The sequence below is a fragment of the Geodermatophilus sp. URMC 63 genome, assembly GCF_053502565.1.
In genome coordinates, this window is the sequence record NZ_CP199956.1 from 4,878,029 (window position 1) to 4,934,819 (window position 56,791).

General features: G+C 75.3%; 53 protein-coding genes, 1 pseudogene and 1 riboswitch (2 of these 55 cut by a window edge). Of the genes and pseudogenes, 29 read left to right on the top strand and 25 right to left on the bottom strand.

Annotation, left to right across the window (positions count from 1 at the left end; genetic code table 11):
* Positions 1-76, top strand: the final stretch of a protein-coding gene (locus ACWIZO_RS23680) for a S8 family peptidase (protein ID WP_448640045.1). It extends 1,076 nt beyond the left edge of the window; the window shows 76 of its 1,152 coding nt (coding positions 1,077-1,152); its start codon lies beyond the left edge, outside the window; it ends in the stop codon at positions 74-76.
* A 106-nt stretch (positions 77-182) separates the two neighbouring features.
* Here the strand turns inward: ACWIZO_RS23680 and ACWIZO_RS23685 are convergent, their stop codons facing one another.
* The 3 genes from ACWIZO_RS23685 to ACWIZO_RS23695 are packed head-to-tail and all read right to left on the bottom strand — an operon-like array spanning position 183 to position 3,564.
* A complete protein-coding gene (locus tag ACWIZO_RS23685) occupies positions 183-1,193 on the bottom strand; it encodes a threonine aldolase family protein (RefSeq protein WP_448640046.1) in 1,011 nt (336 codons plus the stop codon).
* Positions 1,186-2,511, bottom strand: a complete 1,326-nt coding sequence (locus ACWIZO_RS23690; protein WP_448642994.1) for a class II 3-deoxy-7-phosphoheptulonate synthase — start codon at positions 2,509-2,511, stop codon at positions 1,186-1,188. Before ACWIZO_RS23690 ends, ACWIZO_RS23685 begins: the two co-directional genes overlap by 8 nt.
* Before the next feature lie 30 nt (positions 2,512-2,541).
* On the bottom strand, positions 2,542-3,564 hold the full coding sequence (locus ACWIZO_RS23695) for an ATP-dependent 6-phosphofructokinase (protein ID WP_448640047.1): 1,023 nt from the start codon (positions 3,562-3,564) through the stop codon (positions 2,542-2,544).
* Between the two features lie 76 nt (positions 3,565-3,640).
* Between ACWIZO_RS23695 and ACWIZO_RS23700 the strand changes: the two genes are divergently transcribed.
* Complete coding sequence (locus ACWIZO_RS23700) at positions 3,641-4,531, top strand: NmrA family NAD(P)-binding protein (protein WP_448640048.1); 891 nt, start codon at positions 3,641-3,643, stop codon at positions 4,529-4,531.
* A gap of 138 nt (positions 4,532-4,669) precedes the next feature.
* On the opposite strand, the gene ACWIZO_RS23705 is transcribed toward ACWIZO_RS23700, so the two are convergent.
* Both ACWIZO_RS23705 and ACWIZO_RS23710 read right to left on the bottom strand, forming a co-directional pair.
* Positions 4,670-5,158 carry a polyadenylate-specific 3'-exoribonuclease AS gene (locus tag ACWIZO_RS23705; protein WP_446761284.1) on the bottom strand — a complete coding sequence of 163 codons (489 nt, stop codon included), beginning with the start codon at positions 5,156-5,158 and terminating at the stop codon, positions 4,670-4,672.
* Between the two features lie 93 nt (positions 5,159-5,251).
* Complete coding sequence (locus tag ACWIZO_RS23710) at positions 5,252-6,016, bottom strand: lysophospholipid acyltransferase family protein (RefSeq protein WP_448640049.1); 765 nt, start codon at positions 6,014-6,016, stop codon at positions 5,252-5,254.
* Between the two features lie 169 nt (positions 6,017-6,185).
* Here ACWIZO_RS23710 and ACWIZO_RS23715 point away from each other — a divergent pair, with 169 nt between their 5' ends.
* Entirely contained in the window at positions 6,186-6,881 is a 696-nt protein-coding gene (locus ACWIZO_RS23715; protein WP_448640050.1) for a hypothetical protein, read from the top strand.
* Positions 6,882-6,977: 96 nt separating this feature from the next.
* Here the strand turns inward: ACWIZO_RS23715 and ACWIZO_RS23720 are convergent, their stop codons facing one another.
* Genes ACWIZO_RS23720 through ACWIZO_RS23735 form a run of 4 tightly spaced genes read right to left on the bottom strand, consistent with a single transcriptional unit; the run spans position 6,978 to position 9,946 of the window.
* Positions 6,978-7,967: an ROK family glucokinase gene (locus tag ACWIZO_RS23720; RefSeq protein ID WP_448640051.1), complete on the bottom strand. Its 990-nt coding sequence runs from the start codon at positions 7,965-7,967 to the stop codon at positions 6,978-6,980.
* The gene (locus ACWIZO_RS23725; RefSeq protein WP_448640052.1) at positions 7,968-8,354 is read right to left on the bottom strand and encodes a hypothetical protein; all 387 of its coding nucleotides are present in this window, start codon (positions 8,352-8,354) and stop codon (positions 7,968-7,970) included.
* Positions 8,351-9,508: an ArsA-related P-loop ATPase gene (locus ACWIZO_RS23730; RefSeq protein WP_448640053.1), complete on the bottom strand. Its 1,158-nt coding sequence runs from the start codon at positions 9,506-9,508 to the stop codon at positions 8,351-8,353. Before ACWIZO_RS23730 ends, ACWIZO_RS23725 begins: the two co-directional genes overlap by 4 nt.
* Before the next feature lie 6 nt (positions 9,509-9,514).
* Positions 9,515-9,946 carry an SRPBCC family protein gene (locus ACWIZO_RS23735; RefSeq protein WP_448640054.1) on the bottom strand — a complete coding sequence of 144 codons (432 nt, stop codon included), beginning with the start codon at positions 9,944-9,946 and terminating at the stop codon, positions 9,515-9,517.
* A 150-nt stretch (positions 9,947-10,096) separates the two neighbouring features.
* On the opposite strand from ACWIZO_RS23735, the gene ACWIZO_RS23740 reads away from it, so the two are divergent.
* Complete coding sequence (locus ACWIZO_RS23740; RefSeq protein ID WP_448640055.1) at positions 10,097-11,887, top strand: AMP-dependent synthetase/ligase; 1,791 nt, start codon at positions 10,097-10,099, stop codon at positions 11,885-11,887.
* Here ACWIZO_RS23740 and ACWIZO_RS23745 read toward each other — a convergent pair.
* From ACWIZO_RS23745 to ACWIZO_RS23765, 5 genes are all read right to left on the bottom strand, one after another.
* Positions 11,878-13,026 carry a glycosyltransferase family 4 protein gene (locus ACWIZO_RS23745; protein WP_448640056.1) on the bottom strand — a complete coding sequence of 383 codons (1,149 nt, stop codon included), beginning with the start codon at positions 13,024-13,026 and terminating at the stop codon, positions 11,878-11,880. The two genes, ACWIZO_RS23740 and ACWIZO_RS23745, sit on opposite strands and share 10 nt — an antisense overlap.
* A complete protein-coding gene (locus ACWIZO_RS23750) occupies positions 13,023-14,303 on the bottom strand; it encodes a M48 family metalloprotease (RefSeq protein WP_448640057.1) in 1,281 nt (426 codons plus the stop codon). Before ACWIZO_RS23750 ends, ACWIZO_RS23745 begins: the two co-directional genes overlap by 4 nt.
* Before the next feature lie 219 nt (positions 14,304-14,522).
* Positions 14,523-15,596 carry an NlpC/P60 family protein gene (locus ACWIZO_RS23755; RefSeq protein WP_448640058.1) on the bottom strand — a complete coding sequence of 358 codons (1,074 nt, stop codon included), beginning with the start codon at positions 15,594-15,596 and terminating at the stop codon, positions 14,523-14,525.
* Positions 15,597-15,747: 151 nt separating this feature from the next.
* A riboswitch (cyclic di-AMP (ydaO/yuaA leader) is annotated at positions 15,748-15,913 on the bottom strand.
* Between the two features lie 194 nt (positions 15,914-16,107).
* Complete coding sequence (locus ACWIZO_RS23760; RefSeq protein WP_448640059.1) at positions 16,108-16,398, bottom strand: hypothetical protein; 291 nt, start codon at positions 16,396-16,398, stop codon at positions 16,108-16,110.
* A 110-nt stretch (positions 16,399-16,508) separates the two neighbouring features.
* The gene (locus tag ACWIZO_RS23765) at positions 16,509-18,275 is read right to left on the bottom strand and encodes an NlpC/P60 family protein (RefSeq protein ID WP_448640060.1); all 1,767 of its coding nucleotides are present in this window, start codon (positions 18,273-18,275) and stop codon (positions 16,509-16,511) included.
* Positions 18,276-18,437: 162 nt separating this feature from the next.
* On the opposite strand from ACWIZO_RS23765, the gene ACWIZO_RS23770 reads away from it, so the two are divergent.
* Both ACWIZO_RS23770 and ACWIZO_RS23775 read left to right on the top strand, forming a co-directional pair.
* Complete coding sequence (locus ACWIZO_RS23770) at positions 18,438-20,330, top strand: DEDD exonuclease domain-containing protein (protein WP_448640061.1); 1,893 nt, start codon at positions 18,438-18,440, stop codon at positions 20,328-20,330.
* Positions 20,327-20,614 carry an Lrp/AsnC family transcriptional regulator gene (locus tag ACWIZO_RS23775; RefSeq protein WP_448640062.1) on the top strand — a complete coding sequence of 96 codons (288 nt, stop codon included), beginning with the start codon at positions 20,327-20,329 and terminating at the stop codon, positions 20,612-20,614. Before ACWIZO_RS23770 ends, ACWIZO_RS23775 begins: the two co-directional genes overlap by 4 nt.
* Here ACWIZO_RS23775 and trpD read toward each other — a convergent pair.
* Positions 20,611-21,666: an anthranilate phosphoribosyltransferase gene (gene trpD / locus ACWIZO_RS23780; protein WP_448640063.1), complete on the bottom strand. Its 1,056-nt coding sequence runs from the start codon at positions 21,664-21,666 to the stop codon at positions 20,611-20,613. The two genes, ACWIZO_RS23775 and trpD, sit on opposite strands and share 4 nt — an antisense overlap.
* The gene (locus ACWIZO_RS23785) at positions 21,663-22,076 is read right to left on the bottom strand and encodes a hypothetical protein (RefSeq protein ID WP_446761301.1); all 414 of its coding nucleotides are present in this window, start codon (positions 22,074-22,076) and stop codon (positions 21,663-21,665) included. Before ACWIZO_RS23785 ends, trpD begins: the two co-directional genes overlap by 4 nt.
* Positions 22,077-22,209: 133 nt before the next feature.
* Here ACWIZO_RS23785 and ctaE point away from each other — a divergent pair, with 133 nt between their 5' ends.
* From ctaE to qcrB, 4 genes are read left to right on the top strand one after another with little or no spacing between them, the layout of a single operon-like run.
* Positions 22,210-22,833 carry an aa3-type cytochrome oxidase subunit III gene (ctaE, locus tag ACWIZO_RS23790; protein ID WP_448640064.1) on the top strand — a complete coding sequence of 208 codons (624 nt, stop codon included), beginning with the start codon at positions 22,210-22,212 and terminating at the stop codon, positions 22,831-22,833.
* Positions 22,834-22,840: 7 nt separating this feature from the next.
* Positions 22,841-23,722, top strand: a complete 882-nt coding sequence (gene qcrC, locus ACWIZO_RS23795; RefSeq protein WP_448640065.1) for a cytochrome bc1 complex diheme cytochrome c subunit — start codon at positions 22,841-22,843, stop codon at positions 23,720-23,722.
* Positions 23,719-24,831 carry a cytochrome bc1 complex Rieske iron-sulfur subunit gene (gene qcrA, locus ACWIZO_RS23800; RefSeq protein WP_448640066.1) on the top strand — a complete coding sequence of 371 codons (1,113 nt, stop codon included), beginning with the start codon at positions 23,719-23,721 and terminating at the stop codon, positions 24,829-24,831. Before qcrC ends, qcrA begins: the two co-directional genes overlap by 4 nt.
* Positions 24,831-26,549, top strand: coding sequence for a cytochrome bc1 complex cytochrome b subunit (qcrB, locus tag ACWIZO_RS23805; protein WP_448640067.1), 1,719 nt, complete (start codon positions 24,831-24,833; stop codon positions 26,547-26,549). Before qcrA ends, qcrB begins: the two co-directional genes overlap by 1 nt.
* Before the next feature lie 214 nt (positions 26,550-26,763).
* Here qcrB and ACWIZO_RS23810 read toward each other — a convergent pair whose 3' ends face one another.
* The 3 genes from ACWIZO_RS23810 to ctaC form a co-directional block, all read right to left on the bottom strand.
* Complete coding sequence (locus tag ACWIZO_RS23810; protein WP_448640068.1) at positions 26,764-27,528, bottom strand: inositol monophosphatase family protein; 765 nt, start codon at positions 27,526-27,528, stop codon at positions 26,764-26,766.
* Positions 27,529-27,688: 160 nt separating this feature from the next.
* A complete protein-coding gene (locus ACWIZO_RS23815; protein ID WP_448640069.1) occupies positions 27,689-28,093 on the bottom strand; it encodes a cytochrome c oxidase subunit 4 in 405 nt (134 codons plus the stop codon).
* 78 nt (positions 28,094-28,171) lie between these two features.
* Complete coding sequence (ctaC, locus tag ACWIZO_RS23820; RefSeq protein ID WP_448640070.1) at positions 28,172-29,044, bottom strand: aa3-type cytochrome oxidase subunit II; 873 nt, start codon at positions 29,042-29,044, stop codon at positions 28,172-28,174.
* A gap of 354 nt (positions 29,045-29,398) precedes the next feature.
* Between ctaC and ACWIZO_RS23825 the strand changes: the two genes are divergently transcribed.
* From ACWIZO_RS23825 to asnB, 3 genes are read left to right on the top strand one after another with little or no spacing between them, the layout of a single operon-like run.
* Positions 29,399-29,764 carry a metalloprotease gene (locus ACWIZO_RS23825; RefSeq protein WP_448640071.1) on the top strand — a complete coding sequence of 122 codons (366 nt, stop codon included), beginning with the start codon at positions 29,399-29,401 and terminating at the stop codon, positions 29,762-29,764.
* A complete protein-coding gene (locus tag ACWIZO_RS23830) occupies positions 29,754-30,128 on the top strand; it encodes a DUF3817 domain-containing protein (protein WP_446761310.1) in 375 nt (124 codons plus the stop codon). The genes ACWIZO_RS23825 and ACWIZO_RS23830 overlap by 11 nt, the downstream gene beginning before the upstream one ends.
* A gap of 53 nt (positions 30,129-30,181) precedes the next feature.
* On the top strand, positions 30,182-32,116 hold the full coding sequence (gene asnB, locus ACWIZO_RS23835) for an asparagine synthase (glutamine-hydrolyzing) (RefSeq protein ID WP_448640072.1): 1,935 nt from the start codon (positions 30,182-30,184) through the stop codon (positions 32,114-32,116).
* A gap of 120 nt (positions 32,117-32,236) precedes the next feature.
* Here asnB and ACWIZO_RS23840 read toward each other — a convergent pair whose 3' ends face one another.
* The gene (locus tag ACWIZO_RS23840) at positions 32,237-32,593 is read right to left on the bottom strand and encodes a HesB/IscA family protein (protein ID WP_446761312.1); all 357 of its coding nucleotides are present in this window, start codon (positions 32,591-32,593) and stop codon (positions 32,237-32,239) included.
* 155 nt (positions 32,594-32,748) lie between these two features.
* On the opposite strand from ACWIZO_RS23840, the gene ACWIZO_RS23845 reads away from it, so the two are divergent.
* Positions 32,749-33,357, top strand: coding sequence for a DUF3043 domain-containing protein (locus ACWIZO_RS23845; protein ID WP_448640073.1), 609 nt, complete (start codon positions 32,749-32,751; stop codon positions 33,355-33,357).
* Positions 33,358-33,437: 80 nt separating this feature from the next.
* Positions 33,438-34,421 (top strand): aldo/keto reductase family protein, encoded by a 984-nt coding sequence (locus ACWIZO_RS23850; protein ID WP_448640074.1) that lies wholly within the window; start codon positions 33,438-33,440, stop codon positions 34,419-34,421.
* A gap of 43 nt (positions 34,422-34,464) precedes the next feature.
* Here ACWIZO_RS23850 and ACWIZO_RS23855 read toward each other — a convergent pair whose 3' ends face one another.
* On the bottom strand, positions 34,465-34,677 hold the full coding sequence (locus ACWIZO_RS23855) for a hypothetical protein (RefSeq protein WP_448640075.1): 213 nt from the start codon (positions 34,675-34,677) through the stop codon (positions 34,465-34,467).
* 127 nt (positions 34,678-34,804) lie between these two features.
* On the opposite strand from ACWIZO_RS23855, the gene ACWIZO_RS23860 reads away from it, so the two are divergent.
* The 4 genes from ACWIZO_RS23860 (at position 34,805) to ACWIZO_RS23875 (ending at position 37,211) form a co-directional block, all read left to right on the top strand.
* Positions 34,805-35,245: a phage holin family protein gene (locus ACWIZO_RS23860; RefSeq protein ID WP_448640076.1), complete on the top strand. Its 441-nt coding sequence runs from the start codon at positions 34,805-34,807 to the stop codon at positions 35,243-35,245.
* Positions 35,242-35,760 (top strand): DUF3618 domain-containing protein, encoded by a 519-nt coding sequence (locus ACWIZO_RS23865; RefSeq protein WP_448640077.1) that lies wholly within the window; start codon positions 35,242-35,244, stop codon positions 35,758-35,760. Before ACWIZO_RS23860 ends, ACWIZO_RS23865 begins: the two co-directional genes overlap by 4 nt.
* Positions 35,757-36,032, top strand: a complete 276-nt coding sequence (locus ACWIZO_RS23870) for a DUF4235 domain-containing protein (RefSeq protein ID WP_448640078.1) — start codon at positions 35,757-35,759, stop codon at positions 36,030-36,032. The genes ACWIZO_RS23865 and ACWIZO_RS23870 overlap by 4 nt, the downstream gene beginning before the upstream one ends.
* A 72-nt stretch (positions 36,033-36,104) precedes the next feature.
* Positions 36,105-37,211: a YihY/virulence factor BrkB family protein gene (locus ACWIZO_RS23875; protein ID WP_448640079.1), complete on the top strand. Its 1,107-nt coding sequence runs from the start codon at positions 36,105-36,107 to the stop codon at positions 37,209-37,211.
* A gap of 25 nt (positions 37,212-37,236) precedes the next feature.
* On the opposite strand, the gene gcvT is transcribed toward ACWIZO_RS23875, so the two are convergent.
* Positions 37,237-38,346, bottom strand: a complete 1,110-nt coding sequence (gcvT, locus tag ACWIZO_RS23880; protein ID WP_448640080.1) for a glycine cleavage system aminomethyltransferase GcvT — start codon at positions 38,344-38,346, stop codon at positions 37,237-37,239.
* A 129-nt stretch (positions 38,347-38,475) separates the two neighbouring features.
* Between gcvT and ACWIZO_RS23885 the strand changes: the two genes are divergently transcribed.
* From ACWIZO_RS23885 to ACWIZO_RS23900, 4 genes are all read left to right on the top strand, one after another.
* Positions 38,476-39,987, top strand: a complete 1,512-nt coding sequence (locus tag ACWIZO_RS23885) for a leucyl aminopeptidase (RefSeq protein ID WP_448640081.1) — start codon at positions 38,476-38,478, stop codon at positions 39,985-39,987.
* Positions 39,988-40,143: 156 nt separating this feature from the next.
* Positions 40,144-41,523 (top strand): dihydrolipoyl dehydrogenase, encoded by a 1,380-nt coding sequence (lpdA, locus tag ACWIZO_RS23890; protein ID WP_448640082.1) that lies wholly within the window; start codon positions 40,144-40,146, stop codon positions 41,521-41,523.
* A 51-nt stretch (positions 41,524-41,574) separates the two neighbouring features.
* Positions 41,575-43,500: a 2-oxoglutarate dehydrogenase, E2 component, dihydrolipoamide succinyltransferase gene (sucB, locus tag ACWIZO_RS23895; RefSeq protein ID WP_448640083.1), complete on the top strand. Its 1,926-nt coding sequence runs from the start codon at positions 41,575-41,577 to the stop codon at positions 43,498-43,500.
* A gap of 72 nt (positions 43,501-43,572) precedes the next feature.
* A complete protein-coding gene (locus ACWIZO_RS23900) occupies positions 43,573-44,484 on the top strand; it encodes a TIGR01777 family oxidoreductase (protein ID WP_448640084.1) in 912 nt (303 codons plus the stop codon).
* Positions 44,485-44,493: 9 nt separating this feature from the next.
* On the opposite strand, the gene ACWIZO_RS23905 is transcribed toward ACWIZO_RS23900, so the two are convergent.
* Both ACWIZO_RS23905 and ACWIZO_RS23910 read right to left on the bottom strand, forming a co-directional pair.
* A complete protein-coding gene (locus ACWIZO_RS23905) occupies positions 44,494-45,135 on the bottom strand; it encodes a hypothetical protein (protein ID WP_448643015.1) in 642 nt (213 codons plus the stop codon).
* 341 nt (positions 45,136-45,476) lie between these two features.
* Positions 45,477-46,094, bottom strand: a pseudogene (locus ACWIZO_RS23910) (protein kinase domain-containing protein); the annotation flags it as partial.
* A 270-nt stretch (positions 46,095-46,364) separates the two neighbouring features.
* Here ACWIZO_RS23910 and ACWIZO_RS23915 point away from each other — a divergent pair.
* From ACWIZO_RS23915 to lipB, 3 genes are all read left to right on the top strand, one after another.
* Positions 46,365-47,627: an FAD-dependent oxidoreductase gene (locus ACWIZO_RS23915; RefSeq protein WP_448640085.1), complete on the top strand. Its 1,263-nt coding sequence runs from the start codon at positions 46,365-46,367 to the stop codon at positions 47,625-47,627.
* Positions 47,627-48,361: a Type 1 glutamine amidotransferase-like domain-containing protein gene (locus ACWIZO_RS23920; RefSeq protein WP_448640086.1), complete on the top strand. Its 735-nt coding sequence runs from the start codon at positions 47,627-47,629 to the stop codon at positions 48,359-48,361. The genes ACWIZO_RS23915 and ACWIZO_RS23920 overlap by 1 nt, the downstream gene beginning before the upstream one ends.
* Before the next feature lie 121 nt (positions 48,362-48,482).
* Positions 48,483-49,142: a lipoyl(octanoyl) transferase LipB gene (lipB, locus tag ACWIZO_RS23925; protein WP_448640087.1), complete on the top strand. Its 660-nt coding sequence runs from the start codon at positions 48,483-48,485 to the stop codon at positions 49,140-49,142.
* Positions 49,143-49,246: 104 nt separating this feature from the next.
* Here lipB and leuS read toward each other — a convergent pair whose 3' ends face one another.
* Positions 49,247-52,147 (bottom strand): leucine--tRNA ligase, encoded by a 2,901-nt coding sequence (leuS, locus tag ACWIZO_RS23930; protein WP_448640088.1) that lies wholly within the window; start codon positions 52,145-52,147, stop codon positions 49,247-49,249.
* A gap of 268 nt (positions 52,148-52,415) precedes the next feature.
* Here leuS and ACWIZO_RS23935 point away from each other — a divergent pair, with 268 nt between their 5' ends.
* The 3 genes from ACWIZO_RS23935 to lipA form a co-directional block, all read left to right on the top strand.
* Positions 52,416-54,698: a putative bifunctional diguanylate cyclase/phosphodiesterase gene (locus tag ACWIZO_RS23935; protein ID WP_448640089.1), complete on the top strand. Its 2,283-nt coding sequence runs from the start codon at positions 52,416-52,418 to the stop codon at positions 54,696-54,698.
* Positions 54,699-54,809: 111 nt separating this feature from the next.
* Positions 54,810-55,913 (top strand): hypothetical protein, encoded by a 1,104-nt coding sequence (locus tag ACWIZO_RS23940; RefSeq protein WP_448640090.1) that lies wholly within the window; start codon positions 54,810-54,812, stop codon positions 55,911-55,913.
* Between the two features lie 85 nt (positions 55,914-55,998).
* Positions 55,999-56,791, top strand: partial view of a lipoyl synthase gene (gene lipA / locus ACWIZO_RS23945; protein ID WP_448640091.1) — the 5' portion only. 182 nt of this gene lie beyond the right edge of the window; only the first 793 of its 975 coding nucleotides appear in the window; it begins with the start codon at positions 55,999-56,001; the stop codon falls past the right edge of the window.

Consider the following 56,791-nt stretch of genomic DNA (forward strand, 5'->3'; position numbering starts at 1 on the left):
CGGCGGCGCGACCGCGGGCCGGATCACCGGCGAGCCCGCCGACACGCCGGACCTGCTGCTGCACAGCACGTACTGATCCCCGCGGACGACGGTGTGCGCTGGTGCGCAGTCCTCGCGGACCGCAGGGCTCACCAGCGCGCACCGTCGCCGCGCAGCAGCCGCAGGCGGGCGGCGTGCACGGCCTAGCGGTCGAGCAGGGCCGCCAGGACGTCGCCGGCGCGGTCGACCGCGGCCCGGTCCACCTCGAGGGAGGTGACCAGCCGGATCCGGCGCGCGCTCACCTGCGACACCAGCACGCCCTGCGCCTTGGCGGCCTCGGCGACGACGGGCGCGGCGACGTCGTCGAGCACGACCATGTTGGTCTCCACCGTGGCCGGGTCGACGCCGAGCCGCTTGGCCAGCACCTGGGCGTGCTCGTGGTCCTCGGCCAGCCGCGGCAGGTGGTGCTCCAGGGCGTACAGCCCGGCCGCCGCCAGCACGCCGGCCTGGCGCATGCCGCCGCCGAGCCGCTTGCGCCACAGCCGGCCGGCGGCGATCCGCTCGGCGGAGGCCACCAGCACCGAGCCGACCGGCGCGCCCAGGCCCTTGGACAGGCACACCGACGCGGTGTCGGCCAGCCGGCCGTAGGTGGCCAGGTCCTCGCCGGAGGCGGCCGCGGCGTTCCAGATCCGTGCGCCGTCGAGGTGCACGGCGAACCCGCGCTCCCGGGAGGCGTCCCACAGCCGTCGCAGCTGGTCGAGGGGCTGCACCCGGCCGCCGCCGCGGTTGTGCGTGTTCTCCACGGCGACGGCGGCGGTCGCGGTCAGGTGCCAGTCGTCGCCCGGCCGGACCTGCGCGAGGAGGGCGTCGGCGTCGAGCAGCCCGCCGTCGGAGACGACGGTGCGGGTGGAGATGCCGAAGACGGCGGCCGCGGCACCCATCTCGTAGGTGACCACGTGCGCCTCGGCGTCGCAGAGCACCTCCTGGCCGGGCTCGCAGACCAGCCGCATGCCGATCTGGTTGCCCATCGTCCCCGAGGGCACGAACAGCGCGGCCTCGTGGCCGAACAGGTCGGCGACCTGCTCCTCCAGCGCCCGGATCGACGGGTCCTCGCCGTAGACGTCGTCGCCGACCTCGGCCTCGGCCATGGCCCGGCGCACGCCCGGCGTCGGCCGGGTGACGGTGTCCGACCGCAGGTCGATCAGGTCAGCCACGCAGCATCTCCGCGACCAGGAACGCCAGCTCCAGGGACTGGCCGGTGTTCAGCCGCGGGTCGCAGGCGGTCTCGTACCGGCTGTCCAGGTCGGCGTCGCTGATCTCCATGGCCCCGCCGAGGCACTCGGTGACGTCCTCGCCGGTCAGCTCGACGTGGATGCCGCCGGGCCAGGTGCCCAGCGCCCGGTGGACGTCGAAGAAGCCGAGGACCTCGTCGACGACGCGGTCGAAGTGCCGGGTCTTGTAGCCGGTCGGCGACTCGTGCGTGTTGCCGTGCATCGGGTCGCACTGCCACACGACCTGGTGGCCGCCGGCGGTGACCTTCTCCACGATACCGGGGAGGACGTCGCGGATCTTCCCGTTGCCCATCCGGCTGATCAGGGTGAGCCGGCCGGGGACGCCGTCGGGGTCGAGCCGCTCGACGAGCTCGGAGGCCTGCTCCGGGGTGGTGGAGGGCCCGATCTTGACGCCGATCGGGTTGGCGATCCGCGACATGAACTCCACGTGCGCGCCGTCGAGCTGGCGGGTGCGCTCGCCGATCCAGACGAAGTGCGCCGAGGAGGCGTAGGGCCGGCCCTCGTGCACCCGCAGCAGCGCCTGCTCGTAGTCGAGGATCAGCGCCTCGTGGCTGTTGTAGAGCTCGACGCCGCGCAGCGCGGTGTCGTCGACGCCGCAGGCCTTCATGAACGCCAGCGCGCGGTCGATCTCGCGGGCGATGACCTCGTAGCGGACGCCGGCCGGGGAGTTCGCGACGAAGTCCTTGTTCCAGTCGTGGACGGCGTGCAGGTCGGCCAGCCCGCCGCGGGCGTAGGCGCGGATCATGTTCATCGCCGCCGCGGAGTTGGCGTAGGCGCGCACCAGCCGGTTGGGATCGGGGATGCGCTTCTCGAGCACCGGCTCCAACGAGTTGACCATGTCGCCGCGGTAGGAGGGCAGGCCCAGGGCGTCGGTGTCCGACGAGCGCGGCTTGGCGTACTGCCCGGCGACCCGGCCGACCTTGACCACCGGCACGCTCGCGCCGTAGGTGAGGACGACGGCCATCTGCAGCAGCGTGCGGGTGGTGCTCTGCAGGTGCGGCTCGGTGTTGAGGTCGAAGGTCTCGGCGCAGTCGCCGCCCTGCAGCAGGAACGCCCTGCCCCGCGCGACCTCGGCCAGCCGCCCGCGCAGCTCGTCGACCTCGCTGGGCGCCACGATGGGCGGCACGCTCGACAGCGTGGACAGGACGGCGTCGAGGGCGCCGCGGTCGGGCCAGCTCGGCTGCTGGGCGGCGGGGGAGCTCCCGCCACCGGTCGAGACCGGGGGTCGGCTGCGCGGGATCGTTCACGCCCCCGAGGGTACGGGGGCCCCTCAGCCGAAGAAGACCTCCGCCTCCGCGTAACGCTCCAGGGGGACGAGCTTCAGCCGGGCGGTAGCCTCGGCGATCGGGACCGGGACGACGTCGGTGCCCCGCAGCGCCACCATGACCCCCGACTGCCCGGCGCGGACGGCCTCGACGGCGGCCAGGCCGAAGCGGGTGGCCAGCACCCGGTCGAAGGCCGAGGGCGTGCCCCCGCGCTGGACGTGCCCGAGCACGACCGCGCGCGCCTCCCGGCCGGTCCGCTCCTCCAGGACGGCGGCCAGCGCGGCGCCGACGCCGCCGAGCCGGACGTGCCCGAAGGCGTCGGTCTGGCCGGTGGAGGTGACCAGGTCACCGTCGGCGGGCCGGGCGCCCTCGGAGACGACGACGATCGGCGAGTAGCCGGACTCGAAGCGGTGCAGGCAGTGCGCCACCACCGCGTCGACGTCGAACGGGCGCTCGGGGATCAGCACGACGTTCGCGCCGCCGGCCATCCCCGCGTGCAGCGCGATCCACCCGGCGTGCCGGCCCATCACCTCGACCACGAGCGTGCGGTGGTGGCTGTCGCCGGTGGTGTGCAGCCGGTCGATGGCCTCCATCGCGACGCCGACGGCGGTGTCGAACCCGAACGTGTAGTCGGTGGCGTCGAGGTCGTTGTCGATCGTCTTGGGCACGCCCACCACCCGGAGGCCGCCGTCGGCCAACCGGGCCGCGACGCCGAGGGTGTCCTCGCCGCCCACCGGCACGAGCGCGTCGATGCCGCGCCGGGCCAGGGTGGCCCGCACCCGGTCGGGACCGCCCTCCAGCGCGTAGGGGTTGGTGCGCGAGGTCCCCAGCACGGTGCCACCCCGCGGCAGCAGTCCGCGGACGGCGGCGAGGTCGAGGAGGACGGCGTCGTCCTCCAGGACGCCGCGCCACCCGTCGCGGAAGCCGACCACCTCGTCCCCGCACTCGGTGCTCCTGCGGACGACGGCGCGGATGACGGCGTTGAGGCCGGGGCAGTCACCTCCGCCGGTCAGGATGCCGATCCGCATGGCTGCCTCCAGGAAGATCCCGGTCTGTTCGGTCGTTGGTCGGCGTCATGATGCCGCAGGTCGAGGAGCACGTCGCGTGCGCCGGGTGATCGCCGTCACGGGGGCCACCGGCGTGCTCGGCCGCAGGGTGGCCGAGCGGGTGGCCGGCGCGGGGGCCGACGTCGACCTGCGGCTGGTGGTGCGCGACGCCGGCCGCGCCCGGTTCCTCCCCGGCTCGGAGGTCGTCGAGAACCCCGGCGGCTACCGCGACCGGGCCGGTCTGGCCGCGGCGCTGGACGGCGTGCACACGCTCTACCTCGTCTCCGCCGCCGAGGCCGAGGACCGCGTGCAGCAGCACCTCACCGCCGTCTCCGCCGCCGCGGACGCCGGGGTGTCGCGGATCGTCTACACCTCCTTCACCGGCGCCGCCGACGACGCCGTCTTCACCCTGGCCCGCCACCACGCGGCCACCGAGCGGGCGATCGCGGCCACCGGCGCCCGGTGGACCGCCCTGCGACACGGCATGTACGCCGACTTCGTCGGCTTCCTCGCCACCGTCGAGGACGGCCGCGCGGTGATCGCCGCCCCGGCCGGCGACGGGCGGGCGTCCTTCGTCTCCCGCGACGACCTGGCCGACGTCGCCGCCGCCGTCCTGCTCGACGACTCCGGCGACCTCGACGGACGGGCGCTGGACGTCACCGGCCCCGCGGCGCTGTCCCTGGCCGAGGCCGCCGCCGTCCTCACCGAGGTCACCGGGCTGCCGGCCGAGTACCGGCAGCAGAGCGTCGAGGAGGCGTGGGCCACCCGCCGCCCGTCCGGGCACCCCGACTGGGAGATAGAGGGCTGGGTGAGCAGCTACCTGGCCATCGCCGCCGGCGAGATGGCGGCCGTGACCGACGCGGTGCCGCGGCTGACCGGGCACCCCGCCCGCACGGTGGCCGAGCACCTCCGGGCGCACCCGGAGGACTGGGCGCCGCTGGTCGGCTGATCCCCTCGGGGGAGGGCCTCGCGCCGTCCCACCCGGCGGCTCCGCCGGCTCGGTCCGTGCCGTGCCGCTCCGATCGGGCCCGGGGAGTCCGCGGGGAACCGGTGCAGCCACGGTCCGGAGGCGGTCCGGACCCGCTGCTCAGCGGTCCCGGACGGCCTCCATCACCCGCCACCGCGCGAGGTTGTACCGCGCGTCGACCAGCGCGTCGTGCGTGCCCGCCGGCTTGGGCGGCAGCCCGGGCCGGCCGACGTCGTCCCACCGCTGCCGCAGCTCACGGGTGAACCGGGGCACCGCCCGGGGCAGCGCCGTCATGGGCCCCCACAGCTGGGCCAGCGCCACGTGGTCGTAGGCGGCGAACCACGCCCACAGCTCCACCTCCTCGCCGGGACCGGTGAGGAAGGCGAGCAGGTCGTCGCGGATGCGCTGCCGGCTGCGCCACGCCCGGTCGGCCGGCGGCGGCAGCTGGTCGAGCACGTTGCGGCGCACCCACGGGATGGCCCGGCGCTCGTCGAACTCGGTGCTGACCGCGTAGAACTCCCGGCCGGTCTCGTCGACGACGCCGATGGAGACGAGGTCGATCGTCGTGCCGTCCTCGATGAACTCGGTGTCGTAGAAGTACCGGCGCACGCGCCCACCGTAGGTGCCTCGTGACGTGCTGGAACGGCCCCCTGCAGGGTCCCGCACCGAGCGGAGCGAGGTGTGGGGGCAGGGGGTCCTTCTTCAGCCGGCCAGTGACTCCGGGGGACAGCGGTCCCCGGCCTCGTCGGCCGGGGGCTGCAGCCGGCCGACGACGTCGGCGGCGCTGGCCCCCGTGGCGTCCATGGTCTTCTTGACCGTCGTGCCGTAGACGTCGACGTACTCCTGGCCCGACAGCGTCATGATCTCGTACATGATCTCGTCGGTGATCGACCGCTCGACGTAGCGGTCCCCGGCCAGGCCCTCGTAGCGGGAGAAGTCGAGCGGCTCGCCGAAGCGCACCGAGACCCGGAACAGCCGGCGCCCGAGCGGCCCGCGGCGCGGGGTGTAGGTCATCGCCAGCGGGACGACCGGGACGCCGGTCTCCAGCGCCATCCGCGCCACGCCGGTCTTCCCGCGGAACAGCCGGCCGTCGGGCGAGCGCGTGCCCTCCGGGTAGATGCCCAGCAGCCGGCCCTGGCGCAGCATCTCGATGCCGGTGCGGATGGCGCCCTCGGCGGCGGTGGCGCTGGAGCGGTCGATCGGCACCTGCCCGGCGCCGGCGAAGAAGGCCCGCCGCAGGAGGCCCGTGACGCCGGTCCCGGTGAAGTACTCGGCCTTGGCGAGGAAGGTGACCCGGCGCCGCAGCGACAGCGGCATGAAGACCCAGTCGGACGCCGACAGGTGGTTGCCCGCGAGGATCGCCGCGCCGGTCGCCGGCACGTGCTCACGGCCCTCCGCCCGGGGCCGGAAGACCAGCTTCGCGACCGGGCCGATCGCCACGTACTTGAGGAACCAGTAGAACAACACGCCTCCCTGTGGAACTGCCAGACTAGGGAGCCGGGTGCCCAGCCGACAATCGGACCCCGGGCGCGTTTCCCCAGCCCGCCGGGCGGCACCGCCGCCGGACGTCGAGGAGGACCACCGTGGCTGGAGACCGGCCGACCGGGTGGCGGGTGCCTGCCACCGGGACGCGTTCGTGACCGGCCCGCGGCGCGGCCGGGGCCGCCGCGACAACGGTCTGGACGCCGCGCTGTGGTCGCCGCTGCGCGACGTCGACCCCCGGGTGGGCGAGCACCTGCTCGACGTGCTGCGCGAGGCCGGGATCGCCGCCTACCTGGAACCGGCCGCCGACGTGGAGCCCTACACCCGCAACGTGTCCCTCCCCAGCCCGCCGGCCGACCGGCTCTTCGTCGACCGGGCGCGGGTGGGCGAGGGCCGGTCCCTGGTCGACCGGCACGCCGATGAGCACGCGCCGGCCGAGGCGGTGCGCGGCCCGGCGGCCGAGCGGCGCACCGTCCGCCGGGACCTCGACGAGGACGCCGAGTGGGCGCGCATCGTCGCGGCGTACGAGGCCGAGCACGGACGCACCGTCGTCGAGACGCCCACGCCGGCCCCCGCCGCGGCCGCGGTGCCGGAGGAGGAACCGGTCGGCGAGGAGCACTACGAGCCCCCGCCGCCGCCCCCGGTGCCGCTGCCCTCCCCCTCGACGCTGTACGCGGTCCTGCTCGCCGCCGCCGGCGCGGTGCTGGTCGGCGCGCCAGGGGTGCTCGGCCTGACCACCGACACGGGCCTGGTGCTCGGCGTGGCCGCCCTGGTGGGCAGTGCGGGGCTGTTCCTCTCGCGGATGCGCGAGCGGTCCACCGACGACGGCGACGACGGCGCCGTCGTCTGAGGGAGGGTCCTCCTGCCCCACCACTCGCTCCGCTCGCGGCAGGACCCTGCAGGAGGGCCGATCCCGACCAGCTCGCGCGGGCCGAGGGCGCCTGCGTCAGCCGCCGTCGCAGGCCGCGGCGCGCGCCAGGTCCGCGGCGCCGACCAGGCCGGCCTGGGCCCCGAGCGCGGCACCCACGACCCGCGGGCCCGGCCGGAAGCCGCGACCGGGCAGCGCCCGGTCGAGGCGCTCGCGCGCGGGCCGCAGCACCATCTCCCCCAGCACGCTGACCCCGCCGCCGATGACCACGACGTCGGGGTCGAGGACCGCGGCCAGGTCGGCGATGCCCTGCCCGAGCCACTCGCCGACGTCGCTGACCAGGCTCAGCGCGACCGGGTCGCCCTCGGCCGCGGCCCGGGCGACGTCCTCACCGGTGAGGCGGGCGGCGTCACCGTCGACCCGGTCGAGCAGCCGGGCCGCCGCGGCCGGTGACCGGGTGGCCACCTCGCGGGCGGTGGTGGCCAGGGCGCTGCCGCTGGCGTACTGCTCCCAGCAGCCGCGGTTGCCGCACGGGCACAGCCGGCCGTCGGGGACCACGCGCATGTGGCCCCACTCCCCCGCGACGCCGTGCGCGCCGCGCTGCAGCCGGCCGCCGGCGACGATGCCGCCGCCGATCCCGGTGCCGAGCGTGACGCAGAGGGCGAGGTCGGCGCCCCGGGCGGCGCCGAAGCGGTACTCGGCCCAGGCAGCGGCGTCGGCGTCGTTGCCCACCCACACCGGCCGCTGCAGCCGCGCGGCGAGGTCGCGCCGCAGGGAGCTGTGCCGCCAGGCCAGGTGGGGGCTGAACAGGACGACGTCCCCCGTGCGGTCGAACCACCCGGCCGCGCCCACGCCCACCGCGGCCATCGGCCCGCCGTGCCCGTCGGCGAGCTCGGCGACCACCTCGGCGACGGCGGCCTCGGTCTCGACGACCGAGGCGGTCGGGGTCGACCGGCGGGCGGTGGCGAGCACGGTGCCGTCGGGCGCGACGACGCCACCGGCCACCTTGGTGCCGCCGACGTCGACCCCGAGGGCGGGCAGCCCGGCGGGGTCGCTACCGGTGGCCACTCAGCCGATCTCGATGTGCTGGACGGGTGCGGCCGGCGGTGCCGCGGCCGGGGTGTCGGCGTCCGGACCGAGATCCTGACCGGCGCCCGGCCCTGTCGGCGCACCGGGTCCCGGGTCCGGTTCCGCGTCGGCGACGGCACGCAGCGCCGCCGCGGCGGTCATGAGGACGTCGGCCAGCGCCGCGGACACCTCCGGCCGGCGGGCGACGACGGCCAGCTGGCACACCGGGCACCAGCGGCAGTCGCCGCCGGGCACGTGGCCGCCCTGCCCGGCGCCGCCCTCCTCGCGGGCCTCGGTCCGCACCTCGGCCCAGGCCTCGGTCCAGGTCTGTCCCAGACCGGCCACGAGCCGCCGCGCCTGGTCGAGCCAGTCGGTTCCCTCGCTCACCGCGTCCTCCCCTCGGCCGCCAGCAGGTCGGCCGGCCACAGCTGCGGGTCCGCTGCGAACCCCACGTCCAGTCGCGCCGCGGCGGTGCCCGGGTCGGCGAGGCTGCCCGAGGTCACGACGCACCGGCGCAGCAGCGGGTCCAGGCGGATCGAGCGGCGGGTGCCGGCCGCGGTCACCACCAGGTCGTCCGCCCAGCGGGTTAGCGCCACCCCCGCCCGCTCGGCGAAGGGCAGCGGCAGGGCCAGCCGCCAGCCGCCGTCGACGCGTTCGGGCGCCAGGGACGGGGCGGTGCCGGCCGGGTCGGGCAGGTCCTCCAGCAGCGCGGCCAGCGCGTCGGCGTCCTCGGGGGCCCGCGCCGACTCGGGCACCGTCCGCAGCGGGGCGACGCCGGCGAGCGCGTCCAGCGCCGCCTCCTCGTCGGCGGCCCGCACGGCCCACCACGGCCCGGCCCCGCCCCCGGGGAGGACGCGGGCCAGCACGCCGACGGGGCGCTGCCCGTGCACGGCGAGCGCCGTCGTCGCGGTGCGCACGGCCGTGACGGCGGCCGGCCGCGGCGGGGCCACCAGCCAGACGGCGGTGCGCGCGGGGTCGGTCAGGGTCAGGCGGTCCAGCAGCGCCTCCAGCGCGGACACCGCGCCGAGGGCGACGTCGGCCGCGCCGCGGCGCAGCGTGCCGGCACGGACGGCGGCGGACCGGACGGCGCCCAGCACCCGCACCCGGGTGGGCACCGCCTGCTCCAGCCACCAGCGCAGCGCACCAGGCAGGGCGACCAGCCCCGCCGCCGCCTCCAGCGGCCCGGCGTCGAGGACCACGAGGTCGGCCGGGCTCCCGTCCCCGGCGACGCGGCCGAGGGCCGCGAGCAGCGCGAGCTCACCGGCGCCGGGCACCGGCACCACCGACGTGGCCGGCGGCAGGACGAGGTCGGGGACGGCGGTCGCGAGATCGGCGGCCCACCCGGCCCACAGCGCCTCCAGCCCGTCCTGCGGACCGGGCCGGACGACGTCGAGGCCCGGCTGCGCCGCCGTCCCGGACGGCGGGTCCTGCCGGGTGACCAGCACCGTGCGCCGCCCGGCGCGGGCGGCGCGCACGGCGGCGGCCGCGGCGAGGGTCGTGGTGCCGGCTCCGCCGGGACCGGTGAACAGCAGGATCGGCACGCCGGCTCAGCCCTCGACGCGCTTCTTGAGCTCCTTGAGCGCGGTGTCGAGGACGACCTTCTCCGCCCGGCGCTTGAGCAGCCCGATCATCGGGATCGCCATGTCGACGGTGAGCCGGTAGGTCACCTCGGTGCCACTGCCGGCCTCGCGCAGCGTGTAGGAGCCGTCCTGGCGCTTCATCAGCCTGCTGCTGACCAGGGTCCAGGAGACCTGCCGGTCGTCGTCCCACGTGTAGTCGAGGACGTAGTCGTCGCTGAGGACGGTGGCGTCGATGACGAAGCGCACCCGCCGGGCCCGCCCGTCGGGGCCGGTCTCGAGCACCTCGACGGTCTTGGCCGCCTGCACCCACTGCGGATAGGCCGGGAAGTCGGCGATCACCGCCATGACGTCGGTCGGCGGAGCCGAGACGACGATCGACTGGGTGGACTGCTCGGCCATGCGCAGAGGCTAACCGCTGCCCGTCGGGCCGCAGGTCCGCCCGTTCGGTCGCTACTCGCCGGTAGGAACGCCCCGGTAGATTCGGCGGGACGTGTCCCGCACGGACCGGCGGCACCGGCGCCCCGGCCGAGCGGGGAGGAAGGACGAGGCGTGCGCGAGTACAGCGTCCCCGCGATGACCGAGGTGGCCCCCGGCCAGGCGCTCACCGACATGCTGGCCGAGAACGTCGCCGAGCACGGAGACGAGGTCGGTCTGCGCGTCCAGCGCGACGGCCGGTGGGAGGACGTCACGTGGCGGGAGTTCGGCGAGCAGGTCGCCGGCGTCGCCAAGGGGCTCGTCGCGGCCGGCGTGCAGGCCGGTGACCGGGTCGCCCTGCAGGCCAAGACCCGCTACGAGTGGCCCGTCCTCGACTTCGCCATCTGGACCGCCGGCGCGGTCACCGTCCCCGTCTACGAGACCTCCAGCCCCGACCAGGTCGCCTGGATCCTCGCCGACTCCGGTGCCACGGCCGCGGTCGTGGAGCGCGCCGAGCACGCCGCCGCCGTCGACTCGGTGCGCGACCAGGCCCCCGACCTCGGCCCGCTCTACGTCATCGAGGACGACGCGGTCGGCACGCTCACCGCCGCCGGCGCCGACGTGCCCGACAGCGAGCTCGCCGCCCGGCGGGCGACGCTGGGCGCCGACAGCCTGGCCACGCTCATCTACACCTCCGGCACCACCGGCCGGCCCAAGGGCTGCGAGCTGACCCACGGCAACTTCCTCTTCGAGATCGACAACGGGATCACCCTGCTCGACCGCTACCTCGGTGAGGACGGCTCGCTGCTGCTGTTCATCCCGCTGGCGCACGTGCTCGCCCGCGTCCTGCAGGTCGGCGCGGTCCGGACCCGCACCGTCACCGGCCACACCCCGGACGTGAAGAACCTGCTGGAGGACCTCGGCGCGTTCCGGCCGACGTTCGTCCTCGCCGTCCCGCGGGTGTTCGAGAAGGTCTACAACTCCGCGAAGGCCAGGGCCGACGCCGACGGCAAGGGGAGGATCTTCGACCGGGCCGCCCAGGTGGCCGTCGACTGGTCCCGCGCCCAGGACACCGGCGGCCCCGGTCTGGCCCTGCGCGCGCAGCACGCGCTGTTCGACCGGCTCGTCTACGGCCGGCTGCGGGCCGCGCTCGGCGGGCGGTGCGCCGGCGCGATCTCCGGTGGCGCGCCGCTCGGCGAGCGGCTGGGCCACTTCTTCCGGGGCGTCGGCGTCACCGTGTTCGAGGGCTACGGCCTCACCGAGACCACGGCGGCCGCGTCGGTCAACCACGACGGCGCCCTGCGCATCGGCACCGTCGGCCGCCCGCTGCCCGGCGTCGCCGCCCGCATCGCCGACGACGGCGAGATCCTGCTCCGCGGCGGCGTCGTCATGCGCGGCTACTGGGCCAACCCGCAGGCCACCGCCGAGGCCGTCGACGCCGAGGGCTGGTTCCACACCGGCGACCTCGGCGAGATCGACACCGACGGCTTCATCCGGATCACCGGGCGCAAGAAGGAGATCCTGGTGACCGCCGGCGGCAAGAACGTCGCCCCCGCCGTCCTGGAGGACCGGCTGCGCGCGCACCGGCTGGTCAGCCAGTGCATCGTCGTCGGCGACCAGCGGCCGTTCATCGCGGCGCTGGTCACGCTCGACGCCGAGGCCCTGCCGCAGTGGCTGGAGGCCACGGGCAGGCCGGCCGACACGCCCGTCGCCGAGCTGGTCGACGACCCGGGTCTGCACGCCGAGCTGGACGCCGCCGTCGCCGAGGCCAACAAGGCCGTCTCGCACGCCGAGGCGATCAAGGAGTACCGGGTGCTGACCCAGGACTTCACCGAGGACAACGGGATGCTCACCCCGAGCCTGAAGCTCAAGCGCTCGGTGGTCGTGAAGGAGTTCGACGCCGAGATCGAGGCGCTCTACCGGTAGGGCCCCTCACCGTCGAGCAGGTCGGCGAAGGTGGCGGCGACCGTCGTCCAGGACCAGCGCTGCTCCACCCACGCCCGCCCGGCGGCGCCCATCGCGCGCGCCCGCGCCGGGTCGTCGAGGAGAGCGGTGACCGCGGCGGCCACCGTCACCGGGGAGCGGGGCTCGGCCACGACCGTCCCGGTCACGCCGTCGCGCACCGCCTCCGGGGCCCCGCCGGAGGTGCCGCCGACGACCGGCAGCCCGCACGCCGCCGCCTCCAGGTAGACCATCCCCAGCCCCTCGACGTCCAGACCGCCGCGGCGGGTGCGGCAGGGCATCGCGAACACGTCACCGGCGGCGTAGTGCTCGGGCAGCTGCGGGGGCGCGACCGGTCCGGTGAGCACCACGGAACCGTGCAGGCCGCGCCGGGTCACCGCCCGGCGCAGCCGCGCCTCGTCCGGACCGCCGCCCACCAGCAGCAGCCGCGCGCCCGGGTGCCGGGCCAGGACCGCCGGCCAGGCGGCGACCAGCACGTCCTGGCCCTTGCGGGGCACCAGCCGCGACACGCACACCACCACCGGCCCGTCCCCCAGCCCGTACCGCCGGCGCACCGCGGTCCCGTCGGCGGCCGGGGTGAACCGGTCGACGTCGACCCCCGGCGGGAGCTGCGCGAGCCGCGTCCGCCCGCCCAGCGCCGGCTCCAGGCGGCTGCGGGTGTACTCGCTGATGTAGGTCAGCACGTCGAGACCGCCGGCGATGCGGCGCAGCAGCTGCCGCGCCCCGGGCAGCGCCACCCAGCCGGTCTCGTGGCCGTGCGTGGCGCCCACCAGGTGCCGCACCCCCGCGGCGCGCAGCGCCGGTGCGAGCAGTCCCAGGGGGGCGGCCGCGCCGAAGAAGGCGGTGTCGCAGCCGTGCCCGGCGGCCAGCGCGGCGGCCGCGCGCGCGGTGGCACGGGTCGGTAGCAGCACCCCGGTGGGCCGGCGGACGACGGGGTAGGGCAGCCGCGCGTCGTGGGCCTCCCAGCCCGGTGAGCGGGAGGCGAGCACGACCAGCGAGTCGGGCGGCCGGCGCTCCAGCAGCGCGGCGACGAAGGTCTGGATGCCGCCCTGCCGCGGCGGGAGGTCGTTGGTGACGACGAGGGTGCGCCGGGAGCCGCTCACCGCTCGCCCAGCCGCAGCCAGTCCTCGGCCAGGGCGATCCGCTGCGCCGCCGTCGGGTGCGAGCCGAAGAACCACTGCCACGGCGCCGGCGGGCTCGGGTCGGACACGTTGGTCTCGGCCAGCCGGCGCTGCATCTCGATGAACGCCGCGGCGTCGCCGGTCAGGTCGAGGGCGTGCAGGTCGGCGCGCGCCTCCACGTGCCGGGAGACGACGTTCTGCACCGGGGTGGCCACGAACGAGCCGAGGGCCGCGAGCAGCAGGACCAGCGGCACGACGCGCGGGTCGCCCGGGGAGTCGGCCCCGGTCCGCCGCAGCAGCGGCGGGCAGGCGAGCAGCCAGCCGAGCAGGGCGACGGCGGCGGCCGCACCGAGTGCGCCCATCAGCGTGCCGGTGAGGACGTCGTCGGTGGCGACGTGGCCGAGCTCGTGGGCGACGATCGACTCGGTCTCGTCGTCGGGGACGTCGGCCAGCAGCGTGTCGTACAGGACGACGCGGCGGGTCGAGCCGAAGCCGGAGACGTAGGCGTTGAGGGACGTCGTCCGCCGGGAGGCGTCGGCGACCAGCACGTCCTCGACCGGCGTCCCGCCCTCCTCGGCCAGCTCCAGCAGGTCGGTGCGCAGCTGGCCGGCCGGCAGCGGCTGGAAGCTGTTGAACGCCGGCTCGATGACCACGGGGTAGAGGAAGGAGCCGGCCACCACGAGAACGGCCGCTCCGGCCGCCGTCCACGCCCACCAGGTGCGCGGTGCCCGCCGGGCCAGCGCGACCAGCACCAGCAGGGCCAGCGCGGTGAGGCCGGCGTCGATGGCGGTGGAGACGGCGACGTCGCGCAGCCACAGCGGCCACGAGCGGGTGGAGAGCCCGTAGCGGTGCCGCACCACCTCGCCGTAGGCCGACACCGGCAGCGTGGCCAGCCGTCCGACCACGACGAGGACGACCGTGCCGAGCAGCGTCTGCCACGGCCAGCGTCCGCCGAGGGGCCGCGCGACCGCCGTCACCAGCCGGCTGCCCAGCCGGGTGAGGCCCAGCAGGACCGAGACGCCCAGCCCGAGCAGCAGGCCCGCCAGCGAGGCGGGGCGGATCTCGGCAGCCAGGGCCTGGGCCCGCCGGACGACGTCGACGGGCAGCCCCGCGTCGGCGCTGACCGGCGTCACGCCACCGGGCGGCTGCGGCAGGAGCGTCCACGGCGTCCGGACGACGATGACGACCACGAGGGCGGCCCCGAGCACGGCCGCGACCAGCAGGGCGGCGCGAGCGCCTCCCCGGCCCGCCGCGCTCACCCGGCCGATCCTAGGTGGCCGCGCGCGTCCGGCCCGGGACGCCCCGGCCGACGGCCGGACCACGAGCGGCACGGACTGTCCGGGACACGGCGAGGGCCGGGGACCCGCAGGTCCGCGGCCCTCGCCGCCTGCCCAGCGGTCCCGTCGAGGACACCGCCGCCGGCTCCGTCCCGGGTCCCGCCGCGAGCCTGCGAGGGGCGGGGGCAGCGAGGTCCTTCCTCAGGCGATGCGACGCATGGCGGTGATGCCGCCCATGGAGTCGACCGGCACGACCTTCACCGGCTCGCTGGAGGTCGCGGCGTGCACCATCTGGCCGTTGCCGATGTACATCGACACGTGGCTGACCGGGCTGAAGTAGAAGATCAGGTCACCGGGCTGCAGCTGCGACCGCGAGACGGCGGTGCCCATCCGCGACTGCATGCCGCTCGAGTGCGGCAGGCTGATCCCCGCCGCGGCGTACGCGTACTGCGTCAGACCCGAGCAGTCGAAGGCGTCCGGACCGCCGGCGCCCCAGACGTAGGCGTCGCCCACCTGGGCCAGCGCCGTCCGCACCGCCGCCTGGGCCGCGCCGCTGCCGCCACCGGCCGGGGCCGGAGCGGGTGCCGCCGCGGCCGGGGCCGCCGGGGCGCTGTCGCCGACCGTGCCGCCCGCCGTGGGAGCCTGCTGTGCCGCGGGGGCCGGCTGTGCGGCGGCCTGCTGGGCGGCGAGGGCCGCCTGCGCGGCGGCCGCCGCCTCCCGCTCCGCGGCGGTGAGCGCGGCGACCTGGGCCTGGTAGTCGGCGACGTCGTCCCGGAGCTGCGTCTCCTGGGCGGTCAGGCCGTCCAGGGTCTGCTGCGCGGCGGCCTCGGCGGCCTCGGCGTCGGCCTGGGCCCGGTCGGCCGCGGCGGCGGCGTCGCCCACCTCGGTCAGCACCTCGGTGGTGTGACCGGCGATCCGGTCGAGCACGGCCAGCCGGCTGACGAAGTCCTCGGCCGACTCGCTGGTCATCAGCAGGTCGAGCTCGGGCATCGTGTCGCCGCCGGTGTAGGCGCTGCGGGCCACCTGGCGGATCTGCCTGTCGAGGGAGTCGAGCCGGGCCTGCGCGTCGGCGACGGCCCGGTCGGCCTCCTCGGCGGCGGACCGCTGCTGGGCGAGCACCTCGCGGGCCTCGTTGACCTGCTCGGAGACGACCTCGAGCCGGTGGCCGGCGTCGGCGGCGAGCTGGGCGGCCTGCGCCGACGTGGTCGCCTGCTCGGGATCGGCCGTCGCGGTGCCGGGGAGGAGGGCCAGCGTCAGGCTGGCGGCGGTGCCCACGAGCGCGGTCCGGCCGAGGCGGCGGACCAACGGGGGGCGGTGCGGGCCGGCGGTGTGACCGGCGGTGGAACCGGTGGCGCGGCGGGCGGTGGACTGTGGACGTGCATGCCCCAGGGCAGGGCGGGGGGTCGCCACGGGCGGCGGCTCTCCGTTCTTCCTCAGCAACCGCCTACCGAGTTAGCTGACGGGTTCGGGCCGGGAAGACGTGCCCTATCCCCCGCGCGCCGGTGTCCCGGCGCGCGCGAGAACTCACCCCAGTGCTGCGGTGGGTCCCCGGTTCACCCGACGCACACCCCTTGGGACGGCGTCCGGCGATTCGGCGGTGCCCGGCCGAGGCCACCTCGCATCGGGTGACGACCACCCGGCCGGACGGGGCCACCGTACGGACGTGATGAGGTTGTGACAAACGCGGGTCCTGTTACCTGTGAGAACTCGCACTGTGAGGAAGGACGCCACTCCCGTGCGTCGTCCTCGGCCGTGTCTCACCCCGTCCGCCCTGCTCAGCCTGGTGTCAGCCGGTGCGCCGCCGCTGGGCCGGCCGGTGACGCAGCGGAGGCACGAGTCCGCCCTCGGCGAGCGCCCGGACGGCGCGCCGCTCGACGTCGTCGAGCTCCACCACCACGCCCGGCCGGGGCAGCACGACGTCGTCGGCCCCTGACGCCCGCGCGGCCGGGACGGGGGGCACCGGCAGCAGCACGGGCTCGGTGCCCCGCTCCCCCGGTGGCGCGCCCAGCAGGGCGGTGACGACGCAGTCGGCGCAGCCGGCGCCGCGGGCGGTGCACGAGTCGCAGTCGATGAGCATGGCCGTGTCCCTCCGGTGTCCCGGCCGCGCCGCCCGGGTGCGGGCCGCGGTCGGGACGGTCTCCCTGTCGGTTGCCGCGGACGCTAGGGACGGCCACCGACAGTCCCGGCTCAGCTGCCCGCGTACTCCCAGTGCCAGGGCTCCTCGCGGCCGTTGCCGGGGTCGGCCCACGTGGGGTGCAGCCAGCCGAACCGGCCGGCGTTGGCGACCATCCAGGCGTACTGCGGGGTGCCGAAGGCCTCCACGCCCCCGCACAGGTCGACCGCCAGCCCCCAGCCGTGGTTGCTCGTGCCCGGCACGGCCGCGAGTGCCGGCTTCTCCCCGTACAGCCGCACCTGCGCGGCGTAGGTGCGGTAGGAGTCGGTGGTGCACAGCGGGTCGCCGAAGGCCTCGGTGAACGCCGCGCTCATCGCCCGCCAGGCCGCGGCCGCGTCGCAGCGCAGCGCGTGGCCGGCCACGCCCAGCGGGCACAGGGCGCTCGGCGGGATCAACCCGTTGGGGTAACCGCCCCAGGCGCGTGCGCCGTCGACCGTCGGCGGGTGCACGGGGTTGCCGCACTCGACCCGCAGCGCGCCCCCGGTCGGCCCGGGCGCCGGTTCCCCCGGCTGCGGCCCCAGGCTCGGGCGACCGACGCGCAGCACCTGGTCGGCGGGCAGCCGCCGGACGACGACGGCACCGGCCCGGCCGTCGGCGGCCAGCATCGTCTGCCGGTCCAGGGCGATGCCGACGTGGCCGAGGCCGGCCTCCGGGGTGCCGAGGAACACCAGGTCCCCGGGCAGGACGTCGGCGGGGTCGACCGGCGTGGTGACGGCGTAGAGCCCGGCCTGGTCGGCGGGCAGGTCGACGCCCGCGGCGCCGTAGGCCGCGGACACCAGGGAGCCGCAGTCCCAGGAGTCCGGGCCGGCCGTCCCGGGGGCGTAGGGCCTGCCGAGCGCCGCCATCGCCGTGCTGACCGCCGCGACGGTCTCCGCGGGGAGCACCAGCAGCGACGTCGGCTGGCGGGGCAGCAGCGCGGCGCCGCGCTGCACCCCGCCGGCGGCCGCGCCCACCGGCGCCAGCCCGGCCGGCAGGCCGGACGCCGGGTCGAGCAGGGCCGCGGCCGGCGGCGACCGCACCCCCGCCGCGTCGAGCTCCCCGAGGTGGGCCCGCCAGTTGAGCGCCGTCTGCGCGTTGACGTCGACCTGCTGCCGCTGGAGCTGCGCCAGTTGCCGGTCGACCTCCCCCAGGGCGGCGTCGAGCTCGCCGGTGACCGCGGCCGCGGCCGCCTCGAGCTCCCCCACCTCCGCGGTCAGCCGGTCGGCCCGGTCCTGCGCGTCGGCCAGCGTGGCGTCGGCGGCCACCTGCCGGGCCAGCGCGGCCCGCTGCTGCCGTTCGGCCGCACCGACGACCTCGGCGGTGTGCGCGTCGACCGCCTCGAGGTAGCCGAGCGCCGTGGCGACGTCGCCGGGGTCGCCACCGGCGAGCAGGACGGTGAGGGGGGTGAGCGCGCCGCCGTCGCGGTAGACCGCGGAGGCGTACTCCGCGACCACCGCCCGGAGGCGGCCCAGCTCGTCCTCGGCGGCGTCCACGGCGGCCTGCGCGGCCGCGACCGCGGCCTCCGCCCCGGTGAGCGCCTGCCGCGCCCCGGCCACCTCGGCCTGCCGCCGCTGCAGGTCGGCCTGCACCTCGGCGGCGCGCTGCTGCAGCCGGTCGAGCGCCTCGCTGTCGAGCACCCCGCTGGTGCTCCCGGGCTGGTCGCTGGGCGCAGCGGCGGCCGGCCCCGCCGGCGCCACGGCGAGCAGCGCCGCGAGCAGCACGGCGAGCAGCACCGCGAGCACCGGGGCGGCCACCGCGAGCGCCGCCCGCCGGAGGACGCGTCGCCGGGAGCGGGCGCGCATCGGACCCCCTCGTCTGCCCGGACCACCGCGGCCCGTCGCGGGATCGTCCACCACCACCACCGGCTCCCGCCAGCGATCCGGAGCCCTCTCCCCCTCCCGGACGAGGAGCGGTCCCGGGCGTCGCGTTCCACGACTGTCCGACCCCTGGCCTACCGTCCCGCCGTGCCCCTTCCCAGCGCCCGTCCCGGCGGCACCGGGTCCCGGCTCCCCCGGCACGAGCAGGCCTCCACGCACCCCGGCCAGGAGCCCACCCGCCCCCACCAGGCCACCATCGACGAGCTGGGGACGCCGCTGGCCGCGGTCACGTTCGTCGTCGTCGACCTCGAGACGACCGGCGGCTCGCCCAAGGACTGCGCGATCACCGAGATCGGCGCGGTGAAGGTGCGCGGCGGTGAGGTGCTCGGGGAGTTCCAGACGCTGGTCGACCCCGGCTGCGAGGTGCCGCCCTACATCAGCGTGCTCACCGGCATCACCACCGCGATGGTCGCCGCCGCCCCGCGGATCGGCGCGGTGCTGCCGGCCTTCCTGGAGTTCGCCCGCGGCGCGGTGCTGGTGGCGCACAACGCGCCGTTCGACCTCGGCTTCCTCCGGGCCGCCTGCGCCCAGACCGGCACCGCCTGGCCCGCGGCCGCCTCCGTCGACACCGCCGTCCTCGCCCGTCGGCTGCTCTCCCGCGACGAGGTGCCCAACTGCAAGCTGGCCACCCTGGCGCCGTTCTTCTCCGCCGCCACCGCGCCCTGCCACCGGGCGCTGGACGACGCCCGCGCGACCGTCGACGTCCTGCACGGCCTGTTCGAGCGGCTCGGCCCCCTCGGGGTCACCTCGCTCGAGGAGCTCACCGGCCTGACCCGCCAGGTCGACCCGGAGCGCCGGCGCAAGCGGCACCTCGCCGAGCACGTCCCCCCCGGCCCCGGCGTCTACGTCTTCCGCGGCCCGCGCGACGAGCCGCTCTACGTCGGGACGTCGAACGACCTGCGCACCCGGGTGCGCAGCTACTTCTCCTCCAGCGAACAGCGCAGCCGGATGACCGAGATGGTCGCGCTCGCCGAGCGGGTCGACGCCCTCCCCTGCGCGCACGACCTCGAGGCCGCCGTCCGGGAGCTGCGGCTCATCGCCGAGCACAAGCCGCGCTACAACCGCCGCTCGCGGTTCCCCGAGCGGGCGCTGTGGCTGCGGCTCACCGACGAGCCCTTCCCGCGACTGTCGGCCGTGCGGCGCGTGCGCCCCGGCGCCGGCGTGTTCCTCGGCCCGTTCGCCGACCGGCGGGCGGCCGACGCGGCCGCCGCGGCCATCCACGAGTCGCTGCCGCTGCGGCAGTGCACCTCCCGGCTCTCGCCGCGCGTGCTCACGGCCGCGTGCGCGCTCGCGGGCATGGGCCGCTGCGGCGCTCCCTGCACCGGGGCGCAGTCGGTCGAGGAGTACGCCGCGATCGCCGCGGTGCTGCGCGCCGCGGTGGCCGGCGACCCGCAGGCGCTGGTCTCCCCGCTGCTCGACCGCGTCGACCGGCTGGCCGGGGAGGAGCGCTTCGAGGACGCCGCGGTGCTGCGCGACCGGGTCGCCGTCCTGGTGCGTGCCGTGCGCCGGCGCCAGCGCCTGGAGTCCCTGGCCGCCGTCCCCGAGCTGGTGCTGGCCCGGCCCGACGGCGCGGGCGGGTGGCACCTGTCGATCGTGCGGCGCGGCCGGCTGGTGGCCGCGGGGGGCGCCGCCCGCGGGTCCTCCGTCCGCGAGGCGCTGGCCGGCCTGCGCGCCACCGCCGAGACGCCGACCGGTCCCGACGGCGAGCTGGCCGCCTCCGTCGACGAGACCGAGCTGGTGCTGCGGTGGATGGAGAAGCCGGGCAGCCGGCTGGTCGAGGTCCACGGCACGCTGGCCTGCGCCGCGCCCGGCACCGGGGGCCTCAGCGGTTTCCTCGCCCGCGTGGAGGCCGGCCGGGCGCTGCGTGACCCGTTCGCCGACGGCCGGCAGCTGGGCACCCGGGCGCGGCCCGAGCGGGTGGCGGCAGGGGCGCCGACCGTGGGCGGCCCCCACCCGGCGCCGCTAGCATCCCGGGCGTGATCACCGCCATCGTGATGATCGACGCGGCCACCGACGCGATCGGCGAGGTGGCGCAGGCGATCGCCGACCTCGAGGGGGTCAGCGAGGTGTACTCCGTCGCTGGTGACGCCGACCTCGTCGCCGTCGTGCGGGTCCGCGAGTTCGAGCAGATCGCCGAGGTGATCGCCGGCCGGATCAACAAGGTGCCCGGCGTCCTCGACACCGACACCCACATCGCCTTCCGCGCCTACTCGCGGCACGACCTCGAGGCGGCCTTCTCCCTGGGCCTGGAGAACGCCGACTAGCGTCCGGCCGCCGCCCGGCTGACCGCCACCCAGCGCTCGAGCAGCGCGGCCGCCCGGCCGTCGTCGACGGCCGCGGCCGCCCGCTGCACCCCCGCCGCCAGGGACGCCGTGAGCCCACCGCCCCGCTCGTCGAAGGCGGTCAGCGCCGCGCCGGCGTTGAGCAGCACCGCGTCGCGCACCGCTCCCCGCTCACCGCCCACCACCCGCCGGAAGACGTCGGCGTTGTGCGCCGGGTCCCCTCCCCGCAGCGCGTCCGGGCCGGCCGGGGCGATGCCGAGGTCGGCGGGGTCGACCACGCCCGGGGTCACCGCGCCGTCGCGGGCCACCCACACCCGCGACGTCGTCGCGGTGGTGAGCTCGTCGAGGCCGTCGTCGCCGCGGAAGACCAGGGCCCGGCCGCCGCGGGCGGCGACGACCTCGGCGAGGACCGGGGACATGCGGACGTCGGCGCAGCCGATCGCGGCAGCCACCGGGCGGGCCGGGTTGGTCAGCGGCCCGAGGAAGTTGAACACCGTGCCGATGCCCATCTCCCGCCGCGGCGCGGCGGTGTGCCGGAAGCCGGGGTGGAAGACGGGCGCGAAGAAGAAGCCGATCCCGGCCTCCTGCACGCAGCGGGCCACGGCCGGGGCCGGGAGGTCGATGACGACGCCGAGGGCCTCCAGGACGTCGGCGGCCCCCGAGGACGACGACGCCGCACGGTTGCCGTGCTTGGCGACGGGGGCGCCCGCGGCCGCGGTCACGACAGCGGCCATCGTGGAGATGTTGACCGTGTGCGCGCCGTCCCCGCCGGTGCCCACGACGTCGACCGTGGCGACCGGCAGGTCCACCGGCGTCGCCCGCTCCAGCATGGTGGCGGCCAGCCCGGCGACCTCCGCCGGCGCCTCGCCCTTGGCCCGCAGCGCGACGGCGAACGCCGCCACCTGTGCGGGGGTGGCCTCCCCGGTCATCACCTCGCGCATGGCCCAGGCCGTGTCGCCGGCGCCGAGGTCCTCACCGGCCAGCAGGCGCGTGAGCAGCCCGGGCCACGTGGGCCCGGGAGAGCGGCCGCTCACCGCGAGACGGGTCGCCGGGCCGCCCGGTCGCGCAGCAGCCCGGCGACGACCTGCGGTGCGGTCAAGGGGTCGATGGGCAGGGCCAGCGTGCCGTCGGCGCGCGACCAGTGCGCCAGCCACCGGTCGGGCTGGCGGGCGATGAGGACGCAGATCGCCGGGCGGTCGGCCACCTCGACGACCAGCTGCCGCGAGAGCGCCAGGCCGCCGGTGGGCTGGGCCTCGCCGTCGAGGACGCAGAGGTCCACGCCGCCGCCGTCCACGGTGTCGACGACGTCCTCGCCGGTCGCGCACTCCACCCACGTCAGCGGCCCGACGTCGGGTGCCGGACGGCGGCCGACGGCGGTGCGGACGGCCTCGCGGACCTCCGGCCGGGAGCTGTAGACCAGGACGGTGGCCGGCGCGTCGCTCACCTGCGGCAGCCTAGTGGCAGCCGCGATCCCGGCCCGGGGCGCCCGGCACCCGATCGGGGGACGTCTCGGGGCGGTCACGGCGCCGCCGCGCCACCACACCCGCGGTCGTCGGGTTTCGAGACCCGGTGCCATGATGGTCGGCGTGACAACGGCCCCCGTGGCGAGCAGCACCTTCGACACCTCGCGGGTGCACTCCCTGACCCGACCGAACATGGTCAGCGTCGGCACGATCATCTGGCTCTCCAGCGAGCTGATGTTCTTCGCCGGGCTGTTCGCCATGTACTTCACCGCACGGGCGCGCTCGACCGAGGGCTGGCCCCCCGAACCGACCGAACTGAACCTGCCGTACGCGCTGGTCTTCACGCTGATCCTGGTGGCCTCCTCGGTCACCTGCCAGATCGGCGTCTTCGCGGCGGAGAGCGGCAACGTCTACGGCCTGCGCCGGTGGTTCACCATCACCTTCGTCATGGGCCTGGCGTTCGTCCTCGGCCAGGCCAACGAGTACCGCGTGCTGGTCACCGAGCACGCGACCACGATCTCGAGCTCCACCTACGGCTCGGTCTTCTACCTGACGACCGGCTTCCACGCGCTGCACGTCATCGGCGGCCTCGTGGCCTTCGTCTTCGTGCTCATCCGGTCCACCATGGGCCGCTTCACGCCGGCACAGGCGACCTCGGCCATCGTGGTCTCCTACTACTGGCACTTCGTCGACGTCGTGTGGGTCGGGCTCTTCGCCACGATCTACCTGATCCGCTAGGGAACCGGTGTCCACCACGAACCCCCAGTCCGACAGCCAGCCCGACGAGGTGCCGGGCCGCCGGCTCAGCTGGTCGCGGCGTCCGGGAGCGGGGACCCCGGCGGCCGCCGCCCGCGCCCGCCGTCGCTCCAAGCAGCGCCGCCGCGTGGCCAACGTCGCCGCGCTCATGGCCGGTCTCCTCCTGACCGGCGCCCTCTACTCGATCCTCGCACCCGGGGCCCAGGCCGCCGACGAGGGCAGCGAGTCCAGCGCGGAGGCCGCCGGCCGCGAGCTCTACGAGCGCAGCTGCATCAGCTGCCACGGCGAGAACCTCGAGGGCGTGCCCAACCGCGGGCCCTCGCTGATCGGCGTCGGCGAGGCGGCCGTCTACTTCCAGGTGCACACCGGCCGCATGCCGCTGGTGCGCCAGGACGCCCAGGCCCCCGACAAGCCGGCCATCTTCTCCGACGAGGAGATCGACCAGCTGATGGCCTACGTGCAGGCCAACGGCGGTGGCCCCACGCTGCCCTCGGGCGACCTGCGCGACGGCGACCTCGCCGCCGGTGGTGAGCTGTTCCGGCTCAACTGCTCGTCCTGCCACAACTTCGTCGGCGAGGGCGGCGCCCTCTCCTCGGGCAAGTACGCGCCCAGCCTCGAGGACGCCAACGACCTCGAGATCTACGCCGCCATGCTGACCGGGCCGGAGAACATGCCGGTCTTCGGGGACAACCAGATCACCCCCGAGGAGAAGCGGTCGATCATCAACTACGTCCAGACGATCACCGACATGCCCGACCCGGGTGGCGCCGGCATCGGCCGGATCGGCCCGGTGAGCGAGGGCCTGGTCATCTGGGTCGTCGGGATCGCCGCCCTGCTGTTCGGGATCTTCTGGATGGGGAGCAAGGCGTGACCACGCACGACACCCGCCCCGGCTCGACCGGCGGCGCGGACACCCCCGGCCCGCTGCACGGCGGCCCGGACGACGACTACACCCCCGAGCAGCTCGCGACCATCCCGCGCGAGGACCTCGACCGGCTCGGCGCCCGCTACGACGGTGTCGAGATCCTGCACGTCGACCCGGGCCCGGAGCCCGGCTCGAACCTGGAGAAGCGCGCCGTCCGCCAGGTCGGTCTGTTCTTCGGCCTCGCCGGGCTGTGCGCCTTCGGGTTCGCCGTGGTGTACGCCGGTGCCGGCTGGTTCCTGCCCGACTGGGAGTGGGAGCTGGGCAGCAGCACCTTCAGCGTGCTGTACACCCCGCTGCTCGGCGCGCTCATGGCCCTGGCGTTCACCTTCTTCGGCGTCGGGCTGGTGCTCTACACCAAGAAGCTGCTGCCGCACGAGACCGCCGTGCAGGACAAGCACGACGGCTCGCACTTCGACCGGGTGACCACGGGCGCCACCCTCGTCGGCGGCCTGCACAACAGCGGGCTGGCCCGCCGCAAGCTGATCACCCGCACGCTGGTGTTCATGGGCGGCGGCCTCGGCATCATGCTGCTCGCCCCGCTCGGCGGTCTGATCAAGAACCCGAACAAGGGCAACCCGCTGGGCACCACCGCCTGGGCCGAGGGCGTGCGGCTGGTCCGTGACGACGGCACCCCGATCCGCCCGGGTGACCAGGTGCCGGGCTCGCTGGAGACGGTCTTCCCGGCCGTCCCCGAGGGCAACCGGCTCACGGACGTGGCCACGATGCTCATCCGGCTGCGTCCCGCGCAGGCGCAGGAGGCCACGCCACGCGAGGGCCAGGAGGACTTCGGCTACGGCGATTACGTCGCCTACTCCAAGATCTGCACGCACGCCGGCTGCCCGGTGTCGCTGTACGAGCAGGAGACCAGCCGCATCCTCTGCCCGTGCCACCAGTCGCAGTTCGACGTGACGCAGGGCGCCAAGCCGGTCTTCGGCCCGGCCACCCGCTCGCTCCCCCAGCTGCCCATCACAGTCGACGACGAGGGGTTCTTCGTCGCACGCAGCGACTACATTGAGGCCGTGGGTCCCACCTACTGGAACCGGGAGCGCATCTGATGGCCCGTACCGCCACCAAGCCAGGAGCACCCACCACGCTCCTCGGCAAGGCCGCTCTCGAGGTGGACGACCGGCTCATCGTCGCCGGTCCCCTCCGCAGGACGCTCAACAAGGTCTTCCCCGACCACTGGTCGTTCCTGCTCGGCGAGATCGCGCTCTACTCCTTCATCATCCTGCTGCTCACCGGCACGTACCTGACGTTCTTCTTCCAGGCCTCGATGGTCGAGGTCACCTACAACGGCACGTACGCACCGCTGCGCGGCATCGACATGTCGATCGCCTACGCCTCGACGCTGGACCTCTCCTTCGACGTCCGCGGCGGTCTGCTGATCCGGCAGATGCACCACTGGGCCGCGCTGCTGTTCATGGCCTCGATCGTCTGCCACATGCTGCGGATCTTCTTCACCGGCGCCTTCCGCCGGCCGCGGGAGACCAACTGGCTGATCGGCGTCGCGCTGCTGATCCTCGGCATCTTCGAGGGCTTCGCCGGCTACTCGATGCCCGACGACCTGCTCTCGGGCACCGGCCTGCGCATCATGTCGGCGATCATCCTGTCCATCCCGGTCGTCGGCACCTGGGTCCACTGGGCGGTCTTCGGCGGTGACTACGTCGGCGAGCTGATCGTGGGGCGGCTCTACATCGCCCACGTGCTCATCATCCCGGCGATCCTCCTGGCGCTCATCGCGCTGCACATGCTGATCCTGGTCAAGCAGAAGCACACCCAGTTCCCCGGTCCCGGCCGCACCGAGCACAACGTGATCGGCAACCGGCTCTTCCCGACCTTCGCCGGGAAGGCGACCGGCCTGATGATGGTGGTCTTCGGTGTCGTCGCCGCGCTCGGCGGTCTGGTGCAGATCAACCCGGTGTGGCTGTGGGGTCCGTACAACCCGTCGCAGGTGTCCGCGGCGTCCCAGCCCGACTGGTACGTCATGTTCCTCGACGGGTCGACGCGTCTGTTCCCGGCCTGGGACATCTACCTGCCGGGCAACTACAACATCCCGGCGCTGTTCTGGCCGACGGTCGTCCTGCCGGGCATCATCTTCACGCTCCTGCTGGCCTATCCGATGCTGGAGCGGAAGCTGACCGGCGACACCGCCTCGCACCACCTGCTGCAGCGCCCGCGCGACGTCCCCGTGCGGACCTCGCTCGGCATGATGGCGATCTCGTTCTACGTGGTGCTGCTGCTGTCGGGCGCCAACGACGTCATCGCCGACAAGTTCGACATCAGCCTCAACGCGATGACCTGGATCGGTCGCATCGGCCTGATCATCGTGCCGCCGATCGTCTACGTGATCACCTACCGGATCTGCCTGGGTCTGCAGCAGCACGACCGCGAGATCCTCGAGCACGGCATCGAGACCGGCGTCATCCGGCGCCTGCCGCACGGTGAGTTCATCGAGGTCCACCAGCCGCTCGGCCCGGTCGACCACCACGGTCACGGCGAGCTCGCCTACGGCGGCGCTCCGGTGCCCAAGAAGATGAACCAGGTCGGTGGCGCTCGCCGGGCCATCCGCGGCTTCTTCTCGCCCATCGAGGAGCCCGCGGCGGTCGAGCTCGAGCAGCGCGGCGAGGAGCGCGGGCTGGCCCCGGCCGACCCGCACCGGGAGCTCACCACCAGCGGGCGCCCGGCCGAGGGTGGCCGTCCCTCCGAGGGCGGACGCCCCAGCGAGGGCGGGCGTCCCTCCGAGGGTGGCCGGCCGCAGGAGCCGCGCGACTGACCTGCGAGCGATCGACGCCCCCGCCAGGGGGCAACCAGCAGGGCCCCGGTGGACTCCCACCGGGGCCCTGCTGCGTCGTCGGGGTACCACGGGCCGGGTGGACGGCTCAGGGGGCGCCCTGCGGGGCCCTGGGCGGCAGGCCGACGCCTGCGCCGGTCAGGCGGTCAGGCGCCTGCGCCGGTCAGGCGGTCAGGCGCCTGCGCCGGTCAGGCGGTCACGGACGTGCCGGGTGGTGCAGCGCGGCGAGCAGCGGGTCGTGCAGGGCGGCGTCGGAGTACAGGCCCCCGCCACGGTCGCTCGCTCGTCCACCGGTGCGGTCGGTGAACCGGCCGCCCGCCTCCTCGACGACCAGGATCCACGGAGCGTGGTCCCACGCGTGGTAGCGCTCGGCCAGGAAGGCGTCGATCTCGCTGCGCACCAGCTCGACCAGCGGGAGCAGGCTCGGCGCTGGGCGCTGCGCGCCCGGTGGCAGCCGCGCCCTCGACTCGTCGTCCAGGGCCTCCAGCACCGCACCGGCCAGCGTCGCGGTCGTGCTGACCGCCAGGCGCCGTGGCCGGCTCCCCCGGCAGGGCCAGGACGACTCGAAGGACCCGCCACCCCGGGTCGCCCACCAGCACCGCCCCAGCGCCGGGGAGGTGACGACTGCGCCCTCGGTGGCCCCCCGGACCTCCAGCGCGACGTGGATCCGCCAGTTCGGATCACCCCGGCTGGAGAAGCCGGTGCCGTCGATCGGGTCGAGGACCCAGACCCGCTCGGACTCGCCGAGCCGGCCGAACTCCTCACCGAGGAGCGCATTCCCGGGCCGCGCCCGCGACGAGGTCTCCCGGAGCAGTCGCTCCACGGCCAGGTCGGCCGCGGTGACCGGCGAGCCGTCGTCCTTCGGCGTCGCCGGGACGCCGGCCCGGAAGTGGGCCAGCGCGAGCTCGGCCGCCAGGTCCGCGGCGTGGAACGCGAGCCGGAGGTCGTCGTCGACGTCCATCGCGGAGACGGTGGCGACCGGCCCTGCCCGGACCGCGGGCCGGCGCAGCCGTCCGGGGCATCCGGCTGTGCGGGGACGGGCACCTGCCGGCCGGCAGCCCCGGGACGACGGAGGGCCCTCCCCCGCGGTGCGGGAGAGGGCCCTCGTGGGAGCCGGGAGGTCAGCTGGACTGCGCGTTCTGCCCGACGTAGTACTCGAAGAGCAGGCCGCCGATCGTCACCAGCAGCGCCACGACGCCGATGATCACCAGCCAGACGTACCAGTAGGCCAGGCCCAGACCGGTGATGCCCGCCGACAGGGCCAGCGTGAAGGGCCAGTAGCTGCTCGGGCTGAAGAAGCCGAGCTCGCCGGCGCCCTCGGCGATCTCGGCGTCCTTGCGGTCCTCGGGGCGCGCGTCGATACGGCGCGACACGAACCAGAAGAAGCCGCCGATGAGGCCGGTCAGCGCCGCGGAGAGGACCAACGCGGTGGTGCCGATCGGCTCACGGGACCAGAAGCCGTAGACGGCCGCGGCGATGACGCAGAACACCGCGATGAGGTTGAAGATGAGCGCCTCGACCTTCACGGTCGTCCTCCCTGCTCGCCGGGGGCGGCGTTGATGGCGGTGGTGCCGGTGGGGGCGGTCACGACGTCGTCAGCCGGCTCAGTTCTCGGCCCGCTGGTAGTAGTCGTCGCCCACGCGGAACGGCCGGGTCGAGGTGGCGTCGCCGGACTGGCCGATGCTCTCCAGGGCCTCGTAGGTGCTCTGCCCGGACTCGCGGGCGGCGAGGTAGGCGTCGTACTGCTGCGGGGTGACCGCGCGGACCTCGAAGTTCATGTACGCGTGGTAGGTGCCGCACAGCTCCGCGCACCGCCCGACGTACGCACCCTCCTCGTTGACCGTCACCTCGAAGACGTTGTCCCGGCCGTTCTCGTTGCCCGGGATGACGTCGAGCTTGAAGAGGAACTCCGGCACCCAGAAGGAGTGGATGACGTCGGCGGAGGCCACCTCGAAGCGGATGGTCTCGCTGGTCGGCACGACCAGGATCGGGATCTCGTCGGTGCTGCCGACGGTGTTCACCGGCTCGCCGTCGGCTCCGGTGGTCTCCGGGTAGACGAACTGCCAGTTCCACTTGAAGGCGTTGACCGCGATGGTCACGTCGGGGTCGGCGCTGCGCTCCTGGACCTCGTTCTGCACCGTGACGGTGAAGAAGAACAGCCCGGCGATGATGATGAACGGGAAGATCGAGTAGGCGATCTCGAGCGGCAGGTTGTACGCGGTCTGCCGCGGGAGCTCGTCGCCCTTCTTCCGGTGGAAGAGCACCGACCAGATGATCAGGCCCCAGACGATGAAGCCGACGATCAGCGCCGCGATCACCGACCACGTCCAGAGCTGGCGGACGCTCTGGGACTGCTCGGTGATCCCCGAGGGGAAACCGAAGCGCCAGAACTCGTTGTTGAGGTCGCACCCGGTGAGGGTGAGCACCCCCAGGAGACCGAGCGCGGCGACCCGCGCGAGCCTGCTGCCTCGAGCCACTGCTCGCTGCCTCCTCGTTCCCCCACCCGGGTGACCCGGGTGGATCCACCGGCGCGGCCGCCTGCGGGGAACCCCGCGGTCCGTGCGCCGACTCCAGTCTGGGCCGAGACTAGCCGACCTCGCAGGACGGCCGACGACCGGAGACGGGTGGCGGCGGGTCGGTGCCGATCCGCCGGATCCCCGGCCCGACCGGCCGCCCGACGTGCGACGGGACCGCGGGAGGAGACGCCGTCCCCGGGTGGTCCCGGGGGCGGCGGTCGCCGTCCGGCCGGACCCGCCGGCGTGGCCGTCGGAGGCCGGTGACACCCCTCACCGCACCGCCGCCCGGTCGCCGCGGCGGTTAGAGTCGGAGGCGTGTGGACGCGGCTGCTGACTCCGAAGTGGGTGCTGCTGCACCTGCTGGTGGCGGCTCTCTTCGTCGCGACGTTCTTCCTCGGCTACTGGCAGCTCACCAAGGCCGAGAACGGCGGCGGCGCGGTCAACTGGAGCTACGCGCTGCAGTGGCCGCTCTACGGCTTCATGGGCCTGTGGTTCTACGTGCGGATGGTGCGCGAGGAGCTGCACCGCGACCCCGACGAGGACGAGCCGGGCAACGCGGTCGTCCTGTACCAGCGGCCGCGGATCGACACCACGGGCGACCCGGAGCTGGCGGCGTACAACGCCTACCTCGCCGAGCTCAACGAGCGCGCGCTGGGGCAGAAGAGCACGCATGGCCGCTGAGCGGACCGCGGAGCACAGCCGGCTGCCGCGCGCGCTCGCCCGTCGGGCCGGGCAGGGCGTCCCTGCCGCTCTCCTCCGCTACCGAGTCATGGCCTGGATCGTGGGCGTGCTGCTCATCGCGCTCGTCCTGGTCGCGGTGCCGATCAAGTACCTGGGCGGCGTCGACGAGCCGGTGGCCGTCATCGGCACCGCGCACGGCTGGCTGTACGCCATCTTCTTCGTCACTGCCTGCGACCTCGCCCTGCGCGCCCGCTGGACGGCGCGCGGAACGGTCCTCATCCTGCTGGCGGGCACCGTTCCCGTCCTGTCGTTCGTCGCCGAGCGGTTCGCCACCCGCAGGACCCGCGCCGGCGAGCGCGTCTGACCCCGTCCCGGCCACCGCGGCCGGGCTCGAGCCGACCCCGGAGACCTGCGCCCATGTGCGGCCTGCTGGCCTACCTGTCCACCGACGCCCCCCGGGTCGACGACGACCGTGTCGACGGCGTCCGCGAGGCGCTGCACTGCCTGCACCACCGCGGCCCCGACGACACCGCCGTCTGGGCCGACCCGAACGTCGTCCTCGCCTTCAACCGGCTGTCGATCATCGACGTCGAGGGCAGTCCGCAGCCGCTGCCCTACGCCGGGGACCGCTACCGGATCCTGTTCAACGGCGAGATCTACAACTACGTCGAGCTGCGCGAGGAGCTCGCCGCCGCCGGGGCACAGCTGGCCACGCACGGCGACACCGAGACGATCGTCGCCGGCTACCACCTGTGGGGTCAGGACGTCGTCCGGCGGTTGCGCGGGATGTTCTCCTTCGTCATCTGGGACACCCACACCCGCACCGCCTTCGGCGCCCGCGACCCGTTCGGCATCAAGCCGCTGTTCACCGCGCGCCTGGCCGACGGCGGCCTGGTCTTCAGCTCGGAGAAGAAGGCGCTGCTGCAGCTGCTCGGCGGCAGCGCGGCCGCCGGCGGCGTGGACCCGGCCTCGCTGCAGCACTACCTGACGCTGCAGTACGTGCCCGAGCCCGCGACCCTGCACCGCGGCATCCGCCGCATCGAGAGCGGCACCAGCTTCACCGTCGTGGACGGCGAGCTGTCGACCGCGCGCTACTTCCACCCGACCTTCCGGCCGCAGCCGGTGCCCGCCGGCGGGGAGCAGGAGCTCTACGACCGCATCGCGGCGGTGCTCGACGAGTCCGTCGCCAAGCACATGCGTGCCGACGTGACCGTGGGCTCGTTCCTCTCCAGCGGCATCGACTCGACCGCGATCGCCGCGCTGGCGCACCGCTACAACCCCGACCTGATGACGTTCACGGTCGGCTTCCAGCGGCAGGCGCAGTCGGAGATCGAGATCGCCGCGGAGTCGGCGTCGATCCTCGGCGTGCGACACGTGCCGGTCGAGGTCAGCGCCGAGCAGTTCGCCGCGGCCATCCCCGAGGTGGTCTGGTACCTCGACGACCCGGTCGCCGACCCCGCACTCGTGCCGCTGTACTTCGTGGCCCGGGAGGCCCGCAAGCACGTCAAGGTGGTGCTCTCCGGCGAGGGTGCCGACGAGCTCTTCGGCGGCTACACGATCTACCGCGAGCCGATCAGCCTGGCGTGGGCGTCCTCGCTCCCGCCCGCCGGACGCCGCGCGATGGCCCGGATCGCCGACCTGCTTCCCGAGGGCGTCCGCGGCCAGGACCTGCTGCGCCGGGCGTCGACCCCGCTCGAGCAGCGCTACTACGGCAACGCCCGCAACATGCGCGACGACGAGCTGGCCGCGCTGCTGCCGGGCCGCGATCCCGACCTGTCCCACGTCGCGGTCACTGAGGACCTCTACCGGCGCACCCGGGAGGCCGGTTACGACGACGTGACGGCGATGCAGTACGTCGACCTGTTCACCTGGCTGCGCGGCGACATCCTGGTCAAGGCCGACAAGATGACCATGGCCAACTCCCTCGAGCTGCGGGTGCCCTTCCTCGACCCCGAGGTGTTCGCGATCGCGAGCTCCCTGCCGGTCGAGCAGCGGGTGCCGCGCCGCGGGGACGCGACGAAGTACGCGCTGCGCCAGGCGATGCGGCAGATCGTCCCGCCGCGGATCATGAACCGCCGCAAGCTGGGCTTCCCCGTGCCGACGGCGGACTTCCTCGCCGGCCCGCTGCACGACTGGGCCCGCGGGATCGTCACCGACAGCCAGACCCAGGAGTGGCTCGACCGCGACGTCGTCCTCGGCCTGCTCGACCGGCTGCGGGCGGAGGAGGTGCCGAGCAAGCGGATCGCCCGTCAGCTGTGGTCGGTGCTGGTCTTCATGGTGTGGCACGGGATCTTCGTCGAGGAGCGGATCGCCGTCGACGTCCCGGAGACGGTCTACCCGGTCAAGCTCTGAGAACGCCGAACGGCGCCCGCCCCCGAGGGGACGGGCGCCGTCGGCGACGTGCTGGAACGACCCCGTCGCAGGGCCCCGGGGCGCGCGGAGCGTGTCCCGGGGGCGACGGGGTCCCTTACATCAGTGGAACGAGTCGCCGCACGCGCAGGAGCCCTGCGCGTTCGGGTTGTCGATCGTGAAGCCCTGCTTCTCGATGGTGTCGACGAAGTCGATCACCGCGCCGCCCAGGTAGGGGCCGCTCATCCGGTCGACGATGACCTCGACGCCGCCGAACTCGAAGGTCTGGTCACCGTCGAGGAAGCGCTCGTCGAAGAAGAGCTGGTAGCGCAGACCGGAGCAGCCACCGGGCTGGACGGCGATGCGCAGACGCAGGTCGTCGCGGCCCTCCTGGTCCAGCAGCGCCTTGACCTTGGCGGCCGCCGGCTCGCTGAGCAGCACGCCGGTGCTGCCGGCGGTCTCGGTGTCCTGCACCGTCATGTTCTGTCCTCCCACATCCGAGGGCGCCCGCTGCGGTGCTCCCTGCAGCGGGCCAACACCGTCGTGACCGACGCTGTTCCATGGCCGTGCACCACTGTACGGCGTGCGGCCGGGACGGTCGGTCCCCTGCGCGGGCGCACGTAGACTCCCCGGTCGTGAAGCTCCGCCTGCCCGGGCGCCGGGACCGCGCCGCGACCGCCCCGGACGCCGCCACGGACCTGACCGAGCAGCTGGCGAAGTCCGGCGGCAAGGGGCGGCCCACGCCGAAGCGCAGCGAGGCCCAGGGCCGGCGTCCCGGTCCCCCGCCGCCGCCTCCGACCACCCGCAAGGAGGCCTACCAGCGGATGCGCGAGCAGCGCGCGGTCCGGGGGGCCGATGCCCGGGCCGGCGTCGCTCGCGGCGACGACGCGTCCCTCCCCGCCCGCGACCGCGGCCCGGTGCGCCGGCTGGTGCGCGACGTCGTCGACGCCCGCCGCAACGCCGGGAGCTTCTTCCTGCTGGTGGCCGCGCTGGTCCTGGTCGGCTACTTCATCCCGAACCCGGCGGTGCAGAGCTACACCGTCTTCGTCTGGTTCGCCTTCTTCCTGCTCATCGCCGTCGACTCGGTGTTCCTCGGCCGCCGGATCAAGAAGAAGGTCCTCGAGCGCTTCCCCGACCAGCCGCACCGGATGAAGGGCCTGGTCTGGTACGGCGTCAGCCGCGCCACCATGATCCGCCGGTGGCGGTTCCCCAAGCCCGAGGTCGCGCTCGGCGCCGACGTCTGAGGGAGGTCCCCCGCTCGCACGCCCGGGGCGGGACCCCGCGGGCAGGCCGGTGCGGCTCGGCGGCAGTAGCGTCGGGGCACGTGGAGTACCGACGCCTCGGCCGTTCCGGCCTGACCATCTCCGAGATCGCCTACGGCAACTGGCTCACCCACGGGGGCCAGGTCGAGGAGGACGCCGCGCAGGCCTGCGTGCGCGCCGCCCTCGACGCCGGCATCACGACCTTCGACACCGCCGACGTCTACGCCGGCACCCGCGCCGAGTCCGTGCTCGGCCGCGCCCTCGCCGGACAGCGCCGCGAGGGTCTGGAGGTCTTCACCAAGGTCTACTGGCCGACCGGTCCCGGCCCCAACGACCGCGGCCTGGGACGCAAGCACGTCCAGGAGAGCTGCGAGGCCTCGCTGCGGCGGCTGCAGACCGACCACATCGACCTCTACCAGGCGCACCGCTACGACGAGACGGTGCCGCTGGAGGAGACGATGACCGCCTTCGCCGACCTGGTGCGGGCGGGCAAGGTGCTCTACATCGGTGTCTCGGAGTGGCGCGCCGAGGAGATCGCCGCCGGCGCGGCGCTCGCCCGCGACCTCGGCATCCAGCTCATCAGCAACCAGCCGCAGTACTCGATGCTGTGGCGGGTCATCGAGGACGAGGTCGTCCCGACGTCGCAGCGCGAGGGCGTCTCGCAGATCGTGTGGTCCCCGCTGGCGCAGGGCGTGCTCACCGGCAAGTACCGCCCGGGCGAGCAGCCGCCGGAGGGCAGCCGGGCCACCGACCCCGAGGCCGGCCGGTTCATCCGGCGGTTCATGACCGACGACGTCCTCGCCCGCGTGCAGGACCTGCGGCCGATCGCCGACGACCTGGGCCTGTCCATGGCGCAGCTCGCCGTCGCCTGGGTGCTGCAGAACGAGGACGTCGCGGCCGCGATCATCGGCGCGACCCGGCCCGAGCAGGTGCACGACAACGTGAAGGCGGCCGGCGTCCGGCTGGAGGCCGACGTGCTCGCCCGCATCGACGAGGTCCTCGGCGAGGTCGTCGAGCGCGATCCCGCCAAGACCGCGCGCGGCTGACGGAGGACCTCCCGGGCCGCCGGCCTGGACCTCGACCCGGGGTTCAGGCCGGGGCGAGCGCCATCGGGCCGTAGACCTGCTGGTCGCCGTCGAACAGCGTCACCGAGGCCACCCCCCGGCCCAGCAGGTCACGCCAGTGCTCGCCCAGCCAGGACTCGGCGTCGCCCTGGTTGTCCGACGGTGGGACCTCGACGCCGAGCCCGGCCGGGTCCAGGGTCGCGCCGTCGGGGTCCTGCAGTCGCCAGGTCCAGCTCATGCCGCGAGGGTAGGTGAGCGGACGGGAGCGGCCGCGGTCGTGGCCGGGGTGTGACCTCCGCGGGGGTTAGCGCCGTGATCGGCGCGGGCATGACGGCACCGACCGTCCCGCCCCTCCCGGAGGTCCGATGACCACGCCCGCAGCGAGCGGCGCCTCGCGTGCGACCCCACCGCCCCCCTCGACGGAGGAGGCCTCGACCGGTCAGCTCATCAGCCAGCTGACCGAGCAGGTCTCCCGTCTCGTCCGCGACGAGGCCCGCCTGGCCCAGGCCGAGATGACGCAGAAGGCCAAGCGCCTCGGCGTCGGTGCCGGGCTGTTCGGCGGCGCCGGACTGGTCGGCTTCCTGGGGCTGTGCGTCCTGATCGCCACCTTCGTGCTGCTGCTCGACCTGGTGCTGCCGGCCTGGCTGGCGGCGCTCGTCGTCGCCGTCGTGCTCTTCGCCGTCGCCGGCGTGCTCGCCCTGGTCGGCAGGAAGGACGTGCAGCAGGGGACGCCGCCGGTGCCGAGTGAGGCGATCGCGAGCACCAAGGCCGACATCGCCACGGTGAAGGAGAGTGCGCGCCGATGAGCACACCGTCCGGTAGCACGCCGTCCGAGAGCACGCCGTCCGACAGCACGCCGTCCGGCGCCTCGGGGTCCGACGACGCCACCACGGGTCCGACCGATCCCGACGCCATCAAGGCCGAGATCGAGGCCACCCGCGAGCAGCTCGGCCGCACGGTCGACGAGCTCAGCCACCGCCTCGACGTGCCGGCGCGGGCCAAGGAGGGTGCCGCCCGCGCCAAGGACACCGCGGTCGAGACCTACCGCGAGAGCCCGCCGGTCGTCGCCGGCGCCGGTGCCGCGCTGGCCGGCCTCGTCGGCCTGGTGGTCTGGCGCCGCCGGCGCAGGCGCCGCCGCCTGGCCGCCGAGGCCGCGACGGGACGGGCCGTCGCCGAGGCACGGGCCGAGGCGCGGCGCGCCCGGCAGGAGGCCGCACGCGAGGCACGCAAGGCGCGCCGGGCCGTGGCGAGGAACGCGAAGCGGACCGCCACCCGCACCGCGACGAGGACCCGGCGGACCGCGAGGAGGGCACGCAGGTGAGCAGCACGGGCGCCAAGCTGGTCTACCGGCCGGTCGGCCTGGCCGGCGGCATCCTCGCCGGCGTCGTCTCCGGCGCGGTGTTCAAGCAGATCTGGAAGCGGGTCTCCGGGGAGGAGGACGCGCCCGACGCGCTGCAGAGCGAGTACAGCATGCGCGAGGTCGTGCTCGCCGCGGCGATCCAGGGCGCGATCTTCGCCGCGACCAAGGCCGCGATCGACCGGGTCGGCGCTCGCGGCTTCACCAAGCTGACCGGCAACTGGCCGGGCGACTGACGCGACGAGGGGACGGACATGACGGGCACACGACCCGGGACGCGGCCCGGGCCCAGCAGTCGTGACAGCGCGGTGGACCGCATCCGGGAGCGCGTCGAGGAGAAGGCGGCCCGGCGGGCGGCCGCCCGCGAGGCGGCCGAACGGGCCGCCCGGGGGGACGGTCCGCCGGACCCGGGACGCGTCCCGCCCGGCGGACCGTCCCCGGAGCAGCTCCCCGGGGTGCAGGCGGAGAAGCCGACGCAGATCCCGGCGCGCGGCTGGAAGCAGATCGTCAAGCGGGCCTGGGCCGAGAACAACGCCGACAACATGCCGATCATCGGCGGCGGCGTGGCGTTCTTCGCCTTCCTGGCGATCTTCCCCGCCCTGATCGCGACGATCTCCATCTACGGCCTGGTCGCCAGCCCGGAGACCGTCGCCCGGCAGGTCGAGGAGTTGTCGGCCCAGCTGCCGGACGAGGCGGCCGGCCTCATCGGCGACCAGCTGACCGCGATCACGCAGAACAGCGGCGGGGCGCTGTCGGTCTCCCTGCTCGTCTCCGTCCTGGGCGCGCTGTGGTCGGCGTCCGGCGGCACCGGCAACCTGATCAGCGCGGTGAACATCGCCTACGACGAGGTGGAGACCCGCGGCTTCGTCAAGCGCAAGGCGCTGGCCCTGGGCCTCACCCTCGGGGCGATCGTGTTCGTGTTGATCACGTTCGCGCTGGTCGCCGTGGTGCCGGCCGTGCTCGACCAGCTGCCCCTCGGCATCGTGGGGACGATCCTGGCGCAGGTCATCCGCTGGGTGCTGCTGCTCGGGGTCTTCGCCGGCTCGCTCGCCGTGCTGTACCGGGTGGCCCCGGACCGCGACGCCCCGCAGCTGAAGTGGGTCAGCCTCGGTGCCGTCGTCGTCACGGTCATCTGGGCACTGGTCAGCCTGGGCTTCAGCTTCTACGTCAACAACTTCGGGTCCTACGACAAGACCTACGGCGCGATCGCCGGCGTCATCATCCTCATGCTGTGGCTCTACCTCACCTGCTACCTGATCCTGCTGGGTGCGGAGATCAACTCCGAGGCCGAGCACCAGACCGCGCAGGACACGACCGAGGGCGAGCCGGTGCCGATGGGCCGGCGCAACGCCACCATGGCCGACGAGCTGCCCGACCCGCCGGAGCCGACGAAGGAGTCGAAGCAGAAGGCCTGAGCGCCTCCGCCGGTCCGGGGCGGGTTCAGCGCACGTGCGAGGGGACGAACGGCGGGCGCACGATCTCGACCGGCTGCGGACGGCCGCGGACGTCGACGGCGAGCGCGGTCCCCTCGGCCACCCCCGCCGCGGTGTCGAGCAGCGCCAGCGCGATGCCGGTGCGCAGGGTCGGGGAGAACGTGCCGCTGGTGACCTCGCCGACCCGCGCGCCGTCGCCGTCCACCACCGCCATCCCCGGGCGCGGGATGCCCCGGCCGGGCGCCCGCAGCCCCCACAGCAGCCGGGCCGGGCCGGCTCCCCGTTCGGCGAGCAGGGCCTCCCGGCCCCAGAACGCCGGCTTGCCCCAGCCGACGGCCCAGCCGCTGCGCGCCTGGTTCGGCGTGATCGACCGCGACAGCTCGTGCCCGTGCAGCGGGTAGCCCATCTCCGTGCGCAGGGTGTCCCTCGCCCCGAGGCCGCACGGGCGGATGCCCTCGGCCGTGCCGGCCTCCAGCAGCCGGTCCCACAGCTCGCCCGCCCGGTCGGCGGCGACCAGCAGCTCGTAGCCGTGCTCGCCGGTGTAGCCGGTCCGGCAGACGGTCACCTCCCGGCCCTCCCCGCCGGCGAAGGCCATGTAGGGCAGGTCGGCGACCAGTCCGGCGGCGGAGAGGACGGCGGCCGAGCGCGGGCCCTGCAGCGCCAGGACGGCCACCTCCTCGTGCCGGTCGGTCACCTCGACCCCGGCCGGGGCCGCGGCGGCCAGCCGGGCGAGCACCTCCTGGGCGTTGGCGGCGTTGGGGACGAGCAGGACGTCGTCGGGACCGTGCAGGTAGACGATCAGGTCGTCGACCACGCCCCCGGCGTCGGCCTCCCCGTCGGGGACGCAGCACAGCGTGTACTGCGCCTGCCCCGGCCGGATCCGCGCGAGGTCGTTGGTCAGGCAGGCGTCGACCAGCGCGGCGGCGCCCGGACCGCGGACGGTGCCGGTGCCCAGGTGCGAGACGTCGAACAGGCCCACGGCCTCGCGCACCGCGGCGTGCTCGGCCAGCACCCCTCCCCCGGCGTACTCGATGGGCATCGACCAGCCGCCGAAGTCGGCCAGCTTGGCGCCGGCCGCGACGTGCCGTTCGTGCAGGGGGGAGATCCGCGGGCTCACTCCCGCACGCTATCCGGCGACGTGCTGGCACGGCCCCGTGCAGGGACCCGCGCCGACCCCTCGCGAGCCCCACCGCGGGCTCGCGAGGGGTGAACAGGACCCGGTCCTCCGACTCCCTAGGATCGAGCGGTGCCGCCGACGATCACCGCCACCGACCGCCCGCTCGAGAAGACCCCCGCCGACGCCGTGGTCGTCGGCGTCGGCAAGGGCGCCTCCGCCCTGCTGCCCACGCCGGGCGCAGAGGCCGTCGACCGGCTGCTGGGCGGTCGCCTGCTGCCCGCCCTCGCCGACCTCGGCGCCCGCGGCGGGCAGGACGAGGTCACCCGGGTGTCCACCCTCGGCCAGGGCCCCTTCCCCGTCGTCGCGGCCGTGGGGCTCGGCGCGCCGGAGCCGACCGGCGGGTACTCGGCGGAGGCCGTGCGCCGCGCCGCCGGTGCCGCCAGCCGCGCGCTGTCGGGACGGAGCTCGGTCGTCACGCTGCTCGCCGCCGTGGGCGGCACCCCGGACGCCGAGCGGCTGCACGCCGTCGGCGAGGGCGCGCTGCTGGGCGCCTACGAGTTCACCGCCTACAAGTCCGACCTGCCCGGCGACCGGCCCACCCCGCCGCGGGAGTTCACCGTCGTCGTCCCCGACGCCGGCACCGCCAAGGCGCCGCTGGCCCGCGTCCGCGCGGTGGCCGACGCCGTCACGCTCGTCCGCGACCTGGTCAACACCCCGCCCAACGACCTGTACCCCGCCGAACTGGCCGCCCGCGGAGCGGCCGCGGGCAAGGCGGCCGGCCTGTCGGTGGAGGTCCTCGACGAGGAGGCCCTGGCCGCCGGCGGCTACGGCGGCGTCCTGGCGGTGGGCAGCGGCTCGGCCCGCGGTCCGCGGCTGCTGCGCCTCACCTACAGCGGTAAGCGGGCGCGCAAGAAGGTCGCGCTCGTCGGCAAGGGCATCACCTTCGACAGCGGCGGCCTGTCGATCAAGCCGGCACAGAACATGCACCACATGACCAGCGACATGGCCGGCGCGGCGGCGGTCATCGCCACCGTGTGCCTCGTCGCGCAGCTGGGGCTGCCGGTCGAGGTGACCGCGACGGTCCCGATCGCCGAGAACCTGCCCAGCGGCACCGCCTACCGCCCGGCGGACGTGGTGACCTTCCGCAACGGCAAGAAGGCCGAGATCACCAACACCGACGCCGAGGGCCGCGTGGTCCTGGCCGACGCCATCGCCCGCGCCGCCGAGGACTCCCCCGACGTGCTGCTCGAGACGTCCACGCTGACCGGCGCGCAGCTGGTCGCGCTCGGGTCGCGGACCGCGGGCGTCATGGGCAGCGACGACCTGCGCGACGCCGTCGTGGCCGCCAGCCGGCGCAGCGGCGAGCCGATGTGGGCCATGCCGATGCCCGAGGAGCTGCGCCGGGGCATCGACTCCCCGATCGCCGACTTCGTCAACGCCAACGCCGACCGGATGGGCGGCATGCTCGTCGGGGCGCACTTCCTGGCCGAGTTCGTGCCGGACGGGCTGCCCTGGGCGCACGTCGACATCGCCGGCCCGAGCTACAACACCGGCGCCCCGTGGGGCTACACGCCCAAGGGCGGCACCGGTGTGCCGGTGCGCACCCTGCTCGCCACGATCGAGGACCTGCTCGCCCGCTGACGCGATCCGGACGGGCCGCACCGGCCGCCGCCGGCGGTGCGCGCGAGGCCGGCGGGTCGGCGCCCTCGGCCTGCGGTTCCGGACAGTGGCAGGATGGTCGCGGACCATCCCCCGCCCGCACGGGCGGGGCAGGCCGAGAGCATCGAGGAGCACGTCGTGAGCGCACCCACCTCCCCCGCCGACCTGGTCATCCTCGGTGGTGGCTCGGGTGGCTACGCCGCCGCGCTGCGGGCAGCCGAGCTGGGCCTGTCGGTCGTCCTGATCGAGAAGGACAAGGTCGGCGGCACCTGCCTGCACCGCGGCTGCATCCCCACCAAGGCGCTGCTGCACAGCGGCGAGATCGCCGACCAGGCCCGCGAGGGCGAGCAGTTCGGCGTCAAGACCAGCCTGGCCGGCATCGACATGGACGGCGTCAACGCCTACAAGGACGGCGTCGTCTCCCGGCTCTACAAGGGCCTGCAGGGCCTGATCAAGAGCCGCAAGATCACCTACGTCGAGGGCGGGGGCCGGCTGGTCTCCCCCACCGCCGTCGCCGTCAACGGGCAGACCTACGAGGGCCGCCACGTCCTGCTGGCCACCGGGTCCTACTCCCGCAGCATCCCGGGCGTCGAGCTCGACGGTGTCCGCGTCATCGACAGCGAGCAGGCGCTCAAGCTCGACCGCGTCCCGACGTCGGCGATCATCCTGGGCGGCGGCGTCATCGGCTGCGAGTTCGCCAGCGCCTGGAAATCCTTCGGCGTCGACGTCACCATCATCGAGGGCCTCAAGCACCTCGTGCCCCTGGAGGACGAGAGCTCCTCCAAGCTCCTGGAGCGCGCGTTCCGCCGCCGGAAGATCAACTTCGAGCTCGGGAACCTGGTGTCCGGCGTCGCCCCGACCGAGAACGGCGTCAAGGTCAGCCTGCAGAACGGCAAGGACTTCGAGGCCGAGATCGTCCTCGTGGCCGTCGGCCGTGGACCGGTCAGCCAGGGCCTGGGCTACGAGGAGGCCGGCGTGGCCATGGACCGCGGCTACGTGCTGGTCGACGAGTACTGCCGGACCAACGTGCCGACCATCTCCGCCGTCGGCGACCTCATCCCCACCCTGCAGCTGGCGCACGTGGGCTTCGGCGAGGGCATCCTCGTCGCCGAGCGCCTGGCCGGCCTGCCGGTCGTGCCGATCGACTACGCCGGTGTCCCGCGCGTCACCTACTCCGAGCCCGAGGTCGCCTCCGTGGGCCTCACCGAGGAGCAGGCCCGGGAGAAGTACGGCGACGTCGAGACCCTCGTCTACGACCTCGGTGGCAACGGCCGCAGCCAGATCCTCAAGACCCAGGGCGCGGTGAAGCTCATCCGCCAGAAGGACGGTCCGGTCATCGGCGTGCACATGGTCGGCAGCCGCGTCGGCGAGCTCGTGGCCGAGGCGCAGCTGATCTTCAACTGGGAGGCCCTGCCCGACGAGGTGGCCGCGCTCATCCACCCGCACCCGACGCAGAGCGAGGCCATCGGCGAGGCGCACCTAGCCCTCGCCGGCAAGCCGCTGCACGCACACAGCTGACGAAGCACCCCCTGCCCCCCACCCGCGCCACCACGAAGGAGCCCCGCCCCGATGCCGACCTCCGTCACCATGCCCGCCCTGGGCGAGAGCGTCACCGAGGGCACGGTCACCCGATGGCTCAAGCAGGAGGGTGAGCAGGTCGAGGTGGACGAGCCCCTCCTCGAGGTCTCGACCGACAAGGTCGACACCGAGATCCCCTCGCCCGCCGCCGGCGTCCTCAGCAGGATCCTCGTGGCGGAGGACGAGACGGTCGAGGTCGGCGCCGAGCTCGCCGTCATCGGCGGGGACGGGGACGGGGACGGCGGAGGCGGCCCCGCGTCCGCCGAGGACGCGGACACCACGCCGCAGACCCCGGCCCAGCAGGTCGACGACGCCGGTCCGGCACCGCAGCAGGAGCAGCAGCCCGCACCGCCGGCACCGGCCGCGGCCGACAGCGGCTCCGGAGGCGGCGGTTCCGGGGGCGACGGTGGCGGTGGCGGTGGCGGTGAGGGGACGCCGGTCACCATGCCGGCGCTCGGCGAGAGCGTCACCGAGGGCACGGTCACCCGCTGGCTGAAGGCCGTTGGTGACGAGGTGACGGCCGACGAGCCGCTGCTCGAGGTCTCGACCGACAAGGTCGACACCGAGATCCCCGCGCCGGTGTCGGGCACCCTGCTGTCGATCAGCGTCAACGAGGACGAGACGGTCGACGTCGGCGCGGAGCTGGCCGTGATCGGCAGCGGCACCGCCGGCGGCGACGCCCAGGCCCAGGCCGCTCCGGCTCCGGCCGCTCCGGCCCCGGCTGCGCAGGAGACGCCCGTCGCGCAGGACGCGCCCGCGGCCCGGCAGGAGCCCCCGGCTCCCGCGCCGCCCGGTCCCCCGCCGTCGGTGCCCGCCGGTGCCGACTACGGCTCCGGTGCCGCCGAGACCGTCGCCGAGCAGCAGCAGAGCCCGCCGACCCAGCCCTCCCCCGCGCCGGCTGCGTCCGCTCCCGCCCCGGCCCCGGCTGCCTCGGCGCCCGCTCCGGCCGACGGCGCCGGCACCTACGTCACCCCGCTGGTGCGCCGCCTGGCCGCCGAGCACGGCGTGGACCTGGCCTCGGTCACCGGTACCGGGGTCGGCGGGCGGATCCGCAAGCAGGACGTGCTGACCGCCGCCGAGCAGGCCGCCGCTCCCGCCGAGGCCCCGGCTGCCGCGCCGGCCCCGGCACCCGCTCCGGCCGCCGCCGGCCGTCCGGCCACGCCGTCCCCCGCGGCGCAGCAGGACACGTCGCTGCGCGGCCGCACGGAGAAGATGTCCCGCCTGCGCAAGGTCATCGCCCAGCGCATGGTCGAGTCGCTGGCGGTCAGTGCGCAGCTGACCACGGTGGTCGAGGTCGACATCACCCGGATCGCCAAGCTCCGCGACCGCGCCAAGCGCGACTTCCAGGCCCGCGAGGGCGTCAAGCTGTCGTTCCTGCCGTTCTTCGCCAAGGCGGCGGTCGAGGCGCTCAAGGCCCACCCGGCCGTGAACTCCTCCGTCGACATGGAGGCCGGCACGGTCACCTACCACGACGCCGAGAACCTCGGCGTCGCCGTCGACACCGATCGGGGCCTGCTGGTCCCGGTCATCCACGGCGCCGGTGACCTGAACATCGCCGGCCTCGCCCGGAAGATCGCCGACCTCGCCGAGCGGACCCGCATCAACAAGGTCACCCCGGACGAGCTCGGTGGCGGCACCTTCACGCTGACCAACACCGGCAGCCGGGGCGCGCTGTTCGACACCCCGATCATCAACCAGCCGCAGGTGGCGATCCTCGGCACCGGGTCGGTGGTCAAGCGCCCGGTCGTCGTGCAGGACCCCGACCTCGGTGAGGTCATCGCGGTCCGGTCGATGGTCTACCTGGCCCTCAGCTACGACCACCGGATCGTCGACGGCGCCGATGCCGCCCGCTTCCTCACCACGGTCCGGGAGCGGCTGGAGGCCGGTCAGTTTGAGGGTGATCTCGGCCTCGCCTGATCCCACCCGGTCGGGCCCCGGCGTGCGCGCCGGGGCCCGACCGCGCGGTGTCGACGGGGGACGGGGAGGGTCATGAAGATCGCGGTCACGGGAGCCTCCGGCCTGATCGGGTCGGCGCTGCTCCCGGCGCTGCGGGCCGACGGGCACGAGGTGCTCCGGCTCGTCCGCCGCACGCCCCGCACCGCCGACGAGCACCGCTGGGACCCCCAGCACCGGCGGATCGACCCGGCGCTGCTGCGGGACGTCGACGCCGTGGTCAACCTCGCCGGCACCCCCATCCGGCCGCGTCCGTTCACCGCGGCCTACCGGCAGGCCGTGCTCACCAGTCGCACCGACAGCACCAGGACCGTGAGCGAGGCGCTGGCGACCGCGGTCGCCGAGGAGCCCGGGCGCCCACGCGTCCTCCTGTCGGCCTCGGCGGTCGGCTACTACGGCGACACCGGGGACCGGGTCGTGGACGAGCAGGCGCCACCGGGGGAGGACTTCCTCGCGCGCGTGTGCGTGCAGTGGGAGGGGGCCACGGGGCCCGCGGCGGACGCCGGCGTGCGCGTGGCCACCTTGCGCACCGGGCTGGTCATCGACCGCGGCGCGATGCTCGTCAAGGTGCTCGGCACGGTGTTCCGCGCCGGGCTGGGCGGCCGGATGGGCTCGGGCCGGCAGTTCTGGCCGTGGATCAGCCTGGCCGACGAGATCGGGGCCATCCGCTTTCTGCTCACCGCTGACCATGTCTCCGGCCCGGTGAACCTCACCGGACCGGAGCCGGTGCCCAACGCCGAGTTCGTCCGCGACCTCGCTGCGGCCGTGCACCGCCCTGCGGTGTTCCCGGTGCCCGGCATCGCCATCAGGCTCGCGCTCGGCGAGTTCGGGCGTTCCAGCGTCCTCGCCGGTCAGCGCGCCGTACCGGCCAGGTTGCAGGCCGCCGGCTACCGGTTCACGCACGCCGACCTGCCTGCGGCACTGGACGCGGCCCTCGCCCGGCGCTGACGCCGGACCTCACGCCAGCCGCCCGGCCGACTCGATCCGCCAGCCCGCCGACGTCCGCACCAGCGTCACCGCGACGGCGACCTCCCCGCGGCCGGCCTCGGTGCGGCGCGCCGGCCCGTCGGGATCCGCCGCGGCGGCCACGGCGTAGTCCGGCCAGTCGTCGACCAGCCGCACCGTGACCCGGCCGTCCTCGGTGGGACCGGCGGTGACGCCGACCTCCACCACCGCGGGACGGAACCCGCGCAGCACCTCCCCGGCCGCCGTGAGGTCCTCCAGGTACGTCCGGTCGGCCGCGAGGAGGGGGCTGTCGGGGGCGTAGACCTCCTCCAGCGCCGGAGCCGAACCGGTGGTGAACGCCTCGGCCCGACGGTCGTACAGGCCGGTGAGGACCGCCTCCCAGTCGGTCTCGGGCGCGGGCTCGGGCGCGATGGTCCCCGGCGCCGACGGCGGCGCAGTCGGCGCCGCCCCCAGCTCCCCGGCGAGATCGGGATCGACCGCGGTGAGGCACCCGGCGACGGTGAGGCGTCCGGTGACGGTGCGGATCCGCTCGGGGAGGTGGCGGGTGCGGGCACGGGTGAGGACGTCGGCGCGATCAGCGGCGCCTCCGCCGCCGCGGTCGACGCCCCCACCGCAGGCCCCGACCGGCTCCACACCAGCCCGAGCCAGATCGCACCGACGACGAGGGCCGCCAGGCCGACCACCGCCGCGGCCCGCCGCGCGGACGACCCGGTCGGGCGGGTGCGTGGCCACGGCGTCCGCCGGGCCGGCCGGACCTCCCGTGGCTCCGGGCGCCGGTGCCGGCCGGGCACCTGGTGGGTCAGCTCGGTGTGCGGACCCCGGCCGGTGCGGGCCAGGTCGGCGTCGGACACGCCGGCCACAGGCAGCCGCACCGGTTCGGGACGGCAGGCGTGCCGCAGGTCGAGGGCGAAGGCCGCCGCCGAGCCGCGGTCATGCGGGTCCCTCGACAGGCCGCGGGTGACCACCTCGAGCAGCGCCGGCGGGGCGTCGGGAGCCAGCTCGGCCAGGTCGGGCAGCTCGCCCTCCGCCGCGACGGCGACCGTGTCGGCCGGCGTGGCCGCGTTCCAGGGCGGCACCCCGGTGAGCGCGTGGAAGGCCGCGGCAGCGACCCCGAAGACGTCCGACGCCGGACCGGGTGCCGCTCCCCCCGCCACGGCCGGATCGACGTAGGCGGGGGTCACCTCCCCGGCCGCGTCCTCCCCCAGCACCCGGGCCACCCCGAGGTCGGTGAGCACCGGGCGGCCCTCGGCGGTGAAGACGACGTTCCCCGGGGAGAGGTCCCCGTGGACGACGCCCTGCTCGTGGGCGCAGGCCAGCGCGGCCGCCACCGGCGCCACGGCCGTCACCACCTCCCCCGGGCGCAGCCGGCCCCGCCGCGCCAGCAGCGCCGCCAGGCTGCCTCCCTCGAGCAGGTCGAGGACCAGCGCGACGCGGGCCGGACCCCCACGGCGCGGTTGGTGCACCACCTCGTGCAGCCGGACCAGGTGCGGGTGGTCGAGTGCGCCGAGCAGCGCCGCCTCACGGGCCTGGCGCTCGGCGTCGCCGGCGACGAGGACCTTGACCGCCACGGCCGCCCCACCCGCCCGCGGCATCGCCCGCCACACCTCCCCCGATCCGCCACGGCCGAGCAGGCGGTCGAGCCGGTAGCCGGGGACGAGCGGCGGCACCGGGCCGGCGGCCCGGTCGTCGGCCCCCTCGTCGGCGCGGTCGGCGGCGGATGCGTCGGGGTCCCGGGAGGCAGGCACAGCCGGCACGGTAGGGCGCGCGGCGGCCCGGCCGCTCCGGCTGTCCACAGGTGACCGGCACGTCCACAAGGCCGCCCCGGACGGGTGGGCCGGCCGGATCCGGCCTAGGTTCGGGCCATGCCGCTGCCCGCCCGTGCCGAGGTCGTCGTCGTGGGCGCGGGGCTCGCGGGCCTGTCCGTGGCCACCCGTCTGGTCGCCGCCGGGCGCGACGTCCACGTCCTGGAGGCCGGGGCGCACGCCGGCGGCCGGCTGGCCACCGAGCGGGTCGACGGCTTCGTCGTCGACCGCGGGTTCCAGGTCTTCAACACCGGCTATCCCCGCGCGGCCGACCTCGACCTCGGGGCCCTCGACCTCGGGTACTTCACCCCGGGTGCGGTCGTCCGGGCGGAGGGCCGCGCACACCGGGTGGTCGACCCCCGCCGCCGGCCGTCCGCCGCCCTCGACACGCTGCGCGCCCCGCTGGGCCCGCTGCCCCGCACGCTGGCCATCGCCGCGTACTCGGCCCGGGCTGCCTTCGCCCCCGTGCCCCGGTTGCTCTCGGCACCCGAGACCAGCGCCGCCGAGCACCTGACCCGGGCCGGTGTGGGTGCGACGGCACTCGAGCGGTTCTTCGGGCCCTTCCTCGCCGGCGTCCTGCTGGAGGACCGGCTGGAGACCTCGAGCCGCTACCTCGACCTGCTGTGGCGCAGCTTCGCCCGCGGCGCGACCGGCCTGCCGGCCCGCGGCATCCAGGCCATCGGTGAGCAGCTGGCGGCCCGCGTGGGCGCCGAGCGCCTGCACCACGGCGTGCGGGTCGCCGAGGTCTCCGGGACGGCGGTCACCAGTGACGCCGGCGTGGTGCGTGCGGACGCCGTCGTCGTGGCCACCGACCCCGACACGGCGGCCGCCCTCGTGCCCGCCGTCGCAACGAGCGCCCCGCGGCAGGTGACCACCCACTACCACGTGCTGCCGGCCAGCCCGTGGAGCGATCCGCTGATCGTCCTGGGCACGCCCGGCGGGCAGCTGGTCAACAGCGTGGTGCTGACCGACGCCCAGCCCGCCTACGGCCCCGACGGGCGGGCGCTGGTCGCCAGCAGCTCGCTGGCCACGACGCGCGAGGCCGACGTGCGCGACGAGGTGGCCCGGCTGCACGACGTCGCCGCCGCCGACCTGCAGCACCTGACCACCGTCACGGTCACCGGGGCGCAGCCGGCCGCGCTGCCGCCCGTGCAGCTGCGCCGGCCGGTCGACCTCGGTGGCGGCCTGTACGTCTGCGGGGACCACCGCGACACCCCGTCCATCCAGGGCGCCATGGCCAGCGGCCGGCGCACCGCCGCGGCGGTCCTGCGCGCGCTGCGGGGCGACGCGGCCGGCCGCGGCGCGGACCGAGGAGCCGCCTGATGCCCGCCACCGCGCCGACGATCCTGGCCACCAGCATCGGCTTCGACTCGCGCGGTCGCGGCCCCTACGACTGGGCACCCGGCCCGGTGTTCGCCCTGGCCGCCGAGCTCGCCGGCGCCCCCGAGCAGCCGCGGCTGTGCTACCTCGGCACCGCCACCGGCGACGACCCGGTCCGGCTGGCCGGCGTCTACGGCGCGTTCGCCGGCAGCGCGGTGCGGGTGAGCCACCTGAGCCTGTTCCCCATGCCGACCGTCGCCGACGTGCGGGCGCACCTGCTGGCCCAGGACGTCGTCTGGGTCGGCGGCGGCAGCGTGGCCAACCTGCTGGCGGTCTGGCGGGTGCACGGGCTCGACGAGGTGCTCGCGGAGTGCTGGCGGGCCGGCGTGGTGCTCGGCGGGGTGTCGGCGGGCTCGCTGTGCTGGCACGTCGGGGGCACCACCGACTCCTACGGTCCCGATCTGCGGCCGGTGACCAACGGCCTGGGGCTGATCCCGACCTCCAACGGCGTGCACTACGACTCCGAGGAGCAGCGCCGCCCGCTCTACCACCGGCTGGTCGCCGACGGGACGCTGCCGGCCGGGCACGCCACCGACGACGGCGTGGGGCTGGTCTACCGCGGCACCGCCGTGGTCGAGGCCGTCGCCGACCGGCCCGGCAAGGCCGCCTACCGGGTGGAGCGCGGACCCGACGGCGCGGCGGTCGAGATCCGGATCGAGCCCCGCCGGCTGCGGTGACCCGCCTCGTCCCCGACCCCTGCGGCGCCCCGCCGCCGACCTGCGGGCGGTGGATCAGGGGTCCGGCGACCGCACCTGCGAGGAGTGGGGAGGACGGGGTCCGTTCTCTACGCTGGTGGACGTGAGCGAGCTGCGCGTCGTCCGGGCCGGCACCGTCCCCTACGAGGAGGCGTGGGCGCGGCAGCGCGAGATCCACGCCGCCCGGGTCGCCGGCGAGGGTCCCGACACGCTCCTGCTGCTCGAGCACCCCTCCGTCTACACCGCCGGCCGGCGCACCGAGCCGCACGAGCGGCCGGCCGACGGCACACCGGTCATCGACGTCGACCGCGGCGGCAAGATCACCTGGCACGGGCCCGGACAGCTGCTCGGCTACCCCATCGTGGCGCTGCCCGACCCGGTTGACGTGGTCGCGCACGTCCGCCGGCTGGAGGACGCGCTCATGGCGGTCTGTGCCGACCTCGGCGTGGCGACCCAGCAGGTCGAGGGCCGCAGCGGGGTCTGGGTGGCCGCCGACGCGCCCGGGCCGGGCAGCCGGTTCCGCCCCGAGCGCAAGATCGCCGCGATCGGCGTCCGGGTGGCGCGCGGGGTCACCATGCACGGCTTCGCGCTCAACTGCGACCCCGACCTGGGGGCCTTCGGCGCGATCGTCCCCTGCGGGATCGTCGACGCCGGGGTCACCTCGCTGTCGGCCGAGCTGGGGCGTGACGTGCCCGTCGCCGAGGTCGTCGACGCGGTGGAGGCGGCGGTGCGGCGGGTGCTCAGCTTCACCCCGGCCGTCTGAGCGCTGCCGCGCAGCGCCGGCTGACCGGGCCCGGCACCGAGCGGCACGAGATCATCCGCATCCGCCCCGCGTGACCCGGGACCGGGTCACGCGGGGCGAGGGCCTCAGCCCACGACGAAGTTGACCAGCCGCCCCGGGACGGCGACCACGCGCCGCACGGTCCTCCCGTCGAGCTGCGCGGCCACCTTCTCGTCGGCCCGGGCCGCCGCCTCCAGGGCCACGGCGTCGGCGTCGGCCGGCACGGTCACCTGCGCGCGCACCTTGCCGTTGACCTGGACGGCGACCTGCACGGTGTCCTCGACCAGCCACCGCTCGTCGGCCACCGGGAACGGCGCCCACGCCACCGAGGAGTCGTGCCCCAGCCGCGCCCACAGCTCCTCGCCGACGTGCGGGGCCAGCGGCGCCACCATCAGCACCAGGGGCTCGACGACCGACCGCGGCACCGGCGAGTCGGCGCCGTAGGCGGCGGTCAGCGCGTTGGTCAGCTCGGTGACCCGGGCGATGGCGATGTTGAACCGCAGCGTCGCCATGCCGTCGCGCACCCCGGCGATGGCCCGGTGCAGGGCCCGCAGCGTGTCCTCGTCCGGCGCCGAGTCGTCGGCCCGCACCGCACCGGTCTCCTCGTCGACGACGACCCGCCAGATGCGCTGCAGCAGCCGCTGTGAGCCGACGACGGCCTTGGTGTCCCACGGTCGCGACTGCTCCAGCGGGCCGGTCGACATCTCGTACACCCGGAACGTGTCGGCGCCGTAGGCCCCGATCATCTCGTCGGGCGTGACCATGTTCTTCAGGCTCTTGCCGATCTTCCCGTACTCGCGGGTGACCGGCCTGCCCTCGTACAGGAACCGCCCGTCCTCCTCGACCACGTCGGCGGCGGGCACGTAGAAGCCGCGCTCGTCGGTGTAGGCGTAGGCGGAGATGTAGCCCTGGTTGACCAGCCGGCGGAAGGGCTCCTCGCTGGAGACGTAGCCCAGGTCGTGCAGCACCTTGTGCCAGAAGCGGGCGTACAGCAGGTGCAGCACCGCGTGCTCCATGCCGCCGACGTAGAGGTCGACGCCGCCGACGTCACCCGGCGAGCGCGGGCCCAGCCAGTAGCGCTCCAGCTCCGGGTCGACCATCTGCGCGTCGTCGCCGGGGTCCAGGTAGCGCAGGTAGTACCAGCACGAGCCCGCCCAGTTGGGCATCGTGTTGGTCTCGCGGCGGTAGGTCCGCACGCCGTCGCCCAGGTCCAGCTCGACCGTCGTCCACTCGGTGACCCGGGACAGCGGCGGTTCGGGCGCGGACTCGGCGTCGTCGTCGGCGAAGGTCTTCGGCGAGTAGTCGTCGACCTCGGGCAGCAGCACCGGCAGCAGCGACTCCGGCACCGCCCGCGGCAGGCCGGCGTCGTCCCCGTCGGCGGCGTAGACGATCGGGAACGGCTCGCCCCAGTACCGCTGCCGGCTGAACAGCCAGTCGCGCAGCTTGTAGGTGGTCGTCGCCTCGCCGTGGCCGTGCCCCACCAGCCAGTCGGTGATGGTCGTGATGGCGGCCGTCTTGTCCAGGCCGTTCAGCGAGACCTCGCCGTTCGCCGAGTTGATCATCTCGCCGGCGCCGGTGTACGCCCCGCCGTCCCAGTCCTCGGGCGGCTGCACCGTGCGGACGACGGGCAGCCCGAAGACCTCGGCGAACTCCCAGTCGCGGGTGTCCTCACCGGGTACCGCCATGATCGCGCCGGTGCCGTAGCCGGTCAGCACGTAGTCGGCGATGAAGACCGGCAGCTCGCGGCCGTCGACCGGGTTGACGGCGGTGACGCCCAGCCAGACGCCGGTCTTCTCGCGGCCGGCGTCCTGGCGGTCGAGCTCCGAGCGCCGCGACGCCTGCCGCTGGTACTCGCGCACCGCCTCGCCCGGGGTGGCCGCGCCGCCGGTCCACCGCGGGTCGGCGCCGGACGGCCAGGAGGGTGCGGTCAGCGCCTCGACCAGCGGGTGCTCGGGCGCCAGCACCACGTAGGTGGCGCCGAACAGCGTGTCGGGGCGGGTGGTGAAGACCTCGATCGTCTCGGAGCCGGCCGGGAAGCGGATGCGCGCACCGGTGGAGCGGCCGATCCAGTTGCGCTGCATCTGCTTGACCGAGTCCGACCAGTCCAGCCGGTCCAGGTCGGCCAGCAGCCGCTCGGCGTAGGCGGTGATCCGCATCATCCACTGGTTGAGCGGGCGCCGGAACACCGGGAAGTTGCCGCGCTCGGACCGGCCGTCGGGCGTGACCTCCTCGTTGGACAGCACGGTGCCCAGGCCCGGGCACCAGTTGACCGGCGCCTCGTGCCGGTAGGCCAGCCGGTGGGCGTCCACGATCTGGCGCTTCTCGACCGCCGACAGCTCCGCCCACGGGCGGCCCGAGGGGTTGGTGCCCGGTGCCGGCTGCCGGGTGCCGGCGTCCAGCTCGGCGACCAGCTCCTCGACGGGGCGGGCGCGACCGGCCTGCTCGTCGAACCAGGCGCCGAAGATCTTCAGGAAGATCCACTGGGTCCACCGGTAGTAGCCGGGGTCGATCGTGGCGAAGGTCCGGCGCTCGTCGTGGTCGACGCCCAGCCGCCGCAGCTGCGCGCGGATGGCGGCGATGTTGGCCTCGGTGGTGATCCGCGGGTGCTGCCCGGTCTGGACGGCGTACTGCTCGGCGGGCAGGCCGAAGGCGTCGTAGCCCATGGGGTGCAGCACGTTGTCGCCGTCCATGCGGCGGAACCGACTGGTGACGTCGGTGCCCAGGTAGCCCAGCGGGTGGCCGACGTGCAGGCCCGCACCCGAGGGGTACGGGAACATGTCCATGATGAAGGACTTCGGCCGGTCGGCGACCCGCTCGAAGCCCGCCGACAGCCGACCGGTCGGGTTGGGCGTGTGGAACGTGCCCTCCCGCTCCCAGCGGTCCTGCCACGCCAGCTCGATCCGCTGCGCGAGCGCCGGCGTGTAGCGGTGCGGCGGGACGCCCTCGTCGGCCGGGTCGGTGGTGGGCCGGCTCACCGTCTGGCTCATGGTGGGGATCTCCTCGCGGGTCGTGCGGCGGGCAGAAAAAAACCCCTCACGCAGGAGGGGTCGCCGTGCTGGTCCGATGGGTCAGATCAGCACGGCCGGCGAAGGAGCAGCTGCCCGATCACGCGCGCGAGCCTACTCCCGGCCCGGCGCGGGACGCGCGCGGATACGGGGTCGTGCCGGTTCCCGCTCCGGCGGCGTCTGCCCCCCGGGGGTGATGTCCCCGGCCGCTCCGCTCCACCCGCGGTCCGCGGCCGCCGAGGAAGAGCGTGTGCGATCGATCCAGCCCCGCGTGGGCAGCCGCCGGGTCTCCCGGTGGACGCTCGTCCTGACCGGGGTGGTCCTGGCGCTGTTCACCACGGGGATCGGGCCCCGCCCCGACGGCGAGGCCTGGGCGCTGGCCTACGACCTGGTCCTGTACAACGCCGTCTACCTCGGTGCCGGTGTGACGTGCGTCCTCGCCGCGCGCAGGAACCGCGCCGAGCGCCTCGCGTGGGCGTGCCTGGCGCTCGCCCTGGCACTGTCCGTCGCCGGCAACCTCGCCTGGACGCTCCTCCTCGGGGACCTGGCCGAGCCGCCCTACCCCTCGGTGGCCGACGCCTGCTGGATCGCGTACTTCCTGCCGCTCTACGTCGCGCTCGTCGGGCTCATCCGGACCCGGGTCGGCCGCTTCCACGCCAGCATGTGGCTCGACGGCGGGATAGGCGCCCTGGGCGCCACCGCCGTGGCCATCGCCCTCCTGCTGGAGCCGGCGCTGCGGCTGACCGAGGGCAGCCCCGCCGCGGTCGTGACCAACCTGGCCTACCCGGTCGCCGACGTGGTGCTGCTGGCGCTGCTCGTGGCCGTGTCGGCCATCCTGGGAGTGCGCCGCGACCCGGCGCTGCTGCTGCTGGGCGGCGGCATCGTCGCCAACCTGGCCGGCGACGTCGTCTACCTCGACCTGGCGACCACCGGCCACTACGTCGAGGGCGGGCCGCTGGACCTCAGCTGGCTGCTCGGCGTGCTGCTCATGGGCGTGGCGGCCCACCGCAGCGACCGCGCCACCCCGGCCGAGCGCGAGGCCGAGAGCCGGGTCGGCTGGCGGGTGCTCGCCGTCCCCATGGTGTGCAACCTGGCCAGCCTCGCCGTCCTGGGGCTGGGCTGGGGTGACTCCATGTCGCCGTGGGCGGCGTGGTGCGCGATCGGCTGCGTCCTGGTCGGCGTCGCGCGGACCACCTTCACCTTCCGCGAGGTGCGGGCCCTCAACGAGGTCCGGCTGGAGGCGCGCACCGACGAGCTCACCGGCCTGCCCAACCGCCGCGCCCTGCTCGAGGCCGCCCGCGTCGTCGTCGCCGAGGCCACCACGGCACGCCCGGCGGCCCTCCTGCTGCTCGACCTCGACGGCTTCAAGGAGGTCAACGACAGCCTCGGCCACGGCGCCGGCGACGAGCTGCTCTGCCAGGTCGGCCCGCGGCTGGCTCCGGCGCTGCGGCCCGGTGACCTCCTCGCCCGCCTCGGCGGTGACGAGTTCGCCGTCCTGCTGCCCGCGACCGACCTGGAGACCGCCGCGGACCGGGCCGGGGTCGTCGAGGACCTGCTGCGCCGGCCCTTCCCCGTCGGGGGCATCCGGCTGCACGTCGGCGTCAGCATCGGCGTCTCGACCGCCCCGATCCCCGCCGACGACGTGCAGGAGCTGCTGCGCTGCGCCGACGTGGCCATGTACGCGGCCAAGACCGAGCGCAGCGGCGTGCAGGTGTACGTCCCCGACCCGGGCAGCGGCTCCGTGGACCGGCTGCGGACGATGGAGGAGCTGCGCACCGCCCTGACCGAGGGCGAGCTCGACGTCCACCTGCAGCCGCAGGTGGCGATGGACGACGGCCGGGTGGTCGGCTGCGAGGCGCTGGTGCGCTGGAATCACCCCACCCGCGGGCTGCTGAGCCCCGCCGTCGTGCTGCCGGCCGCCGAGCAGGCCGGGCTGCTGCGCCCGCTGACCGACGCCGTGCTCGAGCGCTCCCTCGACGCGGTGGCGCAGTGGTGGGAGGAGCACGGGGTGCCGATCTCGGTGAACCTCGCCGCGGCCAACGTCGCCGACCTCGACCTGCCGACGAAGGTGGCCGCGGAGCTGGACCGGCGGGGCCTGCCGCCGGCGGCGCTGACCCTGGAGCTGGTCGAGGACACCCTCATGTCCGACCCCGAGCGTGGCCGGACGGTGCTCGGCCAGCTGCGCCGGCTGGGCGTGCGGACGTCGATCGACGACTACGGCACCGGCTACAGCTCGCTGGCCTACCTGCGCCACCTGCCCGCCGACGAGCTCAAGCTCGACCGCAGCCTCACCGCCGACGTCGACACCGACGAGCGCGCCGCGGCGATCGTGCGGCACACGGCGGCCCTGGCCCACGACCTGGGCCTGAGCCTGGTCGCCGAGGGGGTGGAGGACCTCGCCACCGGCCGTCGGCTGGCCGACCTCGGCTGCGACGTCGCCCAGGGGTACGCCATCGCCCGGCCCATGCCGCTGGCGGCCTTCCTGCGCTGGCTGGCCGGCGAGCGCAGCGAGCAGGTGCAGCCGGCCGTCTGACGCGGCACCGCGCGACCACTCGCGGGCGGCGCCGGACGCCGTCCCCGGGGGTGTGCCGGTCGGCGGGACCGGGCAGGATGGCTCGCGTCGATCAACCCGGAGGTGCATCCCGTGTTCCGCACACAGTCCCGAAGCGAGGTCATCGGGGCCGAGCTCCAGGAGGGGCTCAGCCACCTCGGCGTCGCCGTCACCGAGGCCGGCCTGGCCGCCGCGGAGCAGCTCGCACCACGCGTCGAGGCCGCCTGGGACGTGGCCGGCCCGGTGCTGGAGTCCGCCCGCGAGGTGGTCGCCCCGAAGGTGGCCGCCGCCGTCGCCGTCGCCGCCCCGGCCGTCGAGGCCGCCCGCGAGGCGCTGACCCCGCGGGTCGAGGCCGCCTGGGACGCGGCCGGCCCGGTGCTGGAGCTCGCCCGGGAGCGGGTCGACACCGCCGTCGAGGTGCTGACCCCGCGCCTGGAGGCCGCCCGCGAGGCGGCCGGCCCGGCCCTCAGCTCGACGCTGGCCGCCGCCGGTGCCGCGGCCGCCAGGACCGCCGCCGACCTGGCGCCGCACGTGACGGCCGTCCAGGCCGCCACGCGCCGGGCACTGGCCGACGAGGTCGCCCCCCGCGTGCTCGCCGCCCGCGAGGCGGTCGGGCCCGCGCTGGCCGACGCCCGCGGCTCCCTGGCCGCCGGCGTCGGGACGGCGCTGATCCAGCTGGGGCGGCGCCGCGCCGAGCTCGCGGCGGGCACGGCGAAGGCCACCGCCGACGTCCGCGAGATGGTGGTGCGGCAGCAGGCCCGGCTGGGTAGGGAGGCGGCACGGACCACCAGGACCGTCCGGCGCCGGGCCCACGTCGAGCCCGAGCCGCGCCGCTGGCCGTGGCTGGTGGCGATCGTCGCCGCCCTCGCCGCGGCGACGGTGCTCATGCGCCGGAAGAGGGAGGACCCGTGGACGCCGGCCCCGGCCGGTGACGGGCCCGTGCCCAGCTACCGAGAGGACCCCGTGCCCAGCTCCCCGAGCAACGACCAGTCCGGCAAGACCGTCTCCGACGCGCAGTTCGTCGCCGGCGACTCGGCACCCGCCGAGTCCGACATGGGCATCCGCGACGCCCAGAACGTCGCCGGTGACGCCGGCGCCGGCGAGACCGACCCCACGCAGACCGCACCCGAGCCGTTCACCAGTGGCGGCAACGCGCAGGAGGGCCCGACCGCCGGCCCCGCGGCCGGCCAGGCCTGAGGTCGTCCGAGAACTGCCTCACACCGCCCCCGCCGCCCCTCCGGGCAGCGGGGGCGGTGCGCGTCCGGGAGTACCGTGGTCGATCATGAGCGAGACGGTGGCCCCGACCCCCTCCTCGGACCCCACGATCGCGCCGGCCGGCCGCAAGCTGCTGCGCCTGGAGGTCCGCAACAGCCAGGTCCCGATCGAGCGCAAGCCGGAGTGGATCAAGACCCGGCTCAGGACCGGCCCGGAGTACACCGAGCTGAAGTCGCTGGTGCGCCGCGAGGGCCTGCACACCGTCTGCGAGGAGGCCGGCTGCCCCAACATCTACGAGTGCTGGGAGGACCGGGAGGCCACCTTCCTCATCGGCGGTGACCAGTGCACCCGGCGCTGCGACTTCTGCCAGATCGACACCGGCAAGCCCGCCGACTTCGACGCCGACGAGCCCCGCCGGGTCGCCGAGAGCGTGGCCACGATGCAGCTGCGCTACGCCACCGTCACCGGGGTCGCCCGCGACGACCTGCCCGACGGCGGCGCGTGGCTCTACGCCGAGACGGTGCGCCAGATCCACGCCGCCGTCCCCGGCTGCGGCGTCGAGCTGCTCATCCCCGACTTCAACGCCGACCCCGCCCAGCTGGCCGAGGTCTTCTCCTCCCGGCCCGAGGTGCTCGCGCACAACGTCGAGACCGTGCCGCGGATCTTCAAGCGGATCCGGCCCGGCTTCCGGTTCGAGCGGTCGCTGGCGGTCATCACCGCCGCCCGCGAGGCCGGGCTGGTCACCAAGTCCAACCTGATCCTGGGCATGGGCGAGGAGCCGCACGAGGTCGTCGAGACGATGCAGGCCCTGCACGAGGCCGGGTGCGACCTGCTGACCATCACCCAGTACCTGCGGCCCT

Excerpts from the sequence above, each read along its gene's own strand:
- ACWIZO_RS23695 (WP_448640047.1), bottom strand. The coding sequence starts at position 3,564 with ATGCGGATCGGCATCCTGACCGGCGGAGGTGACTGCCCCGGCCTCAAC.
- ACWIZO_RS23735 (WP_448640054.1), bottom strand. The coding sequence starts at position 9,946 with ATGGCCGAGCAGTCCACCCAGTCGATCGTCGTCTCGGCTCCGCCGACC.
- ACWIZO_RS23760 (WP_448640059.1), bottom strand. The coding sequence starts at position 16,398 with ATGCTCATCGACTGCGACTCGTGCACCGCCCGCGGCGCCGGCTGCGCC.
- ACWIZO_RS23765 (WP_448640060.1), bottom strand. The coding sequence starts at position 18,275 with ATGCGCGCCCGCTCCCGGCGACGCGTCCTCCGGCGGGCGGCGCTCGCG.
- ctaE (WP_448640064.1), top strand. The coding sequence starts at position 22,210 with ATGGTCGGCGTGACAACGGCCCCCGTGGCGAGCAGCACCTTCGACACC.
- qcrB (WP_448640067.1), top strand. The coding sequence starts at position 24,831 with ATGGCCCGTACCGCCACCAAGCCAGGAGCACCCACCACGCTCCTCGGC.
- ACWIZO_RS23810 (WP_448640068.1), bottom strand. The coding sequence starts at position 27,528 with ATGGACGTCGACGACGACCTCCGGCTCGCGTTCCACGCCGCGGACCTG.
- ACWIZO_RS23830 (WP_446761310.1), top strand. The coding sequence starts at position 29,754 with ATGGCCGCTGAGCGGACCGCGGAGCACAGCCGGCTGCCGCGCGCGCTC.
- asnB (WP_448640072.1), top strand. The coding sequence starts at position 30,182 with ATGTGCGGCCTGCTGGCCTACCTGTCCACCGACGCCCCCCGGGTCGAC.
- ACWIZO_RS23840 (WP_446761312.1), bottom strand. The coding sequence starts at position 32,593 with ATGACGGTGCAGGACACCGAGACCGCCGGCAGCACCGGCGTGCTGCTC.
- ACWIZO_RS23855 (WP_448640075.1), bottom strand. The coding sequence starts at position 34,677 with ATGAGCTGGACCTGGCGACTGCAGGACCCCGACGGCGCGACCCTGGAC.
- ACWIZO_RS23860 (WP_448640076.1), top strand. The coding sequence starts at position 34,805 with ATGACCACGCCCGCAGCGAGCGGCGCCTCGCGTGCGACCCCACCGCCC.
- ACWIZO_RS23865 (WP_448640077.1), top strand. The coding sequence starts at position 35,242 with ATGAGCACACCGTCCGGTAGCACGCCGTCCGAGAGCACGCCGTCCGAC.
- sucB (WP_448640083.1), top strand. The coding sequence starts at position 41,575 with ATGCCGACCTCCGTCACCATGCCCGCCCTGGGCGAGAGCGTCACCGAG.
- ACWIZO_RS23900 (WP_448640084.1), top strand. The coding sequence starts at position 43,573 with ATGAAGATCGCGGTCACGGGAGCCTCCGGCCTGATCGGGTCGGCGCTG.
- ACWIZO_RS23915 (WP_448640085.1), top strand. The coding sequence starts at position 46,365 with ATGCCGCTGCCCGCCCGTGCCGAGGTCGTCGTCGTGGGCGCGGGGCTC.
- ACWIZO_RS23920 (WP_448640086.1), top strand. The coding sequence starts at position 47,627 with ATGCCCGCCACCGCGCCGACGATCCTGGCCACCAGCATCGGCTTCGAC.
- leuS (WP_448640088.1), bottom strand. The coding sequence starts at position 52,147 with ATGAGCCAGACGGTGAGCCGGCCCACCACCGACCCGGCCGACGAGGGC.